This window comes from Nocardioides sp. LS1 (genome assembly GCF_003865225.1).
GTDB classification, from domain to species: Bacteria; Actinomycetota; Actinomycetes; order Propionibacteriales; family Nocardioidaceae; genus Nocardioides; species Nocardioides ginsengisegetis.
The window spans coordinates 339526-397196 of the sequence record NZ_BIFF01000006.1 but is presented as its reverse complement, the minus strand read 5'-3'; the positions used below and the strand labels follow the sequence as shown (position 1 = coordinate 397196).

At 71.8% G+C, this 57671-nt stretch carries 49 protein-coding genes (2 of these 49 only partly in view); 35 read left to right on the top strand and 14 right to left on the bottom strand.

The features are described 5' to 3' along the window. From EJF31_RS19395 to EJF31_RS19375, 5 genes are all read left to right on the top strand, one after another. On the top strand, window positions 1-880 hold the 3' end of the coding sequence (locus tag EJF31_RS19395; RefSeq protein ID WP_125038802.1) for a TadE/TadG family type IV pilus assembly protein. 1013 nt of this gene lie to the left of the window's left edge; 880 of the gene's 1893 nt are visible here — the last part of the coding sequence; its start codon lies off the left edge, out of view; it ends in the stop codon at window positions 878-880. A 111-nt stretch (window positions 881-991) separates the two neighbouring features. Next, a complete protein-coding gene (locus tag EJF31_RS19390) occupies window positions 992-1366 on the top strand; it encodes a YraN family protein (RefSeq protein WP_125038801.1) in 375 nt (124 codons plus the stop codon). Further along, window positions 1366-2961 carry a YifB family Mg chelatase-like AAA ATPase gene (locus EJF31_RS19385; protein ID WP_125038800.1) on the top strand — a complete coding sequence of 532 codons (1596 nt, stop codon included), beginning with the start codon at window positions 1366-1368 and terminating at the stop codon, window positions 2959-2961. The genes EJF31_RS19390 and EJF31_RS19385 overlap by 1 nt, the downstream gene beginning before the upstream one ends. Then, window positions 2958-4094 (top strand): DNA-processing protein DprA, encoded by a 1137-nt coding sequence (dprA, locus tag EJF31_RS19380; RefSeq protein WP_125038799.1) that lies wholly within the window; start codon window positions 2958-2960, stop codon window positions 4092-4094. The genes EJF31_RS19385 and dprA overlap by 4 nt, the downstream gene beginning before the upstream one ends. A 74-nt stretch (window positions 4095-4168) precedes the next feature. Further along, the gene (locus EJF31_RS19375; RefSeq protein ID WP_125038929.1) at window positions 4169-5068 is read left to right on the top strand and encodes a tyrosine recombinase XerC; all 900 of its coding nucleotides are present in this window, start codon (window positions 4169-4171) and stop codon (window positions 5066-5068) included. A gap of 3 nt (window positions 5069-5071) precedes the next feature. On the opposite strand, the gene EJF31_RS19370 is transcribed toward EJF31_RS19375, so the two are convergent. After that, entirely contained in the window at window positions 5072-5728 is a 657-nt protein-coding gene (locus EJF31_RS19370) for a M23 family metallopeptidase (protein ID WP_260430975.1), read from the bottom strand. A 413-nt stretch (window positions 5729-6141) separates the two neighbouring features. On the opposite strand from EJF31_RS19370, the gene rpsB reads away from it, so the two are divergent. The 6 genes from rpsB (at window position 6142) to EJF31_RS19340 (ending at window position 10881) form a co-directional block, all read left to right on the top strand. After that, the gene (rpsB, locus tag EJF31_RS19365) at window positions 6142-7077 is read left to right on the top strand and encodes a 30S ribosomal protein S2 (RefSeq protein ID WP_125038798.1); all 936 of its coding nucleotides are present in this window, start codon (window positions 6142-6144) and stop codon (window positions 7075-7077) included. 108 nt (window positions 7078-7185) lie between these two features. Further along, on the top strand, window positions 7186-7998 hold the full coding sequence (tsf, locus tag EJF31_RS19360) for a translation elongation factor Ts (protein WP_125038797.1): 813 nt from the start codon (window positions 7186-7188) through the stop codon (window positions 7996-7998). A 115-nt stretch (window positions 7999-8113) separates the two neighbouring features. Next, window positions 8114-8827 (top strand): UMP kinase, encoded by a 714-nt coding sequence (pyrH, locus tag EJF31_RS19355; RefSeq protein ID WP_125038796.1) that lies wholly within the window; start codon window positions 8114-8116, stop codon window positions 8825-8827. A 68-nt stretch (window positions 8828-8895) separates the two neighbouring features. After that, window positions 8896-9450 carry a ribosome recycling factor gene (frr, locus tag EJF31_RS19350; RefSeq protein WP_221767672.1) on the top strand — a complete coding sequence of 185 codons (555 nt, stop codon included), beginning with the start codon at window positions 8896-8898 and terminating at the stop codon, window positions 9448-9450. Window positions 9451-9467: 17 nt separating this feature from the next. Beyond that, on the top strand, window positions 9468-10355 hold the full coding sequence (locus EJF31_RS19345) for a phosphatidate cytidylyltransferase (RefSeq protein ID WP_125038794.1): 888 nt from the start codon (window positions 9468-9470) through the stop codon (window positions 10353-10355). A gap of 10 nt (window positions 10356-10365) precedes the next feature. After that, a complete protein-coding gene (locus tag EJF31_RS19340; protein ID WP_125038793.1) occupies window positions 10366-10881 on the top strand; it encodes a histidine phosphatase family protein in 516 nt (171 codons plus the stop codon). 9 nt (window positions 10882-10890) lie between these two features. On the opposite strand, the gene EJF31_RS19335 is transcribed toward EJF31_RS19340, so the two are convergent. Beyond that, the gene (locus tag EJF31_RS19335) at window positions 10891-11871 is read right to left on the bottom strand and encodes a CorA family divalent cation transporter (RefSeq protein ID WP_125038792.1); all 981 of its coding nucleotides are present in this window, start codon (window positions 11869-11871) and stop codon (window positions 10891-10893) included. A gap of 128 nt (window positions 11872-11999) precedes the next feature. Here EJF31_RS19335 and EJF31_RS19330 point away from each other — a divergent pair, with 128 nt between their 5' ends. Together EJF31_RS19330 and rlmN are read left to right on the top strand one after the other, a co-directional pair. Beyond that, window positions 12000-12350, top strand: coding sequence for a hypothetical protein (locus tag EJF31_RS19330; RefSeq protein WP_125038791.1), 351 nt, complete (start codon window positions 12000-12002; stop codon window positions 12348-12350). Between the two features lie 43 nt (window positions 12351-12393). Beyond that, a complete protein-coding gene (gene rlmN / locus EJF31_RS19325; protein WP_125038790.1) occupies window positions 12394-13539 on the top strand; it encodes a 23S rRNA (adenine(2503)-C(2))-methyltransferase RlmN in 1146 nt (381 codons plus the stop codon). A gap of 4 nt (window positions 13540-13543) precedes the next feature. On the opposite strand, the gene EJF31_RS19320 is transcribed toward rlmN, so the two are convergent. Both EJF31_RS19320 and EJF31_RS19315 read right to left on the bottom strand, forming a co-directional pair. Further along, window positions 13544-14626 (bottom strand): LOG family protein, encoded by a 1083-nt coding sequence (locus tag EJF31_RS19320; protein WP_125038789.1) that lies wholly within the window; start codon window positions 14624-14626, stop codon window positions 13544-13546. Between the two features lie 46 nt (window positions 14627-14672). Continuing rightward, complete coding sequence (locus EJF31_RS19315) at window positions 14673-15539, bottom strand: serine protein kinase RIO (RefSeq protein ID WP_125038788.1); 867 nt, start codon at window positions 15537-15539, stop codon at window positions 14673-14675. 190 nt (window positions 15540-15729) lie between these two features. Here EJF31_RS19315 and EJF31_RS19310 point away from each other — a divergent pair, with 190 nt between their 5' ends. Continuing rightward, on the top strand, window positions 15730-17172 hold the full coding sequence (locus EJF31_RS19310; RefSeq protein WP_125038787.1) for a M1 family metallopeptidase: 1443 nt from the start codon (window positions 15730-15732) through the stop codon (window positions 17170-17172). A 19-nt stretch (window positions 17173-17191) separates the two neighbouring features. On the opposite strand, the gene EJF31_RS19305 is transcribed toward EJF31_RS19310, so the two are convergent. Both EJF31_RS19305 and EJF31_RS19300 read right to left on the bottom strand, forming a co-directional pair. Continuing rightward, window positions 17192-18604, bottom strand: a complete 1413-nt coding sequence (locus EJF31_RS19305) for an FAD-binding oxidoreductase (RefSeq protein WP_260430974.1) — start codon at window positions 18602-18604, stop codon at window positions 17192-17194. Then, window positions 18589-19053: an Lrp/AsnC family transcriptional regulator gene (locus tag EJF31_RS19300; protein ID WP_125038786.1), complete on the bottom strand. Its 465-nt coding sequence runs from the start codon at window positions 19051-19053 to the stop codon at window positions 18589-18591. The genes EJF31_RS19305 and EJF31_RS19300 overlap by 16 nt, the downstream gene beginning before the upstream one ends. A gap of 165 nt (window positions 19054-19218) precedes the next feature. Here EJF31_RS19300 and EJF31_RS19295 point away from each other — a divergent pair, with 165 nt between their 5' ends. From EJF31_RS19295 to EJF31_RS19280, 4 genes are read left to right on the top strand one after another with little or no spacing between them, the layout of a single operon-like run. After that, window positions 19219-20412, top strand: coding sequence for a PotD/PotF family extracellular solute-binding protein (locus EJF31_RS19295; RefSeq protein WP_125038785.1), 1194 nt, complete (start codon window positions 19219-19221; stop codon window positions 20410-20412). After that, a complete protein-coding gene (locus EJF31_RS19290; RefSeq protein ID WP_125038784.1) occupies window positions 20396-21562 on the top strand; it encodes an ABC transporter ATP-binding protein in 1167 nt (388 codons plus the stop codon). Before EJF31_RS19295 ends, EJF31_RS19290 begins: the two co-directional genes overlap by 17 nt. Continuing rightward, the gene (locus EJF31_RS19285) at window positions 21562-22422 is read left to right on the top strand and encodes an ABC transporter permease (protein ID WP_125038783.1); all 861 of its coding nucleotides are present in this window, start codon (window positions 21562-21564) and stop codon (window positions 22420-22422) included. The genes EJF31_RS19290 and EJF31_RS19285 overlap by 1 nt, the downstream gene beginning before the upstream one ends. Beyond that, window positions 22422-23219: an ABC transporter permease gene (locus EJF31_RS19280; protein WP_125038782.1), complete on the top strand. Its 798-nt coding sequence runs from the start codon at window positions 22422-22424 to the stop codon at window positions 23217-23219. The genes EJF31_RS19285 and EJF31_RS19280 overlap by 1 nt, the downstream gene beginning before the upstream one ends. 67 nt (window positions 23220-23286) lie before the next feature. Here EJF31_RS19280 and EJF31_RS19275 read toward each other — a convergent pair whose 3' ends face one another. Beyond that, window positions 23287-24675 (bottom strand): aspartate aminotransferase family protein, encoded by a 1389-nt coding sequence (locus EJF31_RS19275; RefSeq protein WP_125038781.1) that lies wholly within the window; start codon window positions 24673-24675, stop codon window positions 23287-23289. A gap of 124 nt (window positions 24676-24799) precedes the next feature. On the opposite strand from EJF31_RS19275, the gene EJF31_RS19270 reads away from it, so the two are divergent. The 6 genes from EJF31_RS19270 to EJF31_RS19245 all read left to right on the top strand — a co-directional run bounded on the left by EJF31_RS19270 (window position 24800) and on the right by EJF31_RS19245 (window position 31507). After that, window positions 24800-26233 carry a gamma-aminobutyraldehyde dehydrogenase gene (locus EJF31_RS19270; RefSeq protein ID WP_125038780.1) on the top strand — a complete coding sequence of 478 codons (1434 nt, stop codon included), beginning with the start codon at window positions 24800-24802 and terminating at the stop codon, window positions 26231-26233. Then, entirely contained in the window at window positions 26226-27467 is a 1242-nt protein-coding gene (locus tag EJF31_RS19265; RefSeq protein ID WP_260430973.1) for a saccharopine dehydrogenase family protein, read from the top strand. Before EJF31_RS19270 ends, EJF31_RS19265 begins: the two co-directional genes overlap by 8 nt. Before the next feature lie 113 nt (window positions 27468-27580). Then, window positions 27581-28645: an ABC transporter ATP-binding protein gene (locus tag EJF31_RS19260; RefSeq protein WP_125038779.1), complete on the top strand. Its 1065-nt coding sequence runs from the start codon at window positions 27581-27583 to the stop codon at window positions 28643-28645. Beyond that, window positions 28642-29853, top strand: a complete 1212-nt coding sequence (locus tag EJF31_RS19255) for an ABC transporter substrate-binding protein (RefSeq protein ID WP_125038778.1) — start codon at window positions 28642-28644, stop codon at window positions 29851-29853. Before EJF31_RS19260 ends, EJF31_RS19255 begins: the two co-directional genes overlap by 4 nt. 2 nt (window positions 29854-29855) lie before the next feature. Beyond that, on the top strand, window positions 29856-30692 hold the full coding sequence (locus EJF31_RS19250; RefSeq protein WP_260430972.1) for an ABC transporter permease: 837 nt from the start codon (window positions 29856-29858) through the stop codon (window positions 30690-30692). 11 nt (window positions 30693-30703) lie between these two features. Further along, window positions 30704-31507, top strand: a complete 804-nt coding sequence (locus EJF31_RS19245; protein WP_125038777.1) for an ABC transporter permease — start codon at window positions 30704-30706, stop codon at window positions 31505-31507. Between the two features lie 88 nt (window positions 31508-31595). Here the strand turns inward: EJF31_RS19245 and gabT are convergent, their stop codons facing one another. From gabT to EJF31_RS19215, 6 genes are all read right to left on the bottom strand, one after another. After that, on the bottom strand, window positions 31596-32948 hold the full coding sequence (gabT, locus tag EJF31_RS19240; RefSeq protein WP_125038776.1) for a 4-aminobutyrate--2-oxoglutarate transaminase: 1353 nt from the start codon (window positions 32946-32948) through the stop codon (window positions 31596-31598). 88 nt (window positions 32949-33036) lie between these two features. After that, the gene (locus EJF31_RS19235) at window positions 33037-36213 is read right to left on the bottom strand and encodes an adenylate/guanylate cyclase domain-containing protein (RefSeq protein WP_125038775.1); all 3177 of its coding nucleotides are present in this window, start codon (window positions 36211-36213) and stop codon (window positions 33037-33039) included. Window positions 36214-36294: 81 nt separating this feature from the next. Then, window positions 36295-39471, bottom strand: coding sequence for an AAA family ATPase (locus EJF31_RS19230; RefSeq protein ID WP_125038774.1), 3177 nt, complete (start codon window positions 39469-39471; stop codon window positions 36295-36297). Between the two features lies 1 nt (window position 39472). Beyond that, the gene (locus EJF31_RS19225) at window positions 39473-42667 is read right to left on the bottom strand and encodes an AAA family ATPase (RefSeq protein ID WP_125038773.1); all 3195 of its coding nucleotides are present in this window, start codon (window positions 42665-42667) and stop codon (window positions 39473-39475) included. Between the two features lie 10 nt (window positions 42668-42677). Beyond that, window positions 42678-43367 carry a response regulator transcription factor gene (locus EJF31_RS19220; RefSeq protein WP_125038772.1) on the bottom strand — a complete coding sequence of 230 codons (690 nt, stop codon included), beginning with the start codon at window positions 43365-43367 and terminating at the stop codon, window positions 42678-42680. After that, a complete protein-coding gene (locus tag EJF31_RS19215) occupies window positions 43364-45373 on the bottom strand; it encodes a sensor histidine kinase (protein ID WP_185736354.1) in 2010 nt (669 codons plus the stop codon). The genes EJF31_RS19220 and EJF31_RS19215 overlap by 4 nt, the downstream gene beginning before the upstream one ends. A 171-nt stretch (window positions 45374-45544) precedes the next feature. Between EJF31_RS19215 and EJF31_RS19210 the strand changes: the two genes are divergently transcribed. The 11 genes from EJF31_RS19210 (at window position 45545) to EJF31_RS19160 (ending at window position 57517) form a co-directional block, all read left to right on the top strand. Further along, window positions 45545-46078 (top strand): hypothetical protein, encoded by a 534-nt coding sequence (locus EJF31_RS19210; protein WP_125038770.1) that lies wholly within the window; start codon window positions 45545-45547, stop codon window positions 46076-46078. Window positions 46079-46126: 48 nt separating this feature from the next. After that, window positions 46127-47227, top strand: coding sequence for a 1-deoxy-D-xylulose-5-phosphate reductoisomerase (locus tag EJF31_RS19205; protein WP_125038769.1), 1101 nt, complete (start codon window positions 46127-46129; stop codon window positions 47225-47227). Continuing rightward, a complete protein-coding gene (locus tag EJF31_RS19200) occupies window positions 47224-48531 on the top strand; it encodes an RIP metalloprotease (protein ID WP_125038768.1) in 1308 nt (435 codons plus the stop codon). The genes EJF31_RS19205 and EJF31_RS19200 overlap by 4 nt, the downstream gene beginning before the upstream one ends. Window positions 48532-48553: 22 nt before the next feature. Further along, window positions 48554-49705: a flavodoxin-dependent (E)-4-hydroxy-3-methylbut-2-enyl-diphosphate synthase gene (gene ispG / locus EJF31_RS19195; RefSeq protein WP_125038767.1), complete on the top strand. Its 1152-nt coding sequence runs from the start codon at window positions 48554-48556 to the stop codon at window positions 49703-49705. A gap of 420 nt (window positions 49706-50125) precedes the next feature. Continuing rightward, window positions 50126-50632, top strand: coding sequence for an SHOCT domain-containing protein (locus tag EJF31_RS22490; RefSeq protein WP_125038766.1), 507 nt, complete (start codon window positions 50126-50128; stop codon window positions 50630-50632). 110 nt (window positions 50633-50742) lie between these two features. Then, window positions 50743-52059: an alkaline phosphatase family protein gene (locus EJF31_RS19185; RefSeq protein ID WP_260430971.1), complete on the top strand. Its 1317-nt coding sequence runs from the start codon at window positions 50743-50745 to the stop codon at window positions 52057-52059. After that, the gene (locus EJF31_RS19180; protein ID WP_260430970.1) at window positions 52056-53225 is read left to right on the top strand and encodes an alkaline phosphatase family protein; all 1170 of its coding nucleotides are present in this window, start codon (window positions 52056-52058) and stop codon (window positions 53223-53225) included. The genes EJF31_RS19185 and EJF31_RS19180 overlap by 4 nt, the downstream gene beginning before the upstream one ends. Window positions 53226-53238: 13 nt before the next feature. Continuing rightward, window positions 53239-54489: an MFS transporter gene (locus tag EJF31_RS19175; protein WP_185736353.1), complete on the top strand. Its 1251-nt coding sequence runs from the start codon at window positions 53239-53241 to the stop codon at window positions 54487-54489. Window positions 54490-54498: 9 nt separating this feature from the next. Beyond that, the gene (locus tag EJF31_RS19170) at window positions 54499-55341 is read left to right on the top strand and encodes a GNAT family N-acetyltransferase (protein ID WP_125038762.1); all 843 of its coding nucleotides are present in this window, start codon (window positions 54499-54501) and stop codon (window positions 55339-55341) included. Window positions 55342-55410: 69 nt separating this feature from the next. Beyond that, entirely contained in the window at window positions 55411-57054 is a 1644-nt protein-coding gene (gene acpA, locus EJF31_RS19165) for an acid phosphatase (protein WP_125038761.1), read from the top strand. 97 nt (window positions 57055-57151) lie between these two features. Continuing rightward, on the top strand, window positions 57152-57517 hold the full coding sequence (locus EJF31_RS19160; RefSeq protein ID WP_125038760.1) for a DoxX family protein: 366 nt from the start codon (window positions 57152-57154) through the stop codon (window positions 57515-57517). A 2-nt stretch (window positions 57518-57519) separates the two neighbouring features. On the opposite strand, the gene EJF31_RS19155 is transcribed toward EJF31_RS19160, so the two are convergent. After that, window positions 57520-57671: the final stretch of a hypothetical protein gene (locus tag EJF31_RS19155; protein WP_125038759.1), read on the bottom strand. It continues 817 nt past the right edge of the window; the window shows 152 of its 969 coding nt (coding positions 818-969); its start codon lies beyond the right edge, outside the window — the gene reads right to left on this strand; it ends in the stop codon at window positions 57520-57522.

The following is a 57671-nucleotide window of genomic DNA, read 5'->3' as shown; positions in this document are numbered from 1 at the left end:
GACGGCACCGGCGACGTCCTCGGCCCCGCCCTCGGCAACGGCGTCGGTGACCCCGACGGTGAGCGCCAGCCCGTCGGCGACGAGCGTCCCGGTGGGCTGTGTCGGTCAGGACCGCGGCAACTTCGGCCAGCTCGACAGCCCGCGGCTCGACGGCTCGTCCACGCAGAAGCGACTCGCGCGCAACATCGCCGGCGGGCTCGACCACATGCTCGCGCCGTTCGAGTTCGCGCCGGCCCAGACGCCCACCAAGGACTGCGGTGACGGCCCGCACGGCTTCATCACCGGGGCCCAGCCGGACAACGTCTCGAGCAGCGACCCCCCGCGCAACTGCATCCAGGGCGACACCGGCAACGACGGTCCCGCGCTCTACGACGGGCTCGTCACCGGCAGCGACGACGGCCAGGCGGCCCGTCTCGCGGTGAGCCGTGGACACACCCACTGCCCCGCTGACCCCTCCCGCGTCGACGTCACGATCGGCGGGCACCTGCTCAACAACGACGTGCTGTCCTGCTTCCTCACCAACGGTGCGACCCTGACCGACATCACCTCGGACACCGGGGTCAACACCGCGATGCTGGATCCCGCGATCATCGCCTCGCCCCGGTTCGTGTGGCTGCCCATGGTCCTCGCCAACGACCGCGCGCAGAAGAACTTCCAGCCGATCATCGACTTCGTCCCGGCGTTCATCACCAACGAGACGCAGACCTCGGCGGCGTACGACGTCGGCAGCAGCCACAACGGCCTCGAGATCAACGGCAACTCCGTCAAGACCCTCACCGTGCTGACCTTCAACAAGGCGGCCCTGCCGATCGACGAGCAGTCGCCCACGGTCGACTACGACCCGACGCTCGCGCAGTCGATCGTCCGCCTCGTCGGCTGACGGCCACCTCGCGTCCACAGCCCGCACTGCGGACCGCCTTGTCCCCAGGCGACCCCGCCGCCCGATCCCGTCGTCCACGCCGACGGCGACGCTCGGGTCGAGGAGGTCACCATGACTGGATCAACAGGGACCACGGCCAAGCAGGCTCTCGGTGCCTACGGCGAGGAGCTCGCCGCGCGACGGCTCGTCGACGACGGGCTGGTCCTGCTGGACCGCAACTGGCGGTGTGACGAGGGCGAGATCGACCTGGTCCTGCGGGAGGGGTCGGTGCTCGTGGTCTGCGAGGTGAAGACCCGCAGCAGCGTCGCGTTCGGGACGCCGCACGAGGCGATCACCGCCGCCAAGGTGGACCGGATGCGACGGCTGGCGGAGTGCTGGCTCCGGGCCCACGACCTGCGCGCACCCGACGTGAGGCTCGACCTCGTGGCCGTCCTGCGGCCACGTCGCGGGGCCTCGGTCCTCGAGCACGTGCGGGGGATCGGCTGATGCCCGTCGCCACCGCCCAGACCGTCTCGCTGCACGGCGCGGTCGGGCACGTCATCGACGTGCAGACCGACGTCTCGCCGGGGCAGGTCGGCACGACCCTCGTGGGCCGGCCCGACGCCACGCTCAACGAGGCGAAGGACCGGTGCCGGATGGCCATCGTCAACAGCCACCTCGGCTGGCCGGCGACCCGTCGCATCACGATCCTGCTGTCGCCCGCCGACCTGCTCAAGAGCGGCACCCACTTCGACCTGGCCATCGCCGTCTCGGTGCTGGCTGCCGCGGGTGAGATCCGGCGCGAGTCCCTCGAGGCCACGGCGTTCGTGGGTGAGCTGACCCTCGACGGCCGGCTCCGCTGCGTCCCCGGCGTCCTGCCCATGGTCCTGGCCGCCTCGCGTCGTGGGGTCCGCCGGGTCTTCGTGCCCGAGCCGCACGCCCGGGAGGCCGCCATGGTGCCCGGTGTCGAGGTGTTCGGCATGCGTTCGCTGGCGCAGGTCGTCGCCGAGCTCTGCGGAGAGGAGATCCCGGATGCGGCTCCCGTCGTCGGGATGTCCGGGTCGCGGCTGCTCGCGTGGCGCGGCCAGGACCGCGTCGAGGACGTCGACATGGCTGACCTCGTCGGTCTCGAGGACGTCCGCTTCGCCGTCGAGGTGGCCGCCGCGGGCGGCCACCACCTGATGCTGTCGGGCCCCAAGGGCTGCGGCAAGACCAGCATCGCCGAGCGGGTGCCCGGGATCCTCCCCGACCTCGAGCCCGAGGAGTCGCTCGAGCTGACCGCCATCCACTCGTTGGCCGGGGCGCTCGAGCCGGGCGACGCGATGATCGTGCGGCCGCCGTTCTCGGCGCCCCACCACGACGCCAGCAAGGCAAGCCTGATCGGTGGCGGGACCGGCCTCGTGCGTCCGGGCGAGATCAGCCGCGCTCACTGCGGGGTCCTGTTCCTCGACGAGTTCGCCCTCTTCCGCACCGACGTCCTCGAGGCGCTGCGACAGCCGCTCGAGAGCGGCGAGGTCACGGTGGCCCGCCGTGACGAGAGCGTCGTCCTGCCGGCCCGCGGCATGGTCGTGCTGGCTTGCAACCCCTGCCCGTGCGGCGAGTACACCGCTCGCCGGCGTCCCGGCCACGAGGGCTGCAGCTGCACCGAGCGGCAGCGACGCGACTACCGCCGTCGCGTCTCCGGCCCGTTCGCCGACCGGATCGACATCACCCGCCACGTCACCGACGTGCGGGGCGGCGCGGTGATCGACCCGTTCGACCGGCCCGAGTCGACCGCGGACGTCCGGGTCCGGGTCACGCGTGCGCGTGACCGCCAGCGGGTCCGCTACGCCGACGACGGGTGGCGCCTCAACGCCCAGGCGCCCGGGCCGGTCCTGCTCGATCGGTGGCCGCTGGAGCCCTCGGGACAGAGGGCGGTCGACGACCAGCTCTACGCCGGCCGGCTCACGCGGCGCGGCGCCACCCGCGTCCACCGGCTCTCGTGGACCGTGGCCGACCTGGCCGGCGTCGACCGCCCCGGACCCGCCGAGGTCGACGTCGCGCTCCGGCTCCGGGCGGGGGAGCCCCTGCTGCTCGAGACCCTCGAGCGGAGGGCGGGATGAACGGCCGCGAGCCCGAGCGCCTGGCCCGGGTCGCCCTCGGGCGGCTCGGCGAGCCGGGAGACCCGCGGGTCGCGACCCTGGTGGAGGGCAGCGGTGCCGTGGCGGTCCACCAGGCCCTTCTCGACCAGCGTGACCACGACGGCCTGCTCAGAGACGTCGCGGGCCGGCTGGCCGCGATCGACCCTGCGCGCGACCTCGACGTGGCAGACCGGCTCGGCATCCGGTTCGTGATCCCCAGCGACGACGAGTGGCCCACGCAACTCGACGACCTCGGGGCCACGCCGCCCGTGCAGGAGCGAGGGGGAGCGCCGATGGGGCTGTGGGTGCGCGGCCCGCTGCGCCTCGACGAGCTCGAGGCCTCGGTGTCGATCGTGGGCTCCCGGTCCGCCACGACCTACGGTGCGCACATCGCGGCGGAGCTGGCCGCCGTCAGTGCCCGCGCGGGGCTCGTGGTCGTCTCGGGTGCCGCCTTCGGCATCGACCAGGCCGCGCACCGGGGCGCCGTCACGGCCGGTGGGCGGAGCGTGGCGGTGCTGGCCTGCGGGGTGGACCGCCCCTACCCACCTGCCCACCGGGACCTCATCGAGCACCTCGCCGACACCGGCGCGGTGGTCTCCGAGCTCGCCCCGGGCTGCTCGCCGACCCGGCTCCGGTTCCTCGCCCGCAACCGGATGATCGCCGCGCTCACCGGTGGCACAGTCGTGGTCGAGGCCGCCCTCCGCAGCGGCGCGCTCAACACCGCCAACTGGGCCTCGCGCCTCAACCGGCACCTGCTCGGCGTCCCCGGACCGGTCACCAGTGCCCCCTCCCAGGGCGTGCACCAGCTGATCCGCACCGGCGCCGCCACCCTCGTCACCTCGGGGGAGGAGGTCCTCGAGGTGTTGGGGCGAGCCGGTCAGCACCTCCTCGAGGCGCCGCGGGGACCCGACCGGCCCCGCGACAAGCTGTCGCTGCGCCAGCAGCAGGTCCTCGACGCGGTCCCCGTCTCGTCGTCGGTGGGGGCCGAGTCGATCGCCCGCACCGCCGGACTGAGCCTTCTCGAGGTCGGCTCGGCACTCACCCGGCTGCGGGACCACGGCCTGGTCCAGCAGGCCGAGGGCGGGTGGCGACTGGCCGGGCCTGTCAGCCGATGACGGAGCGTTCGCGAACCTAGACTCGGACGGTGAGCGAGACCGCCGACGACCCGCCCGAGGGGCTGCCCGAGGGCATGGCCCGGGTGCTGGGCGACTACGAGCGGCACCTCACCTCCGAGCGCGACCTCGCCACGCACACGGTCCGGGCCTACATCGGCGACGTGGCCGGCCTCCTCGAGCACGCCACCCGTCTCGGCCAGGACCACGTCACGGACCTCGACCTGCGCACCCTGCGCAGCTGGCTGGCCAAGCAGCAGACCCTCGGCAAGTCCCGCACCACCCTCGCCCGGCGCGCCACGGCGGCGCGGGTCTTCACGGCCTGGCTGCTGCGGACCGGACGGGTCGACGTCGACCCGGGCGCCTCGCTCGCGTCGCCGAAGCCGCACAAGCCGCTGCCGCCCGTCCTGCGCGCCGACGAGGCCGCCGACCTGATCCACGCGGCCGCCGAGCTGGCCGACGACGGGAGCCCGGTCGGCCTGCGCGACGTCGCGATGCTCGAGCTGCTCTACGCCACGGGGGTCCGGGTGGGCGAGCTCGTCGGGCTCGACCTCGACGACATCGACCGGGACCGCCAGGTCGTGCGCGTGTTCGGCAAGGGGCGCAAGGAGCGCACCGTGCCCTTCGGCCGTCCGGCGGCCCGGGCCCTCGCCTTCTGGCTCAAGCAGGGCCGCCCGCACCTGCTGGTGGACGGCTCCGGCCCCGCGGTCTTCCTCGGGGCCCGCGGTCGGCGGATCGACCAGCGCGCCGTGCGCACGCTCGTCCACCGCCGGATCGCCGAGGTCCCGGGTGCGCCCGACATCGGGCCGCACGGGCTGCGGCACACCGCCGCGACCCATCTCCTCGAGGGCGGCGCGGACCTGCGCTCGGTGCAGGAGCTGCTCGGGCACGCGTCGCTGGCCACCACGCAGCTCTACACGCACGTGACGACCGACCGGCTCCGTCGGGCCTACCAGCAGGCCCACCCGCGGGCCTGAGGGCTACGAGAGGGGAAGCGCCTCGAGCAACGGCCGCCACCCGGGGTAGGCGAGCGGCACCGGCAGCGCGGACGACGGCTGCGCGAGCGGCGGGGCGACGGGCTCGTCGCGCCAGAGCGGGAGCAGCCGCACCGGCCCGAAGCCGACCAGCCTCAGCGGGTCGAGGTAGGTCTCGTCCCGGATCCAGCCCCAGTGCAGGCAGGTGCGGGGGAAGCAGTGGGATCCAGCCGTCTCGAGGGTGCCGATCGACGCGCCCGCGGCGACCACCGCACCGCGCACGACGGTCGCGGTCACCGGCTCGTAGGTCGTGCGCGTCTCGCCGTGGTCGACCACCACCACCCCACGGCCGGCGATCCGGCCCACGAACGACACCGTCCCGGCCAGCGCCGCGCGCACCCGTTGACCGGGGGAGCCGAGCAGGTCGACGCCGCGGTGCCCCGACCCCCAGGCCGACGTCGGTGGGTCGAACCCGGCGACCACTGCGGGCTCCGGGGCCAGCGGCCACACGCCCACCGGATCCGGCTCCCCGGGCGTGCCGAGAGCCCGCCCGGGGCCGAGGACGGCCACGAGCAGGCCCAGGACGACGACCACGGCGAGCCCGGGGAGCCGGGTCCGGAGGGCGGTGACCGACGAGGCCATCGAGTGCTGGGGACGGTGCATGGCACGAGCCTGCCCGCGCCCCGGGACGGGCGCCCGACGCCGGGTCTCGACGGTGGAGAACCACCGCGGTCGGCGCCCCTGTGGACGCCTCGCGGCCCGGTCCGTCTCCGATTCGCGGCCCGAGGCCCGCGTCACGTAGTCTGGTCCGCGCAATCCGCATGGAACGCGTGGATTGACTTCGCACGTCCGCAGACCGCGACGGAGCCTGACTTCTGGACTCCGGCCACCCGTGGGCGACGATCCTCGGTCCGGCACCTGGGCAACCAGTCGCCGGTGGGGTCGCGCGCAGGCGTCAGGGCACCCGGCACCCGTCGGGGGCATCGAAACTGAAAACACAACCGGAGCCACCACCGGTGTGTCCTGATCACAAGGGCGCACAGACGGGGTGCGCTCCACACAACAGGAGACATCACATGGCAGTCGTGACCATGCGCCAGCTTCTCGAGAGCGGCGTGCACTTCGGACACCAGACCCGTCGCTGGAACCCGAAGATGAAGCGCTTCATCATGACCGAGCGCAACGGCATCTACATCATCGACCTGCAGCAGTCGCTGGCCTACATCGACCGCTCGTACGCCTTCATCAAGGAGACCGTCGCCAAGGGCGGCACCGTGATGTTCGTCGGCACGAAGAAGCAGGCCCAGGAGGCGATCGCCGAGCAGGCGACCCGCGTCGGCATGCCCTACGTCAACCAGCGCTGGCTCGGCGGCATGCTCACCAACTTCCAGACGGTGCACCAGCGGATCAACCGCCTCAAGGAGCTCGACGAGATCGACTTCGACGACGTGGCCGGCAGCAGCCGCACGAAGAAGGAGCTGCTCCAGATGCGCCGCGAGCGCGACAAGCTGAACAAGTCGCTCGGCGGTATCCGCGAGATGAGCCGCACGCCTTCGGCCGTGTGGATCGTCGACACCAACAAGGAGCACCTGGCCGTCGAGGAGGCGCGCAAGCTGCGCATCCCGATCATCGGCATCCTGGACTCCAACTGCGACCCCGACCTGGTCGACTTCCCGATCCCCGGCAACGACGACGCGATCCGCGCCGTCGGCCTGCTGACCCGCGTCGTCGCCGACGCCGTCGCCGAGGGCCTCATCGCCCGCTCCGGCGCGAAGGCGACCGAGGGTGCTGAGGCCGTGGGTGCCGAGGAGCCGCTGGCCGAGTGGGAGCGCGAGCTGCTCGGTGGCGACGCCGAGAAGGCCGCTGTCGAGGCCACCGGCGGCGACGCCGAGAAGGCCGCCGAGGAGACCCCGGCGTCCGAGGCGACTGGCGCTGCTTCCGAGGGCACCGAGGCGACCGAGGTCGCCGAGGCCGCCACCGAGGCCCCGGCCGCCGACGAGGCCAAGGCCTGACCGTTCCCGACCGCGGCGGCTCCGTACGACGTACGCGAGCCGCCGCGCCGGTGACCGGCGCCCCCAGCACCACGCACTATCACCACGAACCTGAGGGGAAGAGAACCCATGGCGAACATCACCGCCGCCGACGTCAAGAGGCTCCGCGAGCTCTCCGGCGCCGGCATGATGGACTGCAAGAAGGCGCTGACCGAGGCGGACGGCGACTTCGACAAGGCCGCTGAGCTGATCCGCATCAAGCTGGGCAAGAAGGCCGCCGAGCGTGGCGAGACCCGCGAGGCCACGGCCGGCCTGGTCGCCACCTCGGGTGGCGCGCTGGTCGAGCTCAACTGCGAGACCGACTTCGTGGCCAAGGGTGACGAGTTCGTCGCCGTGGCCCAGAAGATCGCCGACGCGGCCAACGCCGCCAAGGCCACCGACACCGAGACCCTCAAGGCCGTCGAGCTCGACGGCTCCACCGTGGGTGAGGTCGTCGCCAACCTGGCCATGACCATCGGCGAGAAGATCGAGCTCGGCCGCGTGGCCTACTTCGAGGGCGACGTCGTCGTCTACATGCACAAGCGTGCCGCCGACCTGCCGCCCGCCGTCGGCGTGCTCGTCGAGTACGACGGTGACGAGGACGCCGCTCGCGCCGCCGCGATGCAGGTGGCCGCGATGCGTCCGCAGTACCTCACGCGTGACGAGGTCCCCGCGGACATCGTCGCCAAGGAGCGCGAGATCGCCGAGGCGACCTCCCGCGAGGAGGGCAAGCCCGAGCAGGCGATCGCCAAGATCACCGAGGGTCGCCTCAACGGCTTCTTCAAGGACGTCGTCCTGCTCGAGCAGCCGTCGGTCACCGAGAACAAGAAGACCGTCAAGGCCGTCCTCGACGCGTCCGGCACCAGCCTGAAGCGGTTCGCCCGTTTCGAGGTCGGCGCCTGACCGGATAGGTTGCAGCCAGACCACACGAGGAGGCCGGTTCGATGACTCAGACACTGATCATCGAACCGGCCTTCTCGCTTGCCCGCCACCCCGCGCAGTGCACGAAGGGACTTCCGTGACCGGCTACAAGCGTGTCCTCCTCAAGCTCTCCGGCGAGGTCTTCGGAGGAGGGAAGGTCGGCGTCGACCCCGACGTCGTCCAGAAGATCGCCCGCGAGATCGCCAACGTCGCCCAGGCCGGCGTCCAGATCGCCGTCGTGACGGGTGGCGGCAACTTCTTCCGTGGCGCCGAGCTCCAGCAGCGCGGCATGGACCGGGTCCGTGCCGACTACATGGGCATGCTCGGCATCGTGATGAACTGCCTCGCCCTCCAGGACTTCCTGGAGAAGATGGACGTCGAGACCCGCGTCCAGACCGCCATCACCATGGGCCAGGTCGCCGAGCCCTACGTCCCGCGCCGCGCCATCCGGCACATGGAGAAGGGCCGCGTGGTCATCTTCGGTGCCGGCATGGGCATGCCGTTCTTCTCCACCGACACCGTCGCGGTCCAGCGGGCACTGGAGAGCAAGTGCGACGTCGTCCTGGTGGCCAAGAGCGGCGTCGACGGCGTCTACAGCGCCGACCCCAAGCTCGACCCCACGGCCACCAAGTACGACAACCTCACCTACGACGAGGCCATCCAGCAGGGCCTGCGGATCATGGACCAGACGGCGTTCGCCCTGTGCGGGGAGAACAAGCTGCCGATGGTCGTCTTCGGCATGGAGCCCGAGGGCAACATCCTGCGCGTCGTGCAGGGTGAGAAGATCGGCACGCTCGTCAGCGCAGGCTGACGGGCCATTCGCACCAGCCTCGACCACCCACGCAACGTCAGCACCCACGCAGTAAGGAAGCAGCCGTGATCAACGACATCCTCAACGAGGCCGACTCCAAGATGGACAAGTCGGTCGACGCGACGCGCGAGGAGTTCGCGGCGATCCGGGCGGGCCGGGCGCAGCCGAGCATGTTCAGCAAGATCACCGTGGACTACTACGGCTCGCCGACCCCGCTCCAGCAGCTGGCGTCGTTCACCGCCCCCGAGGCGCGGATCATCCTGATCCAGCCCTACGACGTGGGTGCGATGGGCAACATCGAGCGGGCCATCCGCGACTCCGACCTCGGCGTGAACCCCTCCAACGACGGCAAGATGCTGCGCTGCGTCTTCCCCGAGCTGACCGAGGAGCGTCGCAAGGAGTACATCAAGGTCGCCAAGGCCAAGGCCGAGGACGGCCGCGTCGCGGTGCGCAACCTGCGCCGCACGGCCAAGCAGGGCCTGGAGAAGCTCGAGAAGGACGGCGAGGTCGGCAAGGACGACGTCACCGGTGCCGAGAAGCGCCTCGACTCGATCACCAAGAAGCACACCGACGCGATCGACGACATGCTGAAGAACAAGGAAGCCGAGCTGCTCGAGGTCTGAGGACCCGGCAACCGACCATGACCGACACCTCGTCCGGCGCCCCGGCGGCGCCGCAGAAGGACCACGGCCGGGCCGGTCGCGACCTGCGCGCGGCCGTCCTGTCCGCGATCGTCCTGCTCGCCGCGATCGGCACCTCGCTGTTCTTCTTCAAGACGGCCTTCATGCTGATCGTCGCGGTCGCGGTCGTGGTGGCCGTCTGGGAGCTCCACCAGGGGATGCTGGCCAAGCACATCGACCTGCCCGAGCAGCCGCTGATGCTGGGCGGCGTCGTCATGGTCGTCGTGGCCTACTTCTACGGCGCGCCGGCGCTCGTCACGGCCACGGCGGTCACGGCGCTGGTCATCATGCTGTGGCTGCTGCGCCGCGGCATCGACGGCTACGTCATGAACGCCACGGCCTCGGTGTTCACGCTCGTCTACGTCCCGTTCCTCGGGTCGTTCGTCGCCCTGATGCTGGCCGAGGGCGGGACGTCGTTCTCCGCCGGCGGCATCGACGACGCGGGCGTCAAGGGCATCATCGCCTTCATCGGTGTCACCATCGCCTCCGACATCGGGGGCTACGTCGCGGGCGTGCTGTTCGGCAAGCACCCCATGGCCCCGGTCATCTCCCCGAAGAAGTCGTGGGAGGGCTTCGCCGGGTCGGCGGTCTTCTGCGGTGCCGCCGGCGTGGCCCTGGTGGTCTACCTGCTCGACGGCGACTGGTGGGTCGGCGTGGCCCTGGGCGCCATCGCGGTCGTGATGGCCACCCTCGGCGACCTGTGCGAGTCGGTGATCAAGCGCGACCTCGGCATCAAGGACATGAGCCAAGTGATCCCGGGCCACGGTGGCCTGATGGACCGGCTCGACTCGCTGCTGGCCACGATCGCCCCGATCTGGCTGCTGCTGCACTACCTCGTCTTCCAGTGAGGGCCCCGGCGTGACGCTCTTCCTGGTCCGCCACGGCCGGCCGGCGATCGACCGGTCGCGTCCCGCCCACGCCTGGGAGCTGGACCCCGCCGGCTTCGACGACGTGTGGGCGCTGCGTGAGTCCGGCCGCCTGCCGCAGCGGGCGGTCTGGTTCTGCTCGCCGGAGCCCAAGGCGGTCGCGACCGCCCAGCTGCTCACCGAGTCCGACGTCGGCATCGTCGACGACCTCCGCGAGCACGTGCGCGACTCCGCCGACTGGATCGAGGACTTCCCGGCCGTCGTACGTCGTGCCTTCGCCGAGCCGCACCTCAGCGCCCATCCCGGCTGGGAGACCGTCGACGCCTGCCGTGACCGGGTCGTCGCCGCCGTCACCCGGATCCGCGACGTGCACGCCGGCGAGGACGTCGTCCTGGTCGGCCACGGCACCGCCTGGACCCTCGCGGTGGCGGGGCTGACCGGCCAGGCCCCCGACCTCGACCGCTGGCAGTCGATGGCCATGCCCGACCTGATCAGGGTCGGCGACTGAGACGCGGCCTCACCACCACCCCTGCCGCCGCGCCCAGCGCAGCAGCAGCAGGCTGATCGCGAGCATCGCGACGAGCACGACGACGAGCTCGATGTAGTGCGTGTGCTGGGAGACGATCATGTTCATGCCGTAGACGGATGCGATCGCGGTGACGGGCAGCGTCACGGCGGCGATGACGGCCAGCCGCTCCATGGCGACGGTCATCTTGGTGTGCACCTTGGTCTGGTAGAGCTCGATCACGCCGAACAGGAAGTGCGACTCCCCGTCGGCCAGCGAGCGCACCCGGTCGAACTGGTCGGCGAGGTCGCGGGCCCAGGTGGAGTCGCGGTCGTCGGCGATCCGGTGGATGCCGGCCATCCGGACCCAGATGTCGTGGCACTGGGCCGCCATCGTGCGGGTGGTGATCAGCTCGTGGCGGATCAGGAACATGGTCTCGAGCAGCGCCTCCGGGTCGCGCATCTGCGAGGTCATCACCTGCTGCTCCAGGCCTGGCAGCTTCTCCGCGACCTGCCGGATCAGCCCGCTCTGCCGGCGCGCGACCGCCGAGGTGATCGCGTAGGACAGCTCGGCGGGGGAGGAGGGATGGAAGCGCTCGCCCTCGATCCGGGCCAGGACGCCGGCCGTCTCGAGCAGCGCCACGTCCAGCGGCACCTCGGGGTTGATGGGGCCGTGCACGGTGACCAGGTAGTGGTGGCCGACGATCTGGTCCAGCTCGAGCAGGTGCACGTGGCCGGCCCGGCCCAGGAAGGGGGACTGCGTCGTGACGAACACGTGGTCGTCGTACCCGTGCACGGTCGGGACGTAGTTCCGCTGCCGGCAGCCCTCGACCACCATCGGGTGGCAGCCCAGCCCGGTCAGCAGGGCATCGGCGTCCTCGTCCCACACGGGCACGTCGACCCACCAGAAGCCCTCGTCGTGGGCGAAGAGCTCCACCACGTCGTCGGGCTCGCGCCGGTGCGCGCCCGACGCGTCGAGGAACCAGACCTCCATGGCCCCAGCGTGGCGGGCGCGGGGCACCGCGACAAGCACCACGGCGGCACCACGACAGGTGCCGGCGTGATGAGCGTCCCGCGCGGAGGTCCGTGCTTCGGGGCGCGGTCTCTGAGAGGATCGGCGAGATGACCACCGAGCAGACTCCCCGGGACGGCGCCGTCGATCGGCAGCCGGACTGGTGGCACCGCGACCACCCGACGTTCACGGCCCTGACGGGCTTCTTCGCCGGGCTCGCGTTCGTGATCGTGATCCCCGGGGTCTTCGCCGGCATCCTGCACCTGCTCTTCGACGACCACACCGCCGAGGACCTCTTCCCGCTGGTCCTGGTCATGCTGGGCGTCCCGGCCGCCCTGGTCACGGCCCCGCGTACGCGCCGCTTCGGCCTCTACATGCTGATCGGCATGGTCGCCACGGCCCTCGTCGTGGGCGGCGTGACGGCGCTCGTGCTGTGGTACCTCTTCCAGTACCAGGACTGACGTTTCGCCACCGGGTGTGCCCGGATGGGATGATCGGGGCCTGATGTCCTCCCCTGACGCCTCCGACAGCACCCCCGTGAAGACCCTGCCCCTGGTCTTCGACGAGCCGCGCGGCCGCAAGAAGCCCCCGCGTCACCTCGCCGACCTCACCGCCGAGGAGCGCAAGGCGCTGCTCGCCGAGCAGGGCCTCCCGGGCTTCCGCGCCAAGCAGCTCAGCACCCACTACTTCTCCCGTCTGGTCGACGACCCGGCCGAGATGACCGACCTGCCGGCCGGCCAGCGCGACGACCTCGTCGCCGCGCTGCTGCCCACGCTGATGACGCCGCTGCGAACGCTCGAGGCCGACAAGGGCACCACCCGCAAGACCCTGTGGAAGCTCTTCGACGGGGCACTCGTCGAGTCGGTGCTGATGCGCTACCCCGGCCGCGTCACCATGTGCGTCTCGAGCCAGGCCGGCTGCGGCATGGCCTGCCCCTTCTGCGCCACCGGCCAGGGCGGCCTGCAGCGCAACATGTCCACCGCCGAGATCGTCGAGCAGGTCGTCGCCGGCGCCCGGGCGCTCGCCCGCGACGAGGTCCCGGGCGGTCCGGGTCGCGTCTCCAACGTGGTCTTCATGGGGATGGGCGAGCCGCTGGCCAACTACAAGGCCGTCATCGGCGCCGTACGCCGGCTCACCGACCCCACCCCCGACGGCCTCGGCATGTCGGCCCGCGGCATCACCGTCTCCACCGTCGGCCTGGTGCCCCGGATGAAGCAGCTGACCGAGGAGGGCATCCCGGTCACCCTCGCCCTCAGCCTGCACGCGCCGGATGACGAGCTCCGCAACGAGCTCGTCCCGATCAACACCCGCTTCTCGGTCGCCGAGACCGTCGAGGCGGCCTGGGACTACGCCGAGAAGACCAAGCGCCGGGTCTCCATCGAGTACGCCATGATGCGCGGCATCAACGACCAGGCGTGGCGCGCCGACCTGCTCGGCGACGTCCTGAACTCCTACGGCGACTGGGGCTGGGTGCACGTCAACCTGATCCCGCTCAACCCCACGCCGGGCTCGAAGTGGACCGCCTCGGACCCCAAGGACGAGCGCGAGTTCGTCCGCCGGCTCGAGGCCAAGGGCATCCCGACGACGGTCCGGGACACGCGCGGCAGCGACATCGACGGGGCCTGCGGCCAGCTCGCCGCCGTCGAGTAGCCGCTCAGCAGCCCTCGGCCACCAGGTCCGCCGCCTCCTCGACCGAGTCGACGAGGTGCACCCGCCCCTCCATCGGGCGTCCGCGGGCGAGGGAGGACAGCAGCGGCCAGGCCGGCAGCGTGCCGGTCCAGTACGTCGCCCCCACGAGCACCATCGGCGCGACCGACGACTCGTCGGCGTAGTAGTTCTCGCACGCGTCCTGGAAGACCTCCTGCACGGTGCCGCCGGCGCCGGGGAGGAAGACGATGCCCGCGTCGCAGACCTCGAGCAGGATCGCCTCGCGCGTGGCGTTGCGGAAGTACTTCGCGATCGCGGTGGCGAAGACGTTGGGCGGCTCGTGCCCGTAGTGCCAGGTCGGGATCCCGAGCGACTCGGTGTCCGCGGGCAGCTCGACCTCGAGAGCGGCACGCACCCAGGCGTCGACCGAGGGCCGGTACGACGGCACGGCGGCCAGCGACCCCAGGGCCTCGTCCAGGGCGTCGGCCGGTCGGGACGACAGGCGGCTGCCCAGGTTGGCCGCCTCCATCGCGCCCGGGCCGCCGCCGGTCGCCACCACGTGGTCGCGGCCGAGCAGCCTCCCGAGGGCCGCCGCCGCGGCGTACTCCTCCGAGCCGCGCTCGGCGGCGTGCCCGCCCATCACGCCGACCAGGCGCCGCGTCGCGGTCCACGCGGTGAGTGCCTCGTCGATCGCGTGGTCGTGCAGGGCGCGGGCGAGGGTCGCGTCGGGGTCGCCGGTCCGCTGCGACCACGCGTAGGCGCGGGCGTCCGTGGTGGCGCGGTAGGAGGGTGCGTCGTAGAGCTCCGCGGCGGTGTAGAGCCCGGCACGGTAGGTGTCGACCGGCACGCCCGGGATCGCCGGGAGGACCAGGGCTCCCGTCGCCTCGAGCCGTGCGGCCTCGCCCTCGGCGAAGGTGCAGCCCAGGAACGTCGCGCCGGCCGTGCGGGCGCCGGCCAGCGCGGCGCCCCGGTCCGAGAGGTCCACGTCCTGCACTCGCCACCCCGACAGCGACCCGGCGCCCGCGCCGATCCGCCGGTCGAACTCGGCCAGGGACTCGACGTGGACCACGCGGCCTCGGGAACGCCTCACGCGGCGAACCTAGACCACGCTGGGCCGGCGCACCCCTGACGCGGTCTCAAAAGGCGTGAGCCATCAGGTCACCGAAGAGGTCGTGCTCGTCGACGTCGAGGCCCCGCGCCCGGAACCACGTGCACATGTTGGTGCAGTCGCGGAGCAGGAAGTCCATGCCGTTGACGTTGCCCACCAGGTCGACGATCTGCGGCAGGTCGATGATGACCAGCCGCTCTCCGGCCGCGAGGGTGTTGTACGGCGAGAGGTCGCCGTGGACGATCCCGTCCTGCACCATCGTGGCCATCGCGTCCCGGAGCTGGTCGAAGTACGACGCCAGCAGGACCGGGTCGGGCCGGGTCTGCGCCAGCCGCGGGGCGGTCATCGTGCCGTCCTCGCCCTCGACGGTGATCCACTCCATGAGGATCTCGGTGCCGTCGATCTGGACGGGGTAGGGGACCGGCAGCCCCAGCTCGTGGCAGCGCTTGAGGGCGTCCCACTCCGAGATCGCCCACTCGCCGGCGGCGACGATCCGGCCCCACGTGCTGTTGCGCTTGAGGGCACGCTCGTCGCGCGAGCGCTTCATGCTGCGGCCCTCGGTGTAGGACGCGGCGCGGTGGAAGTTGCGGTGGTCGGTGCTGCGGTAGCGCTTGGCCACCATGACGACCGACTCCCCGAGGGCCTCGGATCCGGGGACGGCGCGCTCCAGCAGGAACGCGTCGGCCTCCTTGCCGGTCTTGAGGATGCCGAGGTCGGTGTCGAGGGCGGCCTGGGAGGTCACCACCCAGTCGGGGCGCGGCTGCGGACCCCGGCAGAGCGGCTCGACGCTCAGCCAGGTCGACCAGCGCTGGCCGTCCGGGAGGTCGTCGTCGTACGCCTCGAAGTCGAAGACGAAGGAAGGGTCAAGCTCGTGTTGCGTGAAGTCCTGGGACATCGGTGTGGGTGCTCCATGAGGTGAGAGGGGTGCGGTCTGCGGACAGGCCGGGGACAGTCATCGACATGTCACGGCTCCTCTCGGTCATGGGCACGGCTGCGGAAGTGGCAGCACCCGGGGCGGGACCATCGTGGAGGTCCCGCCCCGGGCGCCGCAAGCGGTTTTCCGACGGGCTGGGTAGGTTCTGCTCGTGACGCTCTCGCCCCGCCGCTGGGCTGCCCTGGCCACGTCCGCCCTCGTCCTGGGCGTGCTGCCCGGCGCGGTGCCGGCGGTCGCCGACCCCGCCCCGACGGCGGCCGAGATGCCGTCACCCGGGGCCGCCGGGATGGGCGACCCCTACTTCCCGCTGGACGGCAACGGCGGCATCGACGTGGTCCGCTACGAGGTGCACGACACCTACGACTTCACGACCCGGCACCTGTCCGGCTGGACCCGCCTGACGGTCCGCGCCACCCAGGCGCTGAGCCGCTTCGACCTCGACCTGCTGCTCCCGGTGCAGGGCGTGACCGTCGACGGGGTGCCTGCGGCTTACGCCAAGCCCGACCTGCACGAGCTGCGGGTGACGCCCGCCTCACCGATCGCGCGGGGCGACCGCTTCCAGGTGCTGGTGCGCTACGCCGGCCAGCCCGAGAAGCTCGGCTGGAACGGCGAGCACAACTGGCTCGCCGACGACTCCGAGGTCGTGGCGATGAACGAGCCGCACATGGCGCCGTGGTGGTTCCCGGCCAACGACCACCCGCGCGACCGGGCGCTGATGGACCTCCACATCACCACGGCCGCCGACAAGCAGGTCGTCGCCAACGGGCACCTCGTGGGTCGCGAGGTCAACGGTCGACGCGCGACGACCCACTGGCGCGCGGCCGAGCCGATGGTGCCCTACCTCGCCTTCTTCGCGGCCGGCCACTTCGTCATCCGACACGGCGTCCACGACGGGCTTCCGTGGTACGTCGCGGTGTCCGACCGCATCCCCACCTCGACCCGCAACGCCTCCCTGCGGCTCATGGAGCGCACCCCGGGCATCGTGACCTGGCTCGAGCGCCAGCTCGGGCACTACCCGTTCGCCGACACCGGCGGCCTGACGACCAGCCTCAACCCGGGCTTCGCGCTGGAGAACCAGACCCGGCCGACGTACCCCGTCCTGACCTCCGAGGCCGTCACCACCGTCGTGCACGAGCTGGCCCACCAGTGGTTCGGCGACTCCGTGGCCATCGCCAACTGGCGCGACATCTGGCTCAACGAGGGCGCGGCCACCTTCATGGAGGCGCGGTACGCCGAGACCCACGGTGGCCAGTCGGCGCAGCAGTGGCTGGAGTACTGGTACGACACCCTCGCCGACGACGCCGACTTCTGGACGCTCCAGGTCGACGACCCGGGCCGCGACCACATCTTCGACTGGCAGGTCTACCAGCGCGGCGGGATGGCCCTGCAGGCGCTGCGGCACCGGATCGGCAACGACGACTACTGGCGGCTGCTGCGTCAGTGGGTGCACTCGCGGGCCGGCGACAACGGCGCCACCCGGCAGTTCGAGGCGCTCGCCGAGCAGGTCAGCGGGCAGCAGCTCGACGGGTTCTTCAAGGCCTGGCTGGTCGACCCCACCCGGCCCGCCCGCACGGCGGCGAACGGCCTGGGCTGACGATCGCCGCTCGGCGGGCTCAGCCGCCGATCAGCGGTCCCACGGCCCGGGCGACGAGGCTCGGCTGCCGGGTGAGGGACTCCTCGGCGTCGGCGAGGGTCATCGCGCGCAGGCCGACGTTGATGCCGAGCCACCGCAGCGGCTCGCGCTCCCACACGCGGGACCGGTGGCCGACCCACGGCAGCCGGGTCAGGTCGGTGTCGTGGCCCAGCACCAGGTCGCGCAGGGTGCGGCCGGCGAGGTTGGTGGTGCTGACGCCGTCGCCGACGTAGCCGCCCGCCCACGCGAGGCCGGTCGCGCGGTCCAGCCCGACCGAGGCGCACCAGTCGCGGGGGATGCCCAGGGCGCCGCCCCATGCGTGGGTCACGCGGGTGCCGGCGAGCACCGGGAAGAGCGTGGTCATCGCGTCGTAGAGGCTGGCGAAGACCTTCTCGTCGTGGTCGAACCCCGGGCGGACCCGCGAGCCGAGGTGGTACGGCGCCCCCCGCCCGCCGAACACGAGCCGGTCGTCGGCCGTGCGCTGGCCGTAGACGATCAGGTGCCGGTGGTCGGTGAAGGTCTCCCGCCGGGCCAGCCCGATCCGGTCCCACACGTCGGCGGGCAGCGGCGCGGTGGCGATGACGAGCGAGTAGACCGGCGCGAGGGTGCGGTGCTCCCCGGCCAGCGAGGGGGTGTAGCCCTCGGTCGCCCGGACGACCGTGTCGGCCCGCACGGTGCCGTGCTTGGTCCGCGCGAGACCCGGCTCGATCGCGGTGACGCGGGTGCGCTCGTGGATCGTGACGCCGCGCCGCTCGACGGCGCGGGCCAGCCCGCGGACGAGCTTGGCGGGGTGGATCGCCATGCAGTCGGGCGTGTACGTCGCCCCGCGCGTGCCGGTCGCGTCGAGGACGGCCGTGGCCGCGCGGCGGTCGAGGAGCCGCAGGTCGTCCTCCCCGCGGCCCCAGGACCGTGCGTGCTCCACCTCCGCGCGGGCGCGCCGCCACTGCGCACCGGTCCGGGCCACCGTGATCGTGCCGCCGTGGGCCAGGTCGGCGTCGATGCCCTCGGCGCGGGCGACCCGGGCGACCTCGTCGACCGTGGCCCGCATCGCGGCGTGCTGGGCCAGGGCCGCGTCGCGGCCGCTCGCCGCCGCCAGCTTGTCCAGGGAGGCGGGGAACAGGGCCGAGCACCAGCCGCCGTTGCGCCCGGAGGCGCCGTACCCCGCCACCTCGGCCTCGAGGACGACGATCCGCAGCGTCGGGTCGGCCTCGGCGAGGTAGTGGGCGGTCCACAGGCCGGTGTAGCCCGCACCGACGATCGCGACGTCGGCCTCGGTGTCGCCGGGCAGCGCCGCGCGGGGGGTCCAGTCGTCGCCGGCGGTGTCGTGCCAGAGCGACAACCGGTCGTAGGGCCGGTCGCGGCCGGGTCGACGGAGGCTCAGCGCACGCCCCACGAGTAGGTCTGCTTGCGGAGCCGGAGGTACATGAACGTCTCGGTGGCGACGACGCCCTCGATGGTCCGGATCCGGTCCGAGATCAGCTCGAGCAGGTGCTCGTCGCTCTCGCAGACGACCTCGACGAGGAGGTCGAAGGAGCCTGCGGTGACCACGACGTAGTCGACCTCCTCGAGCTCGGCGATGCGGTCGGCGGCCTTCTCCAGCGGACCGGTGACGCGGATGCCGACCATGGCCTGCCGGGCGAAGCCGAGCTCGAGCGGGTCGGTGACCGCGACGACCTGCATGACGCCGCTGTCGGTGAGCCGCTGGACGCGCTGCCGGACGGCCGCCTCGGAGAGCCCGACGACCTTGCCGATCGCCGCGTAGGAGCGTCGTCCGTCCTGCTGGAGCTGCTCGATGATCGCCTTGCTGACGTCGTCGAGCTGGGTCGGGGGCTTCCTCGTCATGGGCCGAAGCCTGTCAGGGGGACCGGGTCAGGTCAAAGGTTTCGGCAGTGTCGCCGAAACAAGGGATTTCGTTGCGCAGAGGTTTCGGTTCGACGGGATCGCTTGTCGGGGACCCCCGGGCATGACACGATCCGAGCATCGAGAGCAAACACTCGAAGGAGTCAGATGCCACGAGGAAGCGCGTCCGGCCGGCCCGGGCTGTCGCGCCGGGGACTGCTCAAGGGCGCGGGAGGACTGGCCTTCGGCGGGCTCAGCATCGCCGCGCTCGACCTGCCGTTCTTCGACGTCCCGGGAGCCCAGCAGGACCCGTTGACGTGCCGGGCGCGCGACGTGTCCGCCTCGGAGCGCGAGCTGGTGATCAGCAACTGGCCCGGCTACATCGACCCGCGGCGCCAGAAGGGCAACACCCGCGACGAGTTCGAGGCCCAGACGGGCATCACGGTGAAGTACACCGACGACATCAACGCCAACACCGAGTTCTACGCCAAGGTCAAGAACCAGCTCGGCACCTGCCAGCCCATCGGCCGCGACATGATCGTCCTGACCGACTGGATGGCCGCCCGGATGATCGGCCTGGGCTGGATCCAGCCGCTGGACCCCGCCAAGGTGCCCAACGTCCACCAGAACCTCCTCCAGGCGCTGCGGGGGAGGGCGTGGGACAAGACCGCGAAGTACCACGCGCCGTGGCAGACCGGCTTCACCGGCATCGCCTACAACGCCGCCAAGACCGGCGAGATCAAGAGCTTCGGCGAGCTCCTGGACAACCCCGACCTCAAGGGACGCGTCACGCTGCTCAACGAGATGCGCGACACGATGGGCTTCCTGCTCAAGCTCGTCGGCGCCGAGCCCCAGAACTTCACCGCGGACCAGTGGGCCAACGCGATCGACCGGCTCCGCGGATCGGTGTCCAACGGGCAGATCCGGGCCTTCACCGGCAACGACTACACCCAGGACCTGGCGGCCGGGAACCTCCTGGCCTGCGAGGCGTGGTCGGGCGACGTGATCCAGCTCCAGTTCGACAACCCCGACATCAAGTTCGTGACGCCGGAGGAGGGCCTGGCCATCTGGAGCGACAACATGATGGTGCCCAACCTGGCCACCCACGAGGCCAACGCCGAGGAGTGGATCAACTTCTACTACGACCCGGTCAACGCCGCGAAGCTGGCGGCCTGGGTCAACTACATCTGCCCGGTCGAGGGCGCCCAGCAGGAGATGGAGAAGATCGATGCCTCCCTCGTCGACAACAAGCTGATCTTCCCCGACGAGGACATGCTGTCGAAGACGTGGGACTTCATGGCGCTCGATGACCGGCAGCAGATCCAGTACGAAGGAGAGTGGTCCGATGTCTCAGGTGGCTGAGAGCGACGTGGTGGACGAGGCTGCGGAGTCCTTCGAGGGGCTGCGGCTGCGGTCGGTGACGAAGTCCTTCGGTGCGTTCGAGGCCGTCCACGACCTCGACCTCGACGTACCCCGTGGCACGTTCTTCGCGCTCCTCGGCCCCTCGGGCTGCGGCAAGACCACGACCCTGCGGATGGTGGCCGGCCTGGAGACGCCCACGGCCGGGACCATCACCCTCGCCGGGCAGGACATCACCGCCGCCAAGCCCTACCACCGGCCGGTCAACACCGTCTTCCAGAGCTATGCGCTGTTCCCGCACCTCGACATCTTCGAGAACGTCGCGTTCGGGCTACGCCGCCGCAAGAAGGCCGACGTCAAGCAGCAGGTCGCCGACATGCTCGAGCTCGTCGAGCTGACCAGCCAGGCCCGCAAGAAGCCGGCCCAGCTGTCCGGCGGCCAGCAGCAACGGGTGGCGCTGGCCCGGGCGCTGATCAACAAGCCCGAGGTGCTGCTGCTCGACGAGCCGCTCGGGGCGCTCGACCTCAAGCTGCGCCGCTCGATGCAGATCGAGCTCAAGCGGATCCAGACCGAGGTCGGGCTGACGTTCATCCACGTCACCCACGACCAGGAGGAGGCCATGACCATGGCCGACACGGTCGCGGTCATGAACAAGGGCGTCATCGAGCAGATGGGTGCCCCCGCCGAGCTCTACGAGAACCCCCAGTCCACGTTCGTGGCCAACTTCCTGGGCCAGTCCAACCTGATCGAGGGCACCATCCGGTCGCGCGCCGCCGACGTGGTCAGCGTGGAGATGCACGGCATCGGGGTCACGGTCCCGACCGAGCGCACGCACGCCGAGGGCGACCAGGGCTGGGTCGGGATCCGGCCGGAGAAGGTGCTGATCGGGGAGGAGGGCGAGGCCCTCGATGCCCCGGGCAACACCATCCCCGGCGGTGTCGTCACCGACGTGAGCTTCTTCGGCGTCAGCACGCAGTACCTCGTCCGGATGCCGTGGGGCCAGGAGCTCCAGGTCTTCGAGCAGAACACCGGACGGCGTCGGATCTTCCGCCAGGGCGACCGCGTCGAGCTGTCCTGGCGACCCGAGTACGCCTTCCTCCTCGACCACAGCCAGGACGCCGAGGCCGGCGCCCAGCGGCGCGAGGAGGGTTGATGAGCGAGACGGTCCGGCGCCGCGGCGGCACCGGCTACCTCCTGCTCCTGCCGGGACTCCTGTGGCTCGGCCTCTTCTTCGTGGTGCCGCTCTACTCCCTGGTCGCCACCAGCCTGTTCGACCCGAGCGGCTCGGACTTCCGCGGCTACACGATGGACTGGTCGTGGAGCAACTACTCCGACGCGCTCTCGACGTACTGGAGCCCCCTGGTCAGGTCGCTGCTGTACGGCGGCGCCGCGACCTTGCTCTGCCTGCTGCTCGGCTACGTGCTGGCCTACGCGATCGCCTTCAAGTCCGGCCGGTGGAAGAACCTCCTGCTGGTGCTGGTGATCGCGCCGTTCTTCACGAGCTTCCTGATCCGCACCCTGTCGTGGAAGCTGATCCTGGCCGACGACGGCTTCGTGGTGAACACCCTCCAGGCCGTGCACGTGCTCGGTGCGGACGGCCGGCTCCTGGCCACGCCGGCCGCCGTCATCGCGGGCCTGACCTACAACTTCCTGCCCTTCATGGTGCTGCCGCTCTTCGCCAGCCTCGACAAGATCGACCACCGGCTGATCGAGGCGTCCGGCGACCTCTACGCCAACCCGTTCGTCGGGTTCTGGAAGGTCACCTGGCCGCTGTCGCTCCCGGGCGTGGTGTCCGGGACGCTGCTGACGTTCATCCCGGCGGCCGGTGACTTCATCAACGTGCAGCTGCTGGGCAGCCCCAACCAGGCGATGGTCGGCACCAAGATCCAGAGCCTGTTCACCGACGCCAACGACTACCCGTCGGCGGCCGCGCTGTCGGTGATCCTGATGGTGCTGATCGTGGCGATGGTCCTCGTCTACGTCCGCCGGGCCGGGACGGAGGACCTGCTGTGATGCGCTGGTTCCGGGAGCGGATCGTGCTCCTGCTCGGGCTGCTCGTCCTCGTCTACACGTTCGTGCCGATCGCGATCGTGATCGGGATGAGCTTCAACGACCCGCCGAGCCGCAACGTCTACGCCTTCCACAAGTTCACGCTGTCCAACTGGGCCAACCCGTGCCTGGACCCGAGCATGTGCTCGGCACTGGGGCGCAGCGTCGAGATCGGGCTGCTCGCCACGCTCGGGGCGACCGTGCTCGGCACCCTCGCGGCGTTCGCGCTGGTGCGCCACGACTTCGTGGGCCGCTCGGCGACCAACCTGCTGATCTTCCTGCCCATGGCCGCGCCCGAGATCGTGATGGGCTCCTCGCTGCTGGCGCTCTTCGTGGCCGCCGGCTTCAGCGGTCAACTGGGCTTCTGGACGATCCTGATCGCCCACGTGATGTTCTGCCTGTCCTTCGTCGTCGTGACCGTGCGGGCCCGGCTGGCCGGGATGGACGACACGCTCGAGCAGGCGGCGATGGACCTCTACGCCACCCCTGCCCAGACGTTCTGGCGGGTCACGTTCCCGCTGGTCTTCCCCGGCATCCTGGGCGCCGCGCTGCTGAGCTTCTCGCTCTCCTTCGACGACTTCATCATCACCAACCTCAACGCCGGCCAGACCACGACGTTCCCGATGTACGTCTGGGGCGTCGCCCAGCGCGGTGTCCCGATGCAGGTCAACGTGATCGGGACGGTGATGTTCCTCGTCTCGGTGCTGATCGTGCTGGGTGGCGAGGCCAACAACCGGCGCCGGAGCCGGGCGCTGACCTGAGTCGCCCGCCGGACGTCGTACGGACGGGCACACGTCGGCTCCGCCCGCATGACGTGGCGCGGAGACCTCAGACCAGCGACGAGGCCTTGTCCAGGACCACGCGCAGGATCTGCTCGATCTCGTCGAAGTGCTCCTGGGTGCAGATCAGCGGCGGGGAGAGCTGGATGACCGGGTCGCCCCGGTCGTCGGCGCGGCAGTAGAGGCCCTCGTCGTACAACGCCTTGGACAGGAAGCCGCGCAGCAGCTTCTCGGCCTCCTCGTCGTTGAAGGTCTCCTTGGTGTCCTTGTCCTTGACCAGCTCGATCCCGTAGAAGTAGCCGTCGCCGCGGACGTCGCCCACGATCGGCAGGTCCAGCAGCCGCTCCAGGGTCGCCCGGAACGCACCCTCGTTGTCGCGGACGTTCTCCAGCACCTTCTCGTTCTCGAAGATGTCGAGGTTGGCCATCGCCACGGCCGTGGAGACCGGGTGGCCGCCGAAGGTGTAGCCGTGGGCGAAGGACTCGTGGCCCTGCAGGAAGGGCGCCATCAGCCGCTCCGAGGCGATCATCGCGCCGAGCGGTGCGTAGCCCGAGGTGATGCCCTTGGCGCAGGTGATCATGTCGGGCTGGTAGCCGTAGCGCTCCGCGCCGAACATGTGGCCGAGTCGGCCGAAGGCGCAGATCACCTCGTCGGAGACCAGCAGTACGTCGTGCTCGTCGCAGATCTCGCGGACCCGCTGGAAGTAGCCGGGCGGGGGCGGGAAGCAGCCGCCGGCGTTCTGCACCGGCTCGAGGAACACCGCGGCCACCGTGTCGGGACCCTCGTTCTCGATCGCGACCGCGATCTGGTCGGCGGCCCAGCGGCCGAAGGCCTCCGGGTCGCTGCCGTCGAGGAAGCCGCCGGTGATCTCCGAGGCGCGGTAGGCGTTGGTGTTGGGCACCCGGAACGTCGAGGGCACCAGCGGCTCGAACTGCTGCTTGAGCCCCGGCAGCCCGGTGATCGACAGCGCACCCTGGGTGGTGCCGTGGTAGGCGATCGCGCGGCTGATCACCTTGTGCTTCATCGGCTTGCCGGTGAGCTTGAAGTAGTTCTTGGCGAGCTTCCACGCGGTCTCGACGGCCTCGCCGCCGCCGCTGGTGAAGAAGACGCGGTTGAGGTCGCCCGGCGCGTAGCCGGCGACCCGCTCGGCCAGCTGGATCGCCGAGGGGTGCGCGTAGGACCACAGCGGCATGAACGCCAGCTCGCGGGCCTGGGCGGCCGCGGCGTCGGCGAGCTCGGTGCGCCCGTGGCCCAGCTGGGAGACGAAGAGCCCGGCGAGCGCGTCGAGGTAGCGCTTGCCCTTGGCGTCCCAGATGTAGGGACCCTCGCCCCGCACGATGACCGGCACGTCGGCGTGGTCATAGGTGGAGTGCCGCGTGAAGTGCATCCACAGGTGGTCCTTGGCGGCGCGCTGGAGGTGGTCGTAGTCCGGGTGCATACGGACCATCGTGGACGGTTCACCCCCCGACAGGCAAGCGAATCCGTGGTGTGGGGCCAGATTTCACACGGATTTCGTTGCCTAAGGGTTACGGCCCCACCGTCGTCTCGCCTAGGCTCGCGCCATGGCAGACCTGACCTTCCGCAATGTCATCAACGGTGAGCTCGTCGAGTCCGCCGCCGGCACGACGTACGACGTCGTCGACCCGACCACGGGAGCGACGTACGCGCAGGCCCCGCTGTCGGGGGCCGAGGACGTCGACCGCGCCTACACCGCGGCCGCCCGCGCCTTCGAGGAGTGGGGCGACACGACGCCGTCCGAGCGGCAGCAGGCGCTGCTCAAGATCGCCGACGCCCTCGAGAAGCGCGCCGACGAGTTCGTGCGGGTCGAGTCCCAGGACACCGGCAAGCCGCTCGGCCTGACCGCCAGCGAGGAGCTGCCGCCGTGCGTGGACCAGATCCGGTTCTTCGCCGGCGCCGCCCGCGTGCTCGAGGGGCGCTCGGCGGGGGAGTACATGAAGGACCACACCTCCTTCGTGCGGCGCGAGCCGATCGGCGTCGTCGGCCAGGTGACCCCCTGGAACTACCCGCTGATGATGATGGTCTGGAAGATCGCGCCCGCCCTCGCGGCCGGCAACACCGTCGTCCTCAAGCCCAGCGACACCACGCCGGCGAGCTCGACGCTGCTCGCCGAGCTCGCCCAGGAGTTCCTGCCGCCCGGCGTCCTGAACGTCGTCTGCGGCGACCGCGACACGGGTCGGCTCGTGGTCGAGCACCCGACCCCCCAGATGGTCTCGATCACCGGCTCGGTCCGGGCGGGGATGGAGGTCGCGGGCTCCGCGGCCGCCCAGCTCAAGCGCGCCCACCTCGAGCTCGGCGGCAAGGCGCCGGTGATCGTCTTCGACGACGCCGACATCGAGAAGGCGGCCGCCGGCATCGCCGAGGCCGGCTACTTCAACGCCGGCCAGGACTGCACCGCCGCCACCCGCGTCCTCGCCGGGCCGGGCGTCCACGACGAGTTCGTCGCCGCGCTCACCGAGCAGGCGCGCGGCACCAGCACCGGCCTCCCCGACGACGAGGACGCGCTCTACGGCGCCCTCAACAACGAGAACCAGCTCGCCCGCGTGACCGGCATGGTCGACCGGCTGCCCGACCACGCGAGGATCGAGACCGGGGGCAAGCGCCAGGGGGAGCAGGGCTACTTCTACGAGCCGACCGTGCTCTCCGGCCTCCGCCAGGACGACGAGCAGGTGCAGGACGAGATCTTCGGCCCGGTCATCACCGTGCAGCGCTTCTCCGACGAGGCCGAGGCGCTCCGGTGGGCCAACGGCGTGCAGTACGGCCTCGCCTCATCGGTGTGGACCCGCGACCACGGCCGCGCCATGCGGATGGCCAAGCACCTCGACTTCGGCGCGGTGTGGATCAACACCCACATCCCGATCGTCGCCGAGATGCCCCACGGCGGCTTCAAGCACTCCGGCTACGGCAAGGACCTCTCCATGTACGGGCTCGAGGACTACACCCGCATCAAGCACGTGATGAGCTACATCGGTGAGTGACCCGATGCGGATCCTGCTCGTCGGGGCGGGCGGGGTCGGGTCGGCCTTCGCCGCGATCGCCGCGCGCCGCGACTTCTTCGAGGCCATCGTCGTCGCCGACTACGACCCGGCCCGTGCCGAGAAGGCGGCGGCGCAGGACGACCGGTACGTCGCGGCGCAGGTCGACGCCTCGTCGGTGGAGTCGGTGACCGCGCTGTGCCGCGACCACCGGATCACGCACGTGATGAACGCCGTCGACCCGGTCTTCAACATGCCGGTGTTCGAGGGGGCCTTCGCGGCGGGCGCGGACTACCTCGACATGGCGATGTCGCTCTCGACGCCGCACCCGGAGGCGCCGTACGAGAAGACGGGCGTGAAGCTCGGAGACCACCAGTTCGAGGCGGCCCCCGCCTGGGGGGCGGCGGGCCGCCTGGCGCTGGTCGGCATCGGTGTGGAGCCGGGGCTGTCCGACGTCTTCGCGCGGTACGCCGCGGACCACCTGTTCAGCGAGATCGACGAGCTCGGCACCCGCGACGGGGCCAACCTCGTCGTGACCGACGACGACGGCAACGAGATCTTCGCGCCGTCGTTCTCGATGTGGACCACGATCGAGGAGTGCCTCAACCCGCCGGTGATCTGGCAGGACGGGGAGTGGCACACGACCGAGCCGTTCTCCGAGCCGGAGGTCTTCGACTTCCCCGAGGGCATCGGTCCGGTGGAGTGCGTCAACGTGGAGCACGAGGAGGTCCTCCTCATGCCGCGCTGGGTCGACTGCAGGCGGGCGACGTTCAAGTACGGCCTCGGCGACGAGTTCATCACCATCCTCAAGGTGCTGCACACCCTCGGCCTGGACCGCACCGAGAAGGTCCGCGTCAAGGGCGTCGAGGTCAGTCCGCGGGACGTGGTGGCCGCGGTGCTGCCGGACCCGGCGACCGTCGGCCCGCGCATGAAGGGCAAGACCTGCGCCGGCCTGTGGGTCACGGGCACCGGCAAGGACGGCGAGGGCACCCCGACCGGGCCGCGGTCGACGTACCTCTACCACGTCGTGGACAACGAGTGGACCATGCAGGAGTACGGCCACCAGTGCGTGGTCTGGCAGACGGCGATCAACCCCGTCGTGGCCCTGGAGCTGCTGGCCACCGGTGTCTGGTCGGGGACCGGCGTGCTGGGCCCCGAGGCCTTCGACGCGGTGCCCTTCCTGGACCTGCTGACCGCCTACGGCAGCCCGTGGGGGATCAAGGAGCTCGACGTCTGAGGAGGGGAGCTCGGCGATTTCAGCCAGATCCGGAGCATCACGATGGTGTAAATCGTTGTCAAGATGGCGTCAGACGATGGAAATCGAAGGCTGACCTTCGCTACCGTTCCGGCATGTCGGCGATTTCCCTGCGCGGCCTGAGCAAGCACTTCGGTGACGTGCGGGCCGTGGACGCCCTGGACCTCGACATCGCCGAGGGCGAGTTCTTCTCCATGCTCGGCCCGTCCGGCTCGGGCAAGACGACCGTGCTGCGGCTGATCGCCGGCTTCGAGACGCCGACCGCGGGCCGGGTGCTGCTCGGCGAGCACGACGTGACCGACCGCCCGCCCAACCGGCGCGACGTCAACACCGTCTTCCAGGACTACGCGATCTTCCCGCACATGAGCGTGCGCCAGAACGTCGAGTACGGCCTGCGCGTGAAGAAGGTGCCGCGCGACCAGCGTCGCGCCCGGGCGCTCGAGGCGCTGGCCACCGTCCGCCTCGAGGGGTACGCCGACCGCCGCCCGCACCAGCTGTCCGGCGGCCAGCGCCAGCGCGTCGCGCTGGCCCGCGCGCTGGTCAACCGGCCCCAGGTCCTTCTGCTCGACGAGCCGCTCGGCGCGCTCGACCTCAAGCTGCGCCGCGAGATGCAGATCGAGCTCAAGCAGATCCAGCGCGACGTCGGCATCACCTTCGTGTTCGTGACCCACGACCAGGAGGAGGCGCTGACGATGAGCGACCGGATCGCGGTGTTCAACGAGGGCCGCATCGAGCAGCTCGCCACCCCCGTCGAGCTCTACGAGCGCCCGGCCAGCTCGTTCGTGGCCGGCTTCGTCGGCACCTCCAACCTGCTGCAGGGCGAGGTGTCCCGGACCCTGCTCGGCGAGGACGGCACCTTCGTGATCCGACCGGAGAAGGTCTCGATGGTCGCCCCGGACCGCGCCCCCGACGGCGACGACGGCACGTGTGTCGCGCGGGGTGTCGTCCGCGAGGTCGTCTACCTCGGTGCCACGACGCACTCGGTCGTCGACCTCGATGCGGGCGCGACCCTGACCGTGTCCCACCAGAACACTGACCGCTCGATCGACGCCGCGCTGGAGCGGCGCGACCACCCCGTCGTGCTCACCTGGCAGCGCGACAACCTCGTGTCCCTGGCCGGCTCCGGCCCGGGGGCGTCCCCTGAGGAGGAGACAGCATGATGAACAGAAGCTCCGGGCGGCTCGCCGCCCTCGCCGGCGTCGCGCTGCTGGCGGTGCTCTCGGGGTGCGGCACCAGCAGTGACACGAGCTCCAGCAGCGGCGGGGGCAACGGCTTCACCCCTCCCGACGTGCCGATGAAGCAGTCGATCGGTGACATGGAGGGCGAGGTCAACATCCTGGCCTGGGCGGGCTACGCCGAGGACGGCAGCAACAGCCCGAAGTACGACTGGGTCACGCCGTTCGAGAAGCAGACCGGGTGCCAGGCCCACGTGAAGGTGTTCAACACCTCCGACGAGGCCGTCAAGCTGATGCAGACCGACCAGTACGACGTCGTCTCGGCCTCCGGCGACGCCTCGTTGCGGCTGATCGCCTCCGGCGACGCGGCTCCCGTGAACACCGACCTGATCAAGAGCTACGCCGACATCGTGCCGTTCCTCAAGGACCGCGCCTGGAACTCCGTCGACGGCCAGATGTACGGCATCCCGCACGGCTGGGGCGCCAACCTGCTCTCGTACAACTCCGACGTGGTCAAGCCGGCTCCGACGAGCTGGAGCGCGGTGTTCGACGACGCGTCCAAGTACGCCGGCAAGGTGACGGCGTACGACTCGCCGATCTACATCGCCGACGCCGGCCTCTACCTCATGAAGCACCAGCCCGACCTCGGCATCACCAACCCCTACGCCCTCGACCAGGACCAGCTCGCCGCCGCGGTGGACCTGCTCAAGGCCCAGCGGAAGAACATCTCGGAGTACTGGGCGAACTACCTGCAGAACGTCCAGGCCCTGACGACGGGCGACACCGTGATCGGGACGACCTGGCAGATCAACGCCAGCCTCGCCGCGGGGGAGGGCGCTCCCATCAAGACCGTCTTCCCGGAGGAGACGTCGACCGGGTGGTCGGACACCTGGATGGTCAGCGCGGCGTCGAAGCACTCCAACTGCGCCTACGCGTGGATGGACTACATCACCAGCCCGGGCCCCCAGGCGGAGGTCGCGGAGTACTTCGGTGAGGCGCCGGCCAACGCCAAGGCGTGCGACCTCACCGTGAACAAGAAGCACTGCGACGAGTACCACGCGACGGACCAGTCGTTCGCGGACAAGATCTGGTACTGGACCACGCCGATCTCCCAGTGCCTCGACGGGCGCACCGACGTGAAGTGCACCGACTACGGCGACTGGACCCAGGCCTGGACCGAGATCAAGGGCTGACCGTGACGCAGACGCGGACCCGCACCGCGTTGCTCCTGACCCCGCCGCTCCTGTGGCTCGGGGTGGCCTACCTCGGCGCGCTCGCGGCCCTGCTGATCACGTCGCTGTGGACCCAGGACGACTTCACCGGCCAGATCCAGCGGCACTGGACGCTGGACAACTTCCGCGACCTGCTGACCATCGACGTCTACCGGACCATCACCGTGCGGACGCTGGCGATCGCGGCTCTCGTGACCGTCATCGATGCTGTCCTGGCCTTCCCGATCGCGCTCTACATGGCCAAGGTGGCCTCACCGCGGCTCCAGCGGCTGCTGGTGATCGCCGTGCTGATGCCGCTGTGGGCGTCGTACCTCGTCAAGGCCTACGCCTGGCGCGGGATGCTGTCCCAGGGTGGGCTCCTCGACTGGGTCCTGGGCCCGTTGGGGCTGCACTCGCCCGGCTACGGCCTGTTCGCGACGACGATGACGCTGGCCTACCTGTGGCTGCCGTACATGATCCTGCCGGTGTACGCCGGGCTCCAGCGGCTGCCCGACTCGATGCTGGAGGCGTCGGCGGACCTCGGGGCCCACGCCTGGACCACTGTGGTCCGGGTGGTGCTGCCGACGGCCTTCCCCGCCCTGGTGGCCGGGTCGATCTTCACCTTCTCGCTGTCCATGGGCGACTTCATCGCGGTCAGCATCGTCGGCGGCACGAGCCAGCTGCTCGGCAACGTCGTCTACAACAACATCGGCGCCGCCAACAACCTGCCGTTCGCGGCGGCGGTGACCACGGTGCCCATCGCCGTCATGCTCATCTACCTGGCCGTCGTCCGACGGACCGGCGCGCTGGACAACCTGTAGGGGAGGCCGCGATGACGATGTCCCGAGGCATGCGCGCCGCGCTGATGGCGTTCACCGCCGTGGTGCTGCTCGTGATCTACACGCCGCTGGTGCTGGTGGTGCTCAACTCGTTCAACGTCGACCGCACCTTCACCTGGCCGCCGCCGGACCTGACCCTGAAGTGGTGGGATGCCGCCTGGCACAGCAGTGGCGCCCGGTCGGCGCTGTGGACCAGCGTGGAGGTGGCCCTCCTCGCGACCGCGGTCGCGCTGGTGCTCGGCACGCTGGCCAGCCTCGGCCTGCAGCGCACCCGGTTCTTCGGGCGCAACCTCGTCTCGCTCGTGATCATCCTGCCGATCGCGCTGCCCGGCATCGTGACGGGCATCGCGCTCAGCAACGCGTTCACCACGATCCTCGGGGTCGGGCTGAGCCTGGTCACCGTGGTCGTCGCCCACGCGACGTTCTGCATCGTCACCGTGTTCAACAACGTGCAGGCCCGTCTCCAGCGGCTCGGCGGCAACTTCGAGCAGGCCTCGATGGACCTGGGCGCGGGTCCCTTCACGACGTTCCGGCTGGTCACCTTCCCGATGCTCCGCTCGGCGCTGCTGGCTGGGGCGCTGCTGTCGTTCGGGCTGTCCTTCGACGAGATCGTCGTGACCACCTTCACGATCAGCCCGACCGACCAGACACTGCCGATCTGGATCTTCCAGAACCTCTTCAGGCCCAACCAGGGACCGGTCGTCAACGTCGTCGCCGCCGTGCTGGTGCTGCTCTCCGCGGTCCCGATCTACCTCGCCCAGCGGCTCTCGGCCGGCGCCGGGGAGACGGTGCGCTGACACGACACCGAGCCGGCGTGGTGCTCCGGTTGCGGTCGATCTGGGAGTCCACACCGACTCGGTGCGTCGGGGGTCGTGCGCGGAGGGTTCAGGCGGTGGCGGCGAACGCCTCGGACACGACATCGAGTCCTTCCTCGAGCAGGGCGTCCGAGATCGACAGGGGAGGCAGGAAGCGGAACACGTTGCCCCAGGTGCCGCAGGTCAGGGTGACGACGCCGCGGGCGTGGCACCAGGCCGACACGGCGGCCGCGCGGGCCGGCTCGGGGTTGCCCCCGAGACCGGTCCCCGGGGTGCGGAGCTCGATGGCCATCATCGCTCCGCGTCCGCGCACGTCGCCGATCACCGGGTGCTCAGCGGCCAGTGCACCGAGCCGCTTCTCCATGAGCACTCCGATGTCCCGGGCTCGCGCGGCCAGGTCGTGGGTGTGCATCTCCTCGATCGCGCCGAGGGCGGCGGCGCAGGCCACCGGGTTGCCGCCGTAGGTGCCGCCGAGGCCGCCGACGTGCGCGGCGTCCATGAGCTCGGCGCGGCCGGTCACGGCCGCGAGCGGCAGCCCGCCGGCGATGCCCTTGGCCGTCGTGACCAGGTCGGGCACGACGACCTCGTGGTCGCAGGCGAACCAGTCGCCGGTGCGGCAGAAGCCGGTCTGGATCTCGTCGGCCACGAACAGGACGCCGTTGGCCGCGCACCAGGCCGAGATCGCCGGCAGGAAGCCCGGCGCGGGCACGACGAATCCGCCCTCGCCCTGGATCGGCTCGATCACGACGCACGCGAGGCTGCCGGCGCCCACCTGCTTCTCCAGTACGTCGACCGCCGCGGCGGCCGCCTCGGCGCCGGACCGGCCGTCGAGGTAGGGGTAGCTCATCGGCGCCCGGTAGACCTCGCCCGCGAACGGCCCGAAGCCGTGCTTGTAGGGCATCGCCTTGGCGGTCATGGCCATCGTGAGGTTGGTGCGCCCGTGGTAGGCGTGGTCGAATACCGCGACCGCGTCCCGGCCGGTCGCCACCCGGGCGATCTTGACGGCGTTCTCGACCGCCTCGGCGCCGGAGTTGAACAGGGCCGACTTCTTGGCGTGCACCCCGGGGGTCAGCTCGGCCAGCTCGGCGCAGACGTCCACGTAGCCGTCGTACGGGGTGATCATGAAGCAGGTGTGGGTGAACGCGTCGACCTGCTCGTGCACCCGCCGGACCACCGACGGCGCCGAGTTGCCGACCGACGTGACGGCGATCCCGGACCCCAGGTCGATCAGGGCGTTGCCGTCGACGTCGTGGAGGATCCCGCCCCCGGCCGCGGTCACGAAGACCGGAAGCATCGTGCCCACGCCATCGGCGACGAATGCGCGCTTGCGCTCCAGCCGCTCCAGGGAGCGGGGGCCGGGGATGGCGGTGACGAGTCGTCGCTCCTGCGGAAGGCCGGGGCCCCCGGAGGTGGGGTGGGTCATGCTGCGAGAGTAGCGGCGCTTGCACCGCTTTCGCGACGGAAAGGACTGCCAAATCTAGACATCGCGACGGAATCCGCGCGAAATGCTGCTAGAGACTACGGAGCCGCTCCTCTATCCTCCGGCTCATCGCGTGCAGCTCCTTGGCCCTGCAGAGCTCCAGGGCCTCGCCGAGCAGCCGGTGCTCCTCGGCACGATCTCCCCGCAGGCGGGCCGCCTCGCTGACCACCACTCGTACCCGTGGACGCATGATGCTCAGGTCGCCCCGGTCGACGGTCTCGACGGCCTCGGTCGCCCGCCGGGCCGCCTCCTCGAGGTCACCCTCGCGTGCCGCGACGACGCAGTGACCCATCGCCACCAGGGCCAGGCTGAGCACGTCGTGCCGCGACGTCACGGCCTCCGCCTGAGTCAGGATCTCGCGAACACGGTCGAGCGGCGCGTCCAGCGCCAGCAGCACCCCTGCTTGCTGGGCCAGGTCGGTCGAGGCGAAGGCGAGGCCGCCCCAGCGCCGGTGCCGGGCGATGCTGCGCTCGAAGTAGGTGAAGGCCTCCGGGTAGTTGCCGAGGAGGAGGTTGGCCTCGGCCAGGGTCGCGGTCAGCTCGTCCGCGTCCGCGGGGTCGAGCGCCGCCGCGGCGCGCCCGGCCGCCTCCACGAGCCCCGCCGAGTCCGGGGTGGCCATCGCGGCGGCGCACATCGCGGCGTACACCTGCATCCACACCCGGAACAGCCGTGACCGGCCCGGCAGCGCGGCCAGCCGCGCGGTGTTCTCGGCAGTCACCGACATCGGCCTCGTCCCGAACATGAGCGCGAAGGGCCGGACCGACTCGGCATGCCGCGCGGGGGCGCCCCCGAGCCCCGCCTCCTCCTCGCTCAGCCGCAGGAGCTCGTCGAACTGCGCGAGCATCTCGACCCCGTGCATCGCCACCACCAGCGCCTGGTCGAGGCGGACCAGGTCGTCGGCGGCGCGGGCCAGGTCCGCGAGCTCCGCGGCCGCGGTTGCGAGGTCGGCGGGATCGACATCCTCGGCCCCGGTCAACGCGTGCGAGAGCCGCCAGGCGCGAACGTACGCCACGTCGATGGCGGCCGGCGGGTCGTCCAGGGTGGCGGCGTACTCCTCGATCAGGGCCTTCGAGTCCGCGATCCGGCCGCGTCCCAGCAACAGTGCGTTCAGCCGGGCCATCAGGTCGCGGCGCGCTGCCGGGGCGAGACCCGAGAGGGTGAGTGCCCCGCGGAGCAGCCCTTCCGCCGCGGGGCTGTCGTCGCGGTCGACGGCCTCCTGGGCAGCGGCCGCCAGGGTCGTCGCGGCCCGGATGGCCAGGCCGATCGCCTCCGGGGACCCGGGTGTCACCTCGTGGCGGAGCCGGGCGGCCTGCTCCAGGTGGTGGGCCTGGAAAGCCACGCGTTCAGGGCCCGCGTCGGTCTCGGCGGTCGCCAGGCGTGCGGCGAACCGTTCGTGCAGCTCGGCCCGCAGCTCCTTGGGAAGCGATTCGTAGGCCGCGTCCCTGACCAGCACGTGCCGGAACGCCCAGGTGTCCCCCTGGGGGCCGCGGGTCCGCCGGAGCAGGTCACGCCGCGCGAGGACCGACAGCAGGTGCTCGACCGACGCGGTGTCGTCGGCGAGGGCGAGGGCGTCGTACGTCGTCATCTCCAGACCCACCACCGAGACCCGCTCCAGCAGCTGACGCTCGGCCACGGGCAGCCGATCGAGGCGGGCGGCGATCAGGGCGCTGACCGTCGGCGGCACCCGCGCCTGCGACAGGTCGCCGACGAGGACCCAGCCGGCGCCGTCGTCGTGGACGAGCACCCCCTCCTCGACGAGGTGCGCGGTGATCTCCTCGACGAACAGCGGGTTGGCACCGGCCCAGTCGGCGACGGCAGCGGCGACCTCGGCCGGGACGGGACCGCCCAGCAGTCCGGTGATCGACGTGCCGGTCTGGGCGGTGCTGAAGGGGTCGAGCGCGAAGAGCGTGGAGTTCAGGGAGCCACCTCCCCAGCCCGGCTGCCGGTCGAGGAGCTCAGGGCGGGCCTGGCACACGAACAGCAGCGGCAGGTCGGCCACTTCGTCGCGGACCCGCTCGAGCAGCTCGACCAGCGTCGGCTCGGCCCAGTGGAGGTCGTCGACGGTGACGACCAGGGGGCGTCGGAGAGCCAGGCGCTCGAGGACGCGCGCCACCGACCAGGAGGTCTGGTCGCACCGACCGGGGTCGCCCGAGCCACCCAGCAGCGGCAGGACCAGGTCGACGACCTGGTCCCAGTCGGGCACGTCGTCACCGAGCCGGGTCAGGACGTGCCGGGTGCCCTCCTCGGACTCGTTGCCGGTGAGGCCGAGGGCCTGGCGCAGCAGCTGGACGACCGGCCAGTAGGTGATGCCCTGGCCGTAGGACACGCAGCGCCCGCCGACGACCTGGGCGCGGTCGCCGATGCGCCGGACGAAGTCGTCGATGAGGCGGGTCTTGCCGATCCCGGGGTCGCCCAGCACGGTGACGAGGTGGCCGCGGCGCGACTCCAGGGTCCGGTCGAGCGTGACGTCGAGGACCTCCGCCTCGCGGTCGCGCCCGACGAGCGGCGTCTCGGGGCGGCGTACGCGTCCCTCTGCTGCGTCGGCCACCGAGAGCAAGGGGTGGGCCACCACGGGCTCGGACTTGCCCTTCGCCGCGATGGCCAGGGCCTCGCCGACCTCGACCGAGTCGCGCACGAGGGCGAGGGTCGCGGCGCCCAGCAGCACCTGCCCGGGCGCGGCCGCCTGCTCCAGCCGGGCCGCCGTGTTGACCGCGTCGCCGGTCACGAACGAGCCACCGGCGTACGCCGCGCCGGTCACGACCGAGCCGGTGTTGACGCCCGTCCGGACCAGCAGGCTGGTGCCCAGGGTCCGCTCGATCTCCGCAGACAGAGCTGCGACCGCGGCCGTCAGGTCCTGGGCGGCGCGCACCGCGCGGAGCGCGTCGTCCTCCCGCACCTCCGGCACCCCGAAGACGGCCAGGACGGCGTCACCCACGAACTTCTCGACCTGCCCTCCGTGCCGCTCGACCGCCTCCCGCGCGACCGCGAAGTAGCGCGTCATCAGCCGTCGGTAGGCCTCTGGGTCCAGGTGCTCGCCCATCGCGGTGGAGCCGGTCACGTCGCTGAACAGCAGGGTGACCGTGCGCCGGTTCTCCGGCACGGACCCCGGCGCCACGCGGGCACCGCACTCCGGGCAGAACCGCGCCGTGGGGGAGAGGACTGCCAGGCACTCCTCGCACCTCCGGTCACCGGTCGGCGACGCGCTCATGACCGGAGCGTAGACCCGCCGAGCGGGACCGGGGAGGCTCCGAGGCGGGCGGGACGGATCACGGTGCGCGAGGAGCGGCGCTCAGTCCGGCAGGGTGTGGAGCTGGAGCTCCAGGCGCGCGGCGAGCACGTTCAGCTCCTTGGCCCGGTAGTGGCCGATCGCCCGCTGGAGGAGCCGGCGCTGCTCGGCGTGGTCACCCCTGGTCGCCGCCGCGAGTGCCAGCCACCGATGCACGTCGCCACGGCCCCAGTGCTCGTCGCCGGTGTCGACGATCCGGCCGGCCTCGCGGGCGAGGGCGACGGACCGCTCGTGGTCGCCCGCCCGGGCGGCCAGGATTGCCTCGACCGTGGCCAGGCTGGCACTGGAGAGCACGTCGTAGGGGGAGGTGAGCGTGCGCGCCTCCTCCACGACCGGCCTCACCCTCGCGGTGTCCTGGCCGAGCTCGAGCCGGTGCAGGGCCTCCATGAGCAGGTACGTCGAGGCGTAGACCTGGCCGCCCCGCGCCCGAAGCTCCGCAGCGAGGGGCGCGACCAGGTCGATGGCGAGCTCCGACTCGTCGAGCCCGGCTGCCGAGAAGAACAGGTCGACCATCCGGTTGGGGGGCGTCACGACACCGGCGAACAGCTCGGCGGCGAGTCGTCGGGTCGTCTCGAGTGCCCCGGGCAGCCCGAGACCCGCCTCCGCGCAGGCGAGCAGCCCCAGGTCGCGCTCCTGTCGCTCCCGTGACCGCCCCGGGCGCTTCTGCATCCGCAGCGCGTGCGCACGGACCTCGGAGAGGGGCGCGGGTCCACACATGAGCGCCACTCCGAGCTGGTCCTCAGCCTCGCGGCGGTCGCCGGGACCCCCGTTCGTGGCCATCTCCTGGAGGGCTGCGGCGGCCTCGCCCCAGCGGGAGTGGACCTGGTGGCTCCGGTAGATCGCGCTCAGTCCGTGGACCAGCCGGCTCCGGTCACTCGCATCTCTGGCCAGCCGCACCACCTCACTGGCCGCCGCGAGGGCCACCTCCGGGTCGACGTCCTCGGCGGCCAGCAGCCGCACCTGCAGCCGCCCACTGGCGAGGAACGCGTGGTCGAGGGCGGTCGCTGAGTCGTCCATGGCGGCGGCGTAGGCCCGCAGGATCTCGTCGAGGGAGTTGCCACTGGGGTCGACGCTGCCGATGACCAGGCGCGCCAGCAGGTCCCGCCGCACCCGGGACTCGACCCCGGTCAGGTCGAGTGCCCGTCGCAGCAGCCCCTCGCACGCCGCCAGGTCATCGCGGTCCCGGGCGTCGTCGGCGGCGGCGGCCAGGGCGGCGGCCGCCCGGTCGGCCGAGAGGAGGGCGGCGTCCGAGCTCGGGGCCAGCTCGGAGCGGTAGCGAGCCGTCTGCTCCAGGTGGTGGGCCACGAAGGCGAGTCGTTCGGGGCCGGACTCCTCGTCGTCCGTGGACGCCGTGTGCTCCGCGAAGGCCTGGTGCAGGTCGGCGCGGACGGCCTTGGGCAGGGCGTCGTACGCCGCCTCCCGGACCATCACGTGCCAGAACCGCCACCGCTCGGCCCCGCCGGCCAGCCGCACCCGACGCAGCAGGTCGCGGCGGGCGAGCGACCCGAGCAGCCGGGTGACCTCGGCCGGCTCCTGACCGGTGAGGGCGACCGCCTCGTCGGTGCGGAGCTCGAGCCCGACGACGGAGCACCGCTCGAGCAGGATGCGCTCCTCGGTCGGCAGCCGATCCAGCCGGGCTGCCAGGAGCGCACTCACCGTGGGTGGGACGAGGGTGCTGACCGGAGCCGCGCCGCCCGTCAGCTGCCAGGCCTCGGCCCTGCGCTCCAGGATCCCCGACTCGACCAGGTGGGTGGTCAGCTCCTCGATGAACAACGGGTTGCCGCCCGCCCAGTCGGACACGATGTCGCGGACGTCGTCGGGCACTCCGCCGTCGAGGAGGTGCGCCAGTGAGGTCCCGGTCTGGTCGCGGGTGAGCGGCTCGAGGCCGAGCATCGAGGTGTTGACCGACCCGGCACCCCAGGCGGGGTGCTCGTCCAGCAGCTCGGGGCGTGCCTGGCAGACCAGCAGCAGGGGCAGGTCGGTGAGCTCGTGGCGCAGCCGGTCCAGCAGCTCGACCAGGGTCGGCTCGGCCCAGTGCAGGTCGTCGAGGGTCACCACCAGGGGCCGGTGCGCAGCCAGGTCCTCGACAAGCCGACTGACGGCCCACATGGTCTGGTCGCTGTCACCGGCGTCACCGCCCTTGCCGAGCAGCGGCATCAGGAGGTCGACGACCGTCGGGCCGTCGGCGGTCTCGGCGAGGGCCAGTGAGAGGGCGTGCCGGGTGACCTCCTCGGACTCGTGGCCCGACAGGTCGAGCGACTGGCGCAGGATCTGGACCACGGGCCACCAGGTGATGCCCTGGCCGTAGGACACGCACCGACCGCTGACCACCCGGGCCCGCTCGCCGATCCGCAGCAGGAACTCCTCGACCAGACGCGTCTTGCCCAGCCCGGGTGCCCCCAGCACGGTCACGACGTGGCTGCGGCTGAGCTCCAGCATCCGTTCGAGGGCGTCGTCGAGGGCTCGGCTCTCACGCTCCCGGCCGACCAGAGCGCCGTCGTTGCGCCGGGCCCGGCCGCGCTCCACGTCCAGGACCTGGCGGAGCCGGTAGGCGGGCACCGGCTCGGCCTTGCCCTTGGCGGGCACCGGCTCGACCGCCTCGACCTCGACCGCGTCGCGCACCAGGTCGTAGGTCGACCCACCCAGCAGGATGGTGCAGGGCGCCGCGGCCTGCTCGAGGCGGGCGGCGGTGTTGACGGCGTCGCCGGTGGCGAACGAGCCCCCGGCCCGGGCGGCGCCGGCCACCACCGACCCGGTGTTGACGCCGGTGCGGATCTCGAGACGCACCCCGAGGGTGCGCTCGAGGTCGGCCGAGAGCACCTGCACGGCGGCGTTGAGCTCGTGGGCGGCGCGGACGGCTCGCAGCGCGTCGTCCTCACGCACCTCGGGCACCCCGAAGACGGCGAGCACGGCGTCGCCGACGAACTTCTCGACCGTGCCGCCGTGCCGCTCGACCGCGGCGCGGGCGACCTCGAAGTAGCGGCCCATGACGGCCCGGTAGGCCTCGGGGTCGAGCTGTTCGCCCATCGCGGTCGACCCGGTGACGTCGGTGAACAGCAACGTCACGGTCTTGCGGACCTCGGGCTCGGGCGCGGCCGCGACCACGGGGGTCCCGCACTCGAGGCAGAACTTCGAGCGTTCCGGGATCTCGGCTGCGCAGGCCGCGCAGGTGGTCGTCATGTCAGTCGAGCTCCTCCAGCAGGCGGTCCACGTGCTCGACCCAGAAGTGCAGGTGCTTGGCGGCGTAGAGGTCGCGGGCCTCGGTCAGCAGCCGGCGCTGGGTCTCGCGGTCCCCGCGCTCGCCCGCGACCTGCGCGGCATAGCGACGGATGTCGGCCTGCTGCGCCAGCATGTCGCCGCGATCGACGACCTCGATGGCCTCGGTGGCCCGTGCCTCGGCCACCGCGCCGTCGCCCCTCCGGGCGGCCAGGAACGCGTCGCCGGCGGCCAGGAGCGCCACCGAGATGACGTCGTGCGGGCTGGTGTAGCCGCGCGCCTCGGCGAGCATGCCCGCCGCCTCGTCGTCGGGGTCGCCGAGCTCCAGCAGGCTGCAGGCCAGCCAGGCGAGGTAGGTCGAGACGTAGGACAGGCCGCCCAGGGCACGGTTGCGGTCCACGGACTTGCGCAGCTGCGCGATCGCCACCGTGAGGTCGCCGGCCATCATGGCGCACTCGGCCATCAGCATCTCGGACAAGTAGTCGGTGGGGCTGATCTCCATCAGCCGGTCGAGAGTCGCGAAGGCGTCGGGGAGGACCGACGGGTCGAGCCACGACCGGCCGGTCAGGGCCAGCAGCTGAAGGCGGGTGGTGCCCGCCGGAGTCAGCCACCCGGTGCCCTCCGCCAGCTGCCGCTCGGCGTAGCTGATCAGGTCCTCGGCCGGACGGGGACCGTGGATCACGATCGCGCCCATCATGATCTGCGCCAACAGGCTGTCCTGGGCGCCGCGCTCGCCCGCGAGGGTGACCGCCACGCGCTCGGCCGCCGCCCATTGGGCGCGCATGATCTGCGCGTGGAAGAGGACCAGCCGCCCCTCGACCACGCGACGGTGGTCCCCGCTCTCGGTCGCGAGCCGGACCACCTCGTGTCCGGCCGCCTCGACGAGCGCCGGGTCGACGTCCTCGCCCACCTCCAGGCCCACGAGCAGGCGCTGGGCGTGCAGGTAGGCGTGGTCGAGCGGCGTCGCCGTGGCGTCGAGCGCCGCCTCGTAGCGGTCGAGCACGGCCGGCAGCTCGGCGCTCCGGCCCTGGTCGTTGTGCAGCTGGGCGAGCTGGTTGAGCAGGAGCCGCCGCAGGGCCAGGTCCGGCACGTCGAGGTCGACGGCCCGCTGGACCAGCGCATCGGCGGCGGTGAGGTCCTGGCGCGAGCGTGCGAGATCGCCGGCCGAGCCCAAGGCGGACGCTGCCCGGATGACGAGCGCCTCGGTCGCCGCGTCACCGGGCATCAGCTCGCGCCGGTATCGGGCGGCCTGCTCGAGGTGGTGCCCGACGAAGGCGAGCCGCTCGGACCCGGCCTCGCCGTCGGAGGCCTCGATCCGCTCGGCGAAGCGCTGGTGGAGCTCGGCGCGCACCGCCTTCGGCAGGGCGTCGTACGCCGCGTCGCGGACCATCACGTGCCGGAACGCCCAGGACTCGCCGGCCAGGTCCCGCACCCGGCGGAGCAGGTCGCGCCGGGTCAGCGCGGCCAGGAGGCTCGGGACGTCCGCGGCGTCGAGGTCGCCGTCTGCCATCGTGTGCGCGTCGTCGAGGGTGAGCTCGAGACCGATCACGGAGACCCGCTCCAGCAGCCGGCGCTCGGCGGGCGGCAGCCGGTCGAGGCGGGCGGCGACCAGCGCGGCCACGGTCGGCGGCACCTGCGCGGAGTCGAGGCTGCCGTGGAGCGCCCAGTCGTCGCCCTCGCGCACCAGCAGGCCGGTCTCGACGAGGTGGGTGGCGATCTCCTCCACGAAGAGCGGGTTGCCCCCGGCCCACCCCGCCACCGCCTCGACGACCTCGTCCGGCACGCCCGACCCGAGCAGGGCCGCGAGGGAGTGTCGCGTCTGGTCGACGGTGAACGGCTCGAGCCCGAAGGTCGTGCAGTTCATCGACCCGCGGCCCCAGTCGGGGTTGTCGTCGAGCAGCTCCGGGCGCGCCTGGCAGATCATCAGCAGCGGCAGGTCCTGCACCTCGTCGCGGACCCGCTCGAGCAGCTCCAGCAGGGTCGGCTCGGCCCAGTGCAGGTCGTCGACGGTGACCACGAGGGGCCGGCGGAGGGCGAGCTGCTCCAGCACGCGGCGTACGGCCCAGAAGGTCTGGTCGCTGCCGCCGGCCTGTCCCGAGCCGCCGAGGATGGGCAGCACGAGGTCGACCACCTGGCCGCCGTCCGGGGTGTCGCCGACCAGCGCGGCGAGCGCGTGCCGGGTGACCTCCTCGGACTCGGTGCCGGTCAGGCCCAGGGCCTGGCGCAGCAGCTGGACGACGGGCCAGTAGGTGATGCCCTGGCCGTAGGACACGCAGCGTCCGGAGACGACGTCGGCGCGGTCCCCGACGCGGGCGAGGAAGTCCGAGATCAGCCGCGTCTTCCCGATCCCCGGTGCGCCGACGATCGTGACGAGGTGGCTGCGCCCGGACTCCAGCGTGCGCTCGAGGACGTCCTCGAGGGTGCGGGTCTCGCGGTCGCGACCGACGAGCTCGGCGCCGAGGTTGCGGGTCCGGCCGGTGTCGGCATCCCCCACGGACACGAGGAGGTACGCCGGCACGGGCTCGGCCTTGCCCTTGGCGGCGACCGGCTCGACGGCCTCGACCTCGACCGCGTCGCGCACCAGGGACCAGGTCGTCTCGCCGAGCAGGATCCGGCCCGGGGGAGCGGCCTGCTCCAGCCGGGCGGCGGTGTTGACCGCGTCGCCGGTGGCGAACGAGCCCCCGGCCCGGGCGCTGCCGGCCACCACCGACCCGGTGTTGACGCCGGTGCGGATCGTGAGCGCGACGCCGAGGGTGCGGGTGAGCTCCTCGGAGAGGGCGGCCACGCTCCCGTTGAGCTCGTGGGCGGCGCGCACCGCGCGCAGGGCGTCGTCCTCGCGGATCTCGGGGATCCCGAAGACGGCGAGCACGGCGTCGCCCACGAACTTCTCGACCGTGCCGCCGTGTCGCTCGACGGCCGCGCGGGCGACCTCGAAGTAGCGGCCCATGACGGCGCGGTAGGCCTCGGGGTCGAGCTGCTCGCCCATCGCGGTCGACCCGGTGACGTCGGTGAACAGCAGCGTCACGGTCTTGCGGACCTCGGGCTCGGGCGCGGCCGCGACCACCGGGGTGCCGCACTCGGGGCAGAACTTCGCCGACGGTGCCAGGGCACCGCCGCAGTTCTCACAGGCAGCGCCGTCCGGCGTGCCGAGGTCACCCATGGTCGCGAGCCTAACCGCGGGTGTCCGCCACCGGGTCCGATTCGTCGCCCTCCTCGTGGGCCAGCCGCAGGCCCGCGTCGCGCGCCTTGATGGCGGCGGCCGTGCGGTCGGGCACCTCGAGCTTGAGGAGCACGTGCGAGACGTGGTTGCGGACCGTCTTCTCGCTCATCGCCAGCCGGCGCGCGATCTCGTGGTTGCCGCACCCGTCCGCGAGGAGGCACAGCACCTCGTGCTCGCGCGTCGTCAGCTCCGGGAAGGGGGTCTCGGTCGGCGTCGGCGGTCCGGTCAGGAGGGCCGTCAGGCGTCGGGCGACCTGTCCGCCGTAGACCGCGTCGCCCGCCGCCACGGCGAGCACCGCGCGCACGATGGACTCACCGTCCGCGCCCTTGACCAGGTATCCCCGCGCACCGGCGGCCAGGGCGGCGCGCACGTGGTCGTCGTCCTCGTGCATGGTCAGCGCCAGGACGGCCAGTCCCGGCTGCTCGGCGAGCATGGTCCGGGTCGCCTCCACCCCGTCGACGTCGGGCATCGACAGGTCGGTCACGACCACGTCCGGCCGGTGGAGGGCGACGGCGTCGATCAGCTCGCGCCCGGTGGCGGCCCCGGCCACGACGTCGACCTCCGCGGACTGGTCGAGGACCGCCTGGAGGCCGAAGCGGTACATCGGGTGGTCGTCGGCGACCACGACCCTCACCGTCATGCCGCCCCCCAGGGGAGGACGGCGTTGACGTGGGTGCCGTGCGGGGCCCGGGCGCTCACCACGAGCCGACCGCCGAGGGCGACCGCGCGACGCTGCATCGAGTCCAGCCCGTGCCCGCGCCGCCCGCCGTCGGATAGCCCCGTCCCGTCGTCCTCGATCCCGAGCTCCAGGCAGCTCCCGGTGCACGAGAGCAGCACGGTGCAGTGCCGGGCCGACGAGTGGCGCACGACGTTGGTCATGCCCTCGGCCACGATCCGGAAGGCCGCCTCCTCGACCTGGGGCGGCAGGTCGGGCAGCGGCGTGGCGTGGAGGGCGAAGCGGATCCCGCCGGGCCTGCCCAGGCCCAGGCCGCTGGCGGTCTCGCGCACCGCGCCGGTCAGGCCGCGCTCGTCGAGCACGCGGGGACGGAGCCCGTCGATGACGCGACGGATCTCCCGGACCGCGCTGTCCGCCTCGTCCCGGGTCCGCGCCAGGATCGTCGCCGCCCCCTCCGGGTCCCGGGCCAGCGCGTGGCTCGCCGCCTCCAGGCCCAGGGCGATCCCCGACAGCGAGGGGCCCAGCCCGTCGTGGAGGTCGCGGCGGAGACGGTCCCGTTCCTCGAGGGTCGCCCGGGTGACCCGGTCCCGTTCCTCGTCGAGCGCCTCGGTCAGGCGCACCGACCAGACGACCATCGCGAGATGGGGGGCGAGGGCGTCGACCAGCCGCGCATCGGCGCCGCTGACGCGGCGCTCGGCCGGCCGGGGACCGATCAGCAGGCTCCCCAGGAGGTGGTGCCCGTGGCGCAGCGCCACCGTGTGGGGCTGGCCGCTCCGATCGCCCAGCTCGGCGGTCGGCGTGCCGGCATCGTCCAGCACCGCGGCGTACGTCGCTCCTGTCGCGGCGGCGACCGCCGTCAGCATCGACGTCACGGGGTCGTCCATCGGCTCGCTCACGCCGGCGCCGACACCGGCGACCTGCTCCAGGGGATCGGCGCGCTCGCCGAGGACCAGGCGGTCCACCATCCGCCGCAGCAGGCCGGAGACCGGGAAGATCAGCACGGCCACGAGCGCCGACGCGACGACGAGGGGGAGCGGTCCGTCCGGCACCAGGCGGGCCAGGGTGGCGGTGGTGAGGCCGACGACCAGCGCGACCAGCAGCGTCAGCGGCACGTAGAGCAGGGTCCGACGGACCACGACCTCGATCCCGAGGAGGTTGTAGCGCAGGACGCCGATCGCGACCGCGAGCGGGACGGCTGCGTAGACGAAGCCGAAGATCGGCTGGGACAGGAAGGCCGTGGGGACCATCAGTGCCACGATGCCGACCAGCATGGCGAGCTGCTGGCGCTCGGGGCTGGCGGCCCGGACGGTCCGCACGACGGTGCCGACCAGCGTGACCGCCGTCGCCGCCGCGGTCACGGCGACTCCGACGCCGGCGAGGGGGACGACCAGCCAGAGCGGCGCGCGGAACGCCACGGGCGCGCCGTCCACGGAGTCGTTGCCGCCCCCCATTGCGAGCGCCGCACCCGCCACGAGGCACACCAGCCCCCCGACGGTGATCCGCAGGTGCCGGCGCCAGAACAGGGAGGTCGGGCGTCCGGTCGGGTAGATGATCGGCAGGACCGTCACGACGACGAGTAGTGCCGGGATCCACGTCCACTGGGCGATCCACTCGGTCGTCCGTGCCAGCGGGAGGGACCGGTCGGGGTCGGTCACGGCCCGGATCCCGTAGGCGTCGAAGCCCGTCTGGATGCCCTGGAGGACGCCGCTCGCCAGCAGGATCCACCCGATCACGTTGCGCGGCCGGAGCTGGGTGAGCCAGGCGCCGGAGCCCACGAGGACCCCCACAATCACGGCGTGTGCGAGCCACTCGGAGACCGGGTAGCCGGCCCGGACTCCTGGCCGCTCGTTGACGCCGCCCGAGACAGACAGGGGGACCGTGGCCATCAGCGCCAGCGCGAGGGCGGCCAGCAGCCACCCGAGGAGCACGAGCCGACGGTCCCGATTCACCGCCGGTGGGGCAGTGGCCATGCCAGAAGTGTGGACCCGGGTGCAGGTCCCCGACGAGGGGCAGCCGTCCCGGTCGACCCGGGAGATCCTCCCGGTCCGACCGGGTCTGCGGGCCGATGCGCCCGGATCCCGCCGGGTGGTGCAGTGCCAGCACCCGGCCGGACCAACCGGCCCTCGCGAATCGAGACCCTCATGCGACACCTCACCGCCCCACGTGCGCTCCGTCCCGCCGCCGCCCTCGCGGTGGGCGTGCTCGTCGCCGGGCTGGCTCCCGGGCTGGGCCTCTCCCCGGCCCACGCCGGCGGGGCACAGCACGTCTACGTCCCGGAGGAGTTCGACGGCACCGAGCACTGGTCCTCGCAGGAGAACATGTGCGGCCCGTGGGCCACGACCTTCCACGAGGTCCGGCACGGGGGCTACGACGTGGTCCGGGCGCCCGGGGGGCAGGTCCCGGGGGAGGTCCACATCAACGGTGCCGTCGACGGCTGGATCCAGCTCACGCCCGACGACCCCACGCGGCCGACGTACACCGGCACTTACCGGGAGAAGGTCGACGGTGTCGTGACCAACCTCGACGACGACTCCGTGCGCGTCATGCAGTTCCGGCTCCGGGTCCCGATGACCGGCACCGACGGGTCGAGGCTGTTGATCACCCTGTCCGGCAAGACGACCGTCAACGCCAACGGGACGGTGACCGTGGACCGGCCCCAGGCGTCCTGCTCCTGAGCCGCCCCGTCCGGGACTCCTCCCACGCCCTGCTGGGAGGATGCCCGGGTGAGAGACGTCGCCATCCTCGGATCCACCGGGTCCATCGGCACCCAGGCCCTCGACCTCGTGCGCGCCAACCCGGACCGCTTCCGCGTGGTGGCCCTGACCGCCGGCGGGTCCAACCCCGACCTGTTCGAGCAGCAGGTCGCCGAGTTCGCGCCGGCGTACAGCGGGCTGGGGGAGGAGGCCAGCGTCGAGGCCGCGTCCCGGTCGTGCGACGTCGTGCTCAACGGCATCACCGGCGCGGTCGGTCTGCGCCCGACGCTGGCCGCCCTCGACGCCGGCAACGTCCTCGCCCTGGCCAACAAGGAGTCGCTGATCATGGGTGGCCCGCTGGTCCTCGAGCGGGCGGCTCCCGGGCAGATCGTGCCGGTCGACTCCGAGCACAGCGCGCTGGCCCAGTGCCTGCGCGGAGGCACCGCCGAGGAGGTACGCCGGCTCGTGCTCACCGCGAGCGGCGGCCCGTTCCGCGGCCGCAGCCGTGCGGAGCTGGCCGACGTGACCCCCGAGCAGGCCATGAACCACCCGACCTGGGACATGGGCCCGGTCATCACCATCAACTCCGCGACCCTGGTCAACAAGGGGCTCGAGGTGATCGAGGCGCACCTGCTCTTCGACATCCCCTTCGACCGGATCGAGGTCGTCGTCCACCCCACCAGCGTCGTGCACTCGATGGTGGAGTTCGTCGACGGCTCGACGCTCGTGCAGGCCAGCCCGCCGACGATGCTCATCCCGATCGCGCTCGGCCTGAACTGGCCCGACCGGGTGCCCGACGCGGCCCCCTCGGTCGACTGGACCCGACCCGAGACCTGGGAGTTCTTCCCCCTCGACGACGAGGCGTTCCCCGCGGTCGCCCTGGCCCGGCGCGCGGGCGAGGCAGGGGCCACCGCGCCCGCCGTCTACAACGCGGCCAACGAGGTCTGCGTCGAGGCCTTCCGCGCCGGCCGACTCGCCTTCAACGACATCGTTCCGACAGTTGGCGCCGTGCTCGCGGAGCACGACGTACCCTCGAAGGAGCACCTCACCGTCGACGACGTGCTGGCCGCCGACGCGTGGGCCCGTGACGCCGCCGCGGCCACGATCGAAGGAACCGAAGGAACCGGATGACCGCCCTGTACTACACGCTCGGCGTGGTGATCTTCATCGTCGCCATCCTGGCCTCGATCGGCCTCCACGAGCTCGGCCACATGATCCCGGCGAAGAAGTTCGGCGGGAAGGTCACCCAGTACTTCATCGGCTTCGGACCCACCGTGTGGAGCAAGCGGGTCGGCGAGACCGAGTACGGCGTCAAGGGGGTCCCGCTCGGCGGCTACGTCAAGATCGTCGGGATGCTGCCGCCCCAGAAGGGCACCGACCGGCTGCGCGAGAGCAGCACCGGCCTGTTCACCCAGCTCATCTCCGACGCGCGCGCGGCCGAGGCCGAGCACGTCCAGCCCGGTGACGAGGACCGCCTCTTCTACAAGATGTCGTGGTGGAAGAAGGTCGTCGTGATGGCGGGCGGCCCGACGGTCAACCTCCTGATCGCCTTCGGCATCTTCCTCGTCGTCTTCGCCACCTACGGCAACCCCGGGGACGTCCGGATCAGCCCCGTCGTCGACCACGTCGAGGCGTGCGTCGTGCCCGCCGACGAGGACGGCCGCGTCTGCACGCCCTCCGACCCGGTCAGCCCGGCGAAGCTCGCGGGTCTCCAGGTGGGCGACCGGATCACCGCCTTCAACGGCACCGAGATCACCGGCTGGAAGCAGCTGCAGTCGCTGATCCGCGCCAACGACAACGGCGCCGCGAAGATCACCGTGCTGCGCGACGGCGCCGAGCAGGTGCTCACCACCAACACCACCGTGGCCCTGCGCCCGACCTCGGAGACCGACGACACCAAGATCCAGGTCGGCTTCCTCGGCTTCACCCCGCACGCCGCTCTCGGCACCGGCGGCCCCCTCTACACCGTCGAGCAGATGGGCACGATGACCAAGCAGACGGTCGTCGCGCTCGGGTCGCTCCCGGTCAAGGTCTTCGGCGTCGCCAAGGCGATCGTGGGCGCCGAGCCGCGTGACCCGCAGGGCCCCGTCAGCATCGTCGGCGGCGGCCGGCTCGCGGGGGAGACGGTCTCGCAGGCGGCCTTCCCGCTGACCGACAAGGCCGTCTTCCTGCTGATGCTGATCGCGGGCTTCAACTTCTTCATCGGGATGTTCAACTTCATCCCGCTGCTCCCGCTCGACGGCGGCCACATCGCGGGCGCCCTGTGGGAGGCGGCCCGCCGGGCGTTCGCCCGGTTGCGGGGGCGTCCCGACCCCGGCTACGTCGACGTCGCCAAGCTGCTGCCGATCGCCTACGTCGTGGCCAGCGCGCTGCTCGTCATGGGCGTGGTCCTGATCGTCGGCGACCTCGTCGTACCCGTCCACCTCTACTCGTGACCCGCGCCAGTAACCTGAACGCATGACCGAAGTCAGCCTGGGCATGCCGTCGGCCCCGCCGCCCGTGCTCGCCCCCCGCCGCAAGACCCGCCAGATCAAGGTCGGGAGTGTCGGGGTCGGCAGCGAGTCGCCGATCAGCGTGCAGTCGATGACGACCACGCTCACCTCCGACGTCAACGCCACGCTCCAGCAGATCGCCGAGCTCACCGCGACCGGCTGCGACATCGTGCGCGTGGCCTGCCCGAGCCAGGACGACGCCGACGCGCTCGCCGAGATCGCCCAGCACTCCCAGATCCCGGTCATCGCCGACATCCACTTCCAGCCGAAGTACGTCTTCGCGGCCATCGACGCCGGCTGCGCGGCGGTCCGGGTCAACCCGGGCAACATCCGCAAGTTCGACGACCAGGTCAAGGAGATCGCCCGGGCCGCCAAGGACCGCGGCACCTCCATCCGGATCGGCGTCAACGCGGGCTCGCTCGACAAGCGGATCCTCGACAAGTACGGCAAGGCGACGCCCGAGGCGCTCGTCGAGTCGGCCGTCTGGGAGGCCAGCCTCTTCGAGGAGCACGACTTCCACGACTTCAAGATCTCGGTCAAGCACAACGACCCGGTCGTCATGGTCCGCGCCTACGAGCTGCTCGCCGCGGCCGGCGACTGGCCGCTCCACCTCGGCGTGACCGAGGCCGGCCCGGCGTTCCAGGGCACCATCAAGTCCGCGGTGGCGTTCGGCCACCTGCTCAGCCAGGGCATCGGCGACACCATCCGCGTCTCGCTGTCCGCGCCGCCGGTCGAGGAGGTCAAGGTCGGCCTCCAGATCCTGGAGTCGCTCAACCTCAAACCGCGCCGCCTCGAGATCGTCTCCTGCCCGTCCTGCGGCCGCGCCCAGGTCGACGTCTACAAGCTGGCCGAGGAGGTCACCGCGGGTCTCGACGGCCTCGAGGTGCCGCTCCGCGTCGCCGTCATGGGCTGCGTCGTCAACGGCCCGGGGGAGGCCCGCGAGGCCGACCTCGGCGTCGCCTCCGGCAACGGCAAGGGCCAGATCTTCGTCAAGGGCGAGGTCATCAAGACCGTCCCCGAGTCGCAGATCGTGGAGACCCTCATCGAGGAGGCCATGCGGATCGCCGAGGGCATGGAGGCCGTCGACGGCTCCTCCGCCTCGGTCTCCGTCTCCTGACCCCACCGCCGAGTCGGCGCACCTGCCGTCTGCGGGTGGGGTGCGCTGCGGTAGCCGATCGCGTCTCGCCGTCAAGGAGCTCCGCCCGCTTCGCGGCGCCTTCGGCGTCCTTGACTGCGAGCCTCGCGCGATCGGCTTCGGGCGGCGGTCGGGGCGGCCGGCCCTCGCTGCGCTCGGTCCGCCGCCCCGGCCCCAGGCGCACCCCCGAACGGCCCCAGCGGTGAGCCAGCAACCGAAACTCACCTGGAAACGGTTCACCACCCACCGCCCGGCCGACCCGGCGGTGAGCCCTGAACCGACTCGGGCAGGGAATGGGTTCACAGCTCACCGCTCCCGCCGCCAGGGCGAGCGCGCGGGCGCCAAGTCGCCACCGAACATTTGCGCCGACTCGACCCGTTGAGCGGGGCTTAGAGTGCGCTCATGTCTCGGTCAGCTGACGTGAACGCCCTCGGGGTCGCGATCGTGCTCGGGGACGGCGTCCCCGCGAAGTGCACGCGGATGAACGACGACGGCGCCTTGCCGACGTGCGTCCAGGGCCCCGACGGGCAGTGGCACGCGGAGTACCCCGACTCCGGTATGCCGGGTGGCGGCGGCTTCGCGCTGCTGTTCGTGCTGGCCGTCATCGGTGGCGTCGCCGCCACGGCATGGAAGGTGTCGACCGCGCGGCGGATGGCCCCTGGCGCGGGCATGGACGAGGGTGACGCGACGGCGATGACGCTGCTCACCGACGACGGGCTCGAGGCGACGTACCTCGCTTCGAGCCTGCGCGGCACCCCGACGACGGCGCCGGTGGTGTCCGCCGAGCCGGCAGCGACCGCCCCGGACGCGGCGAGCCGGCTGCGCCAGCTCGAGAGCCTGCGGGACCAGGGTCTGGTCACTCCCGAGGAGTACGCCGACCGCCGCGCCCGGATCCTCGACGCCCTCTGAGCCTCCCGGACGGCCCCCGGCCGCCGGCGCCGTTGAACGTCCGGCGAACAAGCCGACGAATCTCGTCCAGAACCGTGACGCGGCGCGCTGGGCAGCGCATAGTTCAGCCTGTGACGATCTCCCGACGACAGCTGCTCGGCGCGGCGGGGGCCACCGGCCTCGCCGCGGCGGCCGGAGCCACCCGCTGGTGGCCCGAGGACGCAGCCAACGCAGCCAGCTCCACCAGCACCCGGACCGGCACCACGAGCGTGCTGCCCGCCCCGGGCAAGTCCGGCATCGAGCACGTCGTGGTGGTGATGATGGAGAACCGCTCCTTCGACCACTTCCTCGGCTGGCTGCCCGGTGCCGACGGCAAGCAGGCGGGCCTGACCTACAAGGACCGCTACGGCGTGCGGCACCAGACGCACCACCTCGAGGCCTTCGACAGCTGCGGCTTCCACGACCCCGACCACTCCTACGAGGGTGGCCGGATCCAGCTCAACGGTGGCAAGTGCAACGGCTTCCTGCGGTCGGGCCAGAACGACCTGCTCGCGATCGGCTACTACACCGACGCCGACCTCCCGTTCTACGCCGGCGCGGCCCGTGACTGGACGACCTTCGACCGCTACTTCTCCGCGGTGATGGCCGAGACCTACCCCAACCGCTTCTACATGCACGCCGCGCAGACCGACCGGCTGCACAACAACACCAGCCAGTGCACGCTCAAGACGATCTGGGACCGGCTGGCGGCCAAGGGCGTCTCGGGCAAGTACTACTACAGCGACGTGCCCTTCACCGCGCTCTGGTACGGCACCCACCAGGACATCTCGTTCCACTTCGCCGACTTCCTCACCGACGCCGCCGCGGGCACCCTGCCGGCCGTCTCGTTCGTCGACCCGCGCTTCCAGGACGAGGAGTCCGGCACCTCCAACGACGACCACCCGCACGCCGACGTGCGGGCGGGCCAGGCCTTCCTCAACCAGGTGTACGACGCGGTGCGCAACGGTCCGGGCTGGGAGAAGACCGTCCTGGTCATCAACTACGACGAGTGGGGCGGCTTCTACGACCACGTCCCGCCCACCACGGCGCCGGACGTCTCGCCCAAGACCGCCCTGCGCGGCTTCCGGGTGCCGGCGCTGATGATCTCGCCGCTGGCCCGTCGCAACTACATCTCCCACCACGTCTACGACCACACCTCGGTGCTGAAGATGATCGAGTGGCGCTGGGGCCTCAAGCCGCTGACGCCCCGCGACGCCAACGCACGCAACATCGCGGAGGTCCTCGACTTCACCAGTCCACCGAACACCGCGTCCCCGACCTACACCGTGCCCACCGTCACTCCGCTCGGCTGCGCGACCGCGCCGAAGGAGGAGGGCGGCGCCGAGTTCGCCGAATGGGGTGAGCTCAAGGAGCTCGCCCTCGACCAGGGATGGAGACTCCCGAATTGATCGCCCGACGCACCCGCCTGGTGCTGCTCGCCGCCACGGCCCTCGCCCTGGTGCTGCCCCCGGCCGACGCCGCGTTCCGTCCGTCCACCCAGCAGTCGGCCCACCCGGCGGCCGTCCGTACGGCGCCCCTGCAGCGCGCCGGCACGTCGGCGTACGTCCCGCCGATCAAGCACGTCTTCGTGATCAACATCGAGAACAAGGGCTACGACAAGACCTGGGGTGACACCTCGGAGGCGCCCTACCTCGCGAAGACCCTGCGCCGGCAGGGCGTGCTGCTCGACCACTACTACGGCACCGCGCACAACTCCCAGCCCAACTACATCGCGCAGGTCTCGGGGCAGGGCCCCAACCCGGTCATGCAGTCGGACTGCCAGACGTTCTCGACGTTCGTGAAGACCGGCGACCAGGACCCGGGCCAAGCGGTCGGCCAGGGCTGCGTGTTCCCCGAGGAGGTCGCGACGCTGCCGCGCCAGCTGACCGACAAGGGCCTGTCCTGGAGGGGCTACATGGACGACATGCGTCGCCCGTGCCAGCACCCCGCCGTCGACCAGCCGGACCCGACGCAGCACGCGACGGCGACCCAGAACTACGCCGTCCGGCACAACCCCTTCGTCTACTTCATGTCGATCATCGGGCACCAGAAGTACTGCGAGCGGCACGTTGTCGGGATGAAGCACCTCCGCAAGGACCTCAAGACGGCCCGCACCACGCCCAACCTCGTCTACATCACCCCCGACCTGTGCCACGACGGCCACGACGCCCCCTGCGCCGACGGCCGGCCCGGTGGCCTGACCTCGATCAACACGTGGATGAAGAAGTGGGTGCCGATCCTGATGGCCTCGCCGGCCTACCGCCGCAATGGCGCGATCTACATCACCGCCGACGAGTCCGACGGCCCGCAGACCGACGCCACCGCCTGCTGCGGCCCCGCGACCTCCGCCAACAGCCCGATGCCCGGCATCGTGGGCCCGGGCGGCGGCCGGATCGGCGCGCTGGTGCTGAGCAGGTTCGTCAAGCCCAACACCTGGAGCACGACCCCCTACAACCACTACTCCCTGCTCGGGTCGATGGAGGAGATCTTCGGAGTCGACAAGCTCGGCTACGCCAACGATCCCGGGGTGGAGACGTTCGGACTCGACGTCTACAACTCGGGCTGGGACAACTGAGCCGTCGGCGTCGGTGAGGTCGGCGATCCTGCGGGACCCCCACTTCCTCCGGTACCTCCTCGCCCGCGCCCTGAGTGCGACCGGCAGCGTCGCCACGCTGGTCGCACTCCCCGTGCTCGTCTACCGCACCAGCCACGACGCCGGGCTGACGGCGCTGGTCGCCGGCTGCCAGGCGGCGCCGTACCTGCTCTTCGGGCTGTTCTCCGGTGCCCTCACGGACCGGTGGAACAGGCACCGGGTCATGGTGGTGGCCGACGTCCTGAGCACGCTGCTGCTGGCCACGATCCCTCTCGCGGCGCTCCTCGGCCGCGTGACGGTCCCGCACGTGCTCGCCGTGGCGTTCCTCGGCCCGACGATCGGCGTCTTCCTGGACGGCGCGGTCTTCGGGGCACTCCCGATGATCGTGGGCCGCGACCGGATCGCGGAGGCCACGTCGGTCACCTGGTCGGTGCAGAGCGTGCTCGAGATCGTCGTGCCCTCGGTCGTCGGCGTGCTGATCGCGGTGCTCGACCCGGCGTGGCTGCTCGGCTTCGACGCGGTCACGTTCGCCGTGTCGGCCGTGCTCGTCTCCGGCATCACCCGCCCCCTGTACGACGCATCCCGGGTCCGGCCGCCACTCACGGCCGGACTCGTGCTGCGCGACATCCGCGAGGGGCTCGCCTGGCTGGGCGGGCACGCCGGGGTGCGCACCATGACGCTGACCAGCGCGATCCAGAACCTCTCGCTCGGCGGCTACATGGCCCTCACCGTCGTCTGGCTCGACCGGGTCCTGGGCCTGGGCACCGAGGGCTGGCGCTTCGGGATCACCTACGCCGCGTGGGCGTTGGGCGGCCTCGTGGCCTCGCTGAGCCTGCCGCGCCTGATCCACTTCCTGACGCCGGCGCAGATCACGCTGGGCGTCCTGCCGGCCGGGGCGGTCATCGGCATCGTCGTGTCCCGGCTCGGCACCTGGTGGCTGGTCGCCCCGCTGATGGTCGCGTGGTCCTACGCCGCGACCATGGGGGCGATCAACGCCGTCTCCTACCGCCAGCAGGTGACTCCCGAGCACCTCCTCGGCCGGGTCAACACCGCGGGCCGGATGCTCAGCTGGGGCGTCGGCTGGACCGGCGGCGCCCTCCTCTCCGGCGTCGTGGTCGGCCCCCTGGGCCTGCGCGCCACCATGCTGGCCTTCGCGTGCGTGCAGCTCGTGGCCGTGGCGGTCGCCTGGACCTCGCCGCTGCGACGCGCTGCGGACGCGAGGTCCGAGCCACAGGCCGTCCTCTAGGCTCCCAGCGTGCTCACCCGCCACGGAGTGCGCCCGCTGGGTGCCACGGACCTCGACGCCTTCCTGGCGCTCGCGTCCCGCGACCCCGTGGTCAACGTCTTCACCGACTACCGCGCCCGCACCACCAATCTCGAGCCGCGCTGGCTCGGGGGCGAGATGTGGGGCCGCTTCGACGGCGGGGAGATGGTCGCGGCCTGCCACGTCGGCGCCAACCTGGTGCCGGTGCAGGCCACCGCCGAGGACGCCCGCGCGTTCGCCGAGCGGGCGCTGACGCGGGGGCGGACCGTCTCGACGATCGTGGGTCCGCACGACGCCGTGCAGGTGTTCTGGAACGGCGTCGCCGCCGGCTGGGGCAAGCCGCGCGAGCTCCGGTGGAACCAGCCGCACCTCGAGATCCGCGGCACGCCGCTGGTCGCCCCCGACCCCGCCGTACGCCGCACCACCCGGCAGGACATGGACGAGCTCTATCCCGCCTGCGTCGCGATGTACACCGAGGAGGTCGGCATCTCCCCGGAGTACGGCGGCGGCGCCGAGCTCTACCGGGCGCGCGTCACGCAGCTGATGAACCGCGGGTGGTCCTTCGCCCGCTTCGACGAGGGCCGGCTGGTCTTCAAGGCCGAGGTCGCCTGCGCGACGCCGTACGCCGCGCAGATCCAGGGTGTCTGGGTCCCGCCGGACCGCCGCGGCGAGGGGCTGGCGACCGCCGGCATGGCCGCCGTCGTCGAGCTGGTGCGGCGCGAGGTGGCGCCGATCGTCTCGCTCTACGTCAACAACTGGAACGACTCCGCGCGCCGCGCCTACGCCAAGGTGGGCTTCGTCGAGACGGCCCGCTTCGCGACGGTCATGTTCTGACCGGCTGAATTCACTCCCGGTTCACCTCGGGGGAGATTGACGCTCGCCCGGCCATGGGGGCATGGACCCATGCTCACCTCACGTCCGCGGAAGGTCCTCGTCGGGACCGCGACCGCCACTGTCCTCCTGCTCGGGAGCGGGGCCGCGATGGCCGCCTCCACCCACCGCCACGCGCCCGCCGGGGAGCCCGCCGCTGCGGCCGCCCCTGCGGCAACCGCGCCCGGCCACCTGCCCGGCGGCTACAAGCACCTCGTCGTCATCTACGAGGAGAACCACTCCTTCGACAACCTCTACGGCACGTGGGGGCAGGTGCACGGCCAGCACGTCGTGGGCCTGTCCGACGCGCCGAAGGCCCGGGCGACCCAGGTCGCGCAGGACGGCACAGCGTACTCCTGCCTCCCGCAGGACGACGTCAACCTGACCTCGCCGCCGCTCTCCAGCACCTGCCAGGACGACGCGCACGGCGTCTCGGCCAGCCACTTCGCCAACACGCCGTTCTCCATCGACGACTACATCAAGCCCGAGGACAAGACGTGCCCGGCCGAGGGCGTCTACGCCCCCAACGGCGTCCTGAAGGACTCCGACGGCGCCGAGCCGGGCGGCTGCACCCGCGACCTGGTCCACCGCTTCTACCAGGAGCAGTACCAGATCGACGGCGGCAAGCAGGACCGCTACACCACCGGCTCCGACGCGGTCGGCCTCACGCAGGGCCACTACGCCACCAAGCAGCTGCCGATCTGGAAGTACCTCCACAGCGACGGCGCCCCCAAGTACGTCGTGGCCGACCACTTCTTCCAGGGCGCGTTCGGTGGGTCGTTCCTCAACCACCAGTTCCTGATCGCCGCGCGGGCGCCGCTCGACACCAGCAACGGTGCGTCCGGCGCGAAGAACTCCGTGCTGGACGCCAACGGGATGCCCACGAGCTACCCGCAGTACCACGCGACCGGCACCGTGCTCGACGACAAGCTGACCCAGGAATGCGCCGGCGACCCGGCTCTCAACGACCCGGTGCACGCCTGCGGTGACTACGCCGTCAACACCATCCAGCCGACCAGCACGCCGCACGGCTCGGGTGCCCAGCTCCCGCTGATCGACGACGCGCAGTACCCCAACATCGGCGACCGCCTCACCGGCGCCGGCATCAGCTGGAACTGGTACTCCGGCGGCTGGGACGACGCGGAGGCCGGCCACCCGGGCGCGCTGTTCCAGTACCACCACCAGCCGTTCAACTACTTCGCGGACTACGCGCCCGGCAAGCCCGGCCGCGCCCACCTGCAGGACGAGACGAACTTCTTCTCGGCCGCGAAGGCCGGCCACCTGCCGACGGTGTCGTTCGTGAAGCCCTACGGCGCCGAGAACGAGCACCCCGGCTACGCGTCCGAGCCCAACGGCTCGGACCACCTGGTCAAGCTGCTCAAGACGATCAGCCGCTCGCCGCAGGCCGACAAGACCCTCGTGGTCGTCACCTACGACGAGTTCGGCGGCACCTGGGACCACGTCTCGCCGCCGAAGGTCGACGCCTGGGGTCCGGGCACCCGCGTCCCCGCCCTGGTGCTCTCCACCTCGCTAAAGCACTCCGGTGTCGACCACACGTCGTACGACACGACGTCGATCCTGGCCACCCTCGAGCAGAGTTTCGGCCTGGCGCCGCTCTCGAGCCGCGACGCGGGGGCCCACAGCCTCGCCGCGGCGGTCGCGGCCGCCAGCAAGTAGTCGCCCCCACCTCCCGGGGCGACGACCCGAAAGCGGGTGGGCCCGGTCCTCGGACCGGGCCCACCCGTCGTTGCGTCCGGCGGCTAGGTTGGCCGGCGTGAGCATCTCCCGCGGCACCCAGGTCCTGGCCGGTCTCTTCGCCGTCAGCGGCGTCGTCCACCTGGTCAAGCCCGAGGTCTACGAGCCCCTGATGCCGAGCTGGGTGCCGGCCCACCGCGAGGTGATCCTCGGCAGCGGTGTCGCCGAGCTGGCCTGCGCCGCCGGCCTGGTCGTGCCGCAGACCCGTCGGGTGGCGGGCGTGGCTTCGGCCGCCCTGCTGGTCGGCGTCTACCCGGGCAACGTGAAGATGGCGATGGACGTCCGCCGCTCCCGCAGGACCGGGCTCAAGGTCGCCGCCTTCGCCCGGCTGCCGCTGCAGTGGCCGATGATCCGGGCCGCGCTCAACGCCGCACGCGGAGACTGACCTCAGAGCTGCGTGTCGGTCAGCTTGGACGTGCGCTCGCAGTCGGCGCCGGTGCAACGCACCCACGCCGTCCTGGTCTTGCCGTGGGCGAGCATCAGCAGCGTGTCGCCGGACTCGAACACCACGTCGCCGAAGTAGTACGTCGACCACCGGT

Bases quoted from the DNA above. Each gene is read 5' to 3' on its own strand.
- EJF31_RS19390 (WP_125038801.1), top strand. From the start codon at position 992: ATGACTGGATCAACAGGGACCACGGCCAAGCAGGCTCTCGGTGCCTAC.
- EJF31_RS19385 (WP_125038800.1), top strand. From the start codon at position 1,366: ATGCCCGTCGCCACCGCCCAGACCGTCTCGCTGCACGGCGCGGTCGGG.
- dprA (WP_125038799.1), top strand. From the start codon at position 2,958: ATGAACGGCCGCGAGCCCGAGCGCCTGGCCCGGGTCGCCCTCGGGCGG.
- EJF31_RS19375 (WP_125038929.1), top strand. From the start codon at position 4,169: ATGGCCCGGGTGCTGGGCGACTACGAGCGGCACCTCACCTCCGAGCGC.
- EJF31_RS19370 (WP_260430975.1), bottom strand. From the start codon at position 5,728: ATGCACCGTCCCCAGCACTCGATGGCCTCGTCGGTCACCGCCCTCCGG.
- rpsB (WP_125038798.1), top strand. From the start codon at position 6,142: ATGGCAGTCGTGACCATGCGCCAGCTTCTCGAGAGCGGCGTGCACTTC.
- tsf (WP_125038797.1), top strand. From the start codon at position 7,186: ATGGCGAACATCACCGCCGCCGACGTCAAGAGGCTCCGCGAGCTCTCC.
- EJF31_RS19345 (WP_125038794.1), top strand. From the start codon at position 9,468: ATGACCGACACCTCGTCCGGCGCCCCGGCGGCGCCGCAGAAGGACCAC.
- EJF31_RS19335 (WP_125038792.1), bottom strand. From the start codon at position 11,871: ATGGAGGTCTGGTTCCTCGACGCGTCGGGCGCGCACCGGCGCGAGCCC.
- EJF31_RS19330 (WP_125038791.1), top strand. From the start codon at position 12,000: ATGACCACCGAGCAGACTCCCCGGGACGGCGCCGTCGATCGGCAGCCG.
- rlmN (WP_125038790.1), top strand. From the start codon at position 12,394: ATGTCCTCCCCTGACGCCTCCGACAGCACCCCCGTGAAGACCCTGCCC.
- EJF31_RS19315 (WP_125038788.1), bottom strand. From the start codon at position 15,539: ATGTCCCAGGACTTCACGCAACACGAGCTTGACCCTTCCTTCGTCTTC.
- EJF31_RS19300 (WP_125038786.1), bottom strand. From the start codon at position 19,053: ATGACGAGGAAGCCCCCGACCCAGCTCGACGACGTCAGCAAGGCGATC.
- EJF31_RS19295 (WP_125038785.1), top strand. From the start codon at position 19,219: ATGCCACGAGGAAGCGCGTCCGGCCGGCCCGGGCTGTCGCGCCGGGGA.
- EJF31_RS19290 (WP_125038784.1), top strand. From the start codon at position 20,396: ATGTCTCAGGTGGCTGAGAGCGACGTGGTGGACGAGGCTGCGGAGTCC.
- EJF31_RS19285 (WP_125038783.1), top strand. From the start codon at position 21,562: ATGAGCGAGACGGTCCGGCGCCGCGGCGGCACCGGCTACCTCCTGCTC.
- EJF31_RS19280 (WP_125038782.1), top strand. From the start codon at position 22,422: ATGCGCTGGTTCCGGGAGCGGATCGTGCTCCTGCTCGGGCTGCTCGTC.
- EJF31_RS19275 (WP_125038781.1), bottom strand. From the start codon at position 24,675: ATGCACCCGGACTACGACCACCTCCAGCGCGCCGCCAAGGACCACCTG.
- EJF31_RS19270 (WP_125038780.1), top strand. From the start codon at position 24,800: ATGGCAGACCTGACCTTCCGCAATGTCATCAACGGTGAGCTCGTCGAG.
- EJF31_RS19260 (WP_125038779.1), top strand. From the start codon at position 27,581: ATGTCGGCGATTTCCCTGCGCGGCCTGAGCAAGCACTTCGGTGACGTG.
- EJF31_RS19255 (WP_125038778.1), top strand. From the start codon at position 28,642: ATGATGAACAGAAGCTCCGGGCGGCTCGCCGCCCTCGCCGGCGTCGCG.
- EJF31_RS19245 (WP_125038777.1), top strand. From the start codon at position 30,704: ATGACGATGTCCCGAGGCATGCGCGCCGCGCTGATGGCGTTCACCGCC.
- gabT (WP_125038776.1), bottom strand. From the start codon at position 32,948: ATGACCCACCCCACCTCCGGGGGCCCCGGCCTTCCGCAGGAGCGACGA.
- EJF31_RS19235 (WP_125038775.1), bottom strand. From the start codon at position 36,213: ATGAGCGCGTCGCCGACCGGTGACCGGAGGTGCGAGGAGTGCCTGGCA.
- EJF31_RS19230 (WP_125038774.1), bottom strand. From the start codon at position 39,471: ATGACGACCACCTGCGCGGCCTGCGCAGCCGAGATCCCGGAACGCTCG.
- EJF31_RS19225 (WP_125038773.1), bottom strand. From the start codon at position 42,667: ATGGGTGACCTCGGCACGCCGGACGGCGCTGCCTGTGAGAACTGCGGC.
- EJF31_RS19220 (WP_125038772.1), bottom strand. From the start codon at position 43,367: ATGACGGTGAGGGTCGTGGTCGCCGACGACCACCCGATGTACCGCTTC.
- EJF31_RS19215 (WP_185736354.1), bottom strand. From the start codon at position 45,373: ATGGCCACTGCCCCACCGGCGGTGAATCGGGACCGTCGGCTCGTGCTC.
- EJF31_RS19210 (WP_125038770.1), top strand. From the start codon at position 45,545: ATGCGACACCTCACCGCCCCACGTGCGCTCCGTCCCGCCGCCGCCCTC.
- EJF31_RS19200 (WP_125038768.1), top strand. From the start codon at position 47,224: ATGACCGCCCTGTACTACACGCTCGGCGTGGTGATCTTCATCGTCGCC.
- ispG (WP_125038767.1), top strand. From the start codon at position 48,554: ATGACCGAAGTCAGCCTGGGCATGCCGTCGGCCCCGCCGCCCGTGCTC.
- EJF31_RS22490 (WP_125038766.1), top strand. From the start codon at position 50,126: ATGTCTCGGTCAGCTGACGTGAACGCCCTCGGGGTCGCGATCGTGCTC.
- acpA (WP_125038761.1), top strand. From the start codon at position 55,411: ATGCTCACCTCACGTCCGCGGAAGGTCCTCGTCGGGACCGCGACCGCC.